Raw genomic sequence first — 57,671 nt, 5'->3', positions numbered from 1 at the left:
GCTGAGGCATCCTGCGTGGCTCCGAGCTGGACGCCATCGACGTCCACCATGACAAACGAGTCGCCCTGCTTAAGGAGAGCCACAGGAACACGCTCGTTGACGTGAACCAGCAACTCCGACGGCGGCCGCGCTTCCATCGTGGCGGAACGAACTTGAACCAGTGGTCTGAGGAGCTCGTTGATTTCCTGCTCGCTGACCTGTGGCAACGGTTTGCCCTCGAGGTCGGCCAGGGCCTTCTGAACGTCCTGGGGTTTCAACAAAGAAGTGCCATCGACCGTAATGGTATGAACCGCAAGGACCGGAGAGTATATGGCGCCAGCCACGACGGCGATGATGAATGCCACCACGATCGATGCAGTCCACAGCACCAGCCGACGCTTTCTGCGGCCCCTCGGTTCCGGAAAGACAATGACGTTGTTCCGGGCGTTGGTTTTCCCGGCCGGGACAGCTTTTTCTGCGGACACGGCCTTTGCGGCCACGCGCTGCTCTGGTTCAACGGAACGCTCCGCGCTGATGATCCCTTCGGCGGTGCCTCGCGACACGCCTTGGCCAGGGCGGCCCGCCCCCGGTTTGAACGTCGGCTTGCGGGTGCTAGCCACCCAATGCCCCAACAATCAAAGGACCATAAGAGGTAACATCACCGGCACCGACCGTCAGCACGATGTCGCCCTCCCCCGCAACGGCCACCACGGCATCAACAGCGTCCGCGCCCCCGGCCACCAGGCTTCCGTGCGACAGCCTGTCGGCAATCAACGAACTCGTAATCCCGGGAATGGGGTCCTCACGGGCCGGGTAGATATCAAGGACCAGGGCGGTGTCAGCAAGGTCCAACGCGGCCGCGAACTCGGCGGCAAACTCACGGGTCCTCGAAAACAGGTGCGGCTGGAACAGGACGTGCACCTTGTTTCCGGCCGCGACGGAACGGGCGGCCGTCAGTGCAGCCCGGACCTCTGTGGGGTGGTGCGCATAGTCGTCGTACACCCGCACCCCGCGACCCTGGCCCTTGAACTCGAAGCGCCGCGACGCCCCAGTGAAGTGACCCAGTGCCGCCGCGGCAGCGTCCGGCGCCACTCCCAGTTCAACCGCGACGGCGAACGCGGCCGCCGCGTTCAGCGCGTTGTGGCGTCCGGGGACCTGAAGTTCAAGCTTGTGGCGCACACCGTCGATGGCAACCGAAACGTCACCAGGTCCGCCGTCATGAAGCCGGATGTCGGCGTCGTCAGCTGTTCCATAGGTCAGCACGCGGGTGCTTCCGGTGGCAGCTGTTCGTTCAGCCAAAGCACGCGCGCCTGCGTCGTCCGCGCAAGCAAGCAGGACGCCGCCAGCGGGCAGCAATGCCGTGAAATTGTCGAAGGAAGCATAAACGGCTTCGGCCGTGCCGTAGTGATCCAAATGATCGGCTTCGACATTCGTCACCACAGCGATCAGCGGCCGGTAGTTGAGGAACGAGCCGTCGGACTCGTCCGCTTCGGCCACAAAAATGTCGGAGGACCCGTGGGCTGCGTTCACACCCAGCGCCGGAACGTTGGCCCCAATAGCGAAGGAGGGGTCGAGCCCCGCTTCCTTGAGCAACACCGCCACCATGGACGTAGTGGTCGATTTGCCGTGCGTCCCGGCAATGGTCACGACGCGGTGTCCCGCCATGGTTGCAGCCAGTGCTTCGGAGCGGTGCAGCACGGGCAACCCGGCACCCCGTGCGGCAGCGAGCTCCGGGTTGTCTTCACGGATGGCCGAACCCGCCACAATCGTCTGGGCGTCACCCAGGTTGTCCGCGTCGTATCCTACGGCTATGCGGGCACCGGCGGTTTCGAGGTCACGCATGACGGGCAGATCCTTGGCATCGGACCCGCTGACGGGCACGCCGCGGGCAACCATGATGCGGGCAACGGCAGACATGCCTACCCCGCCGATGCCAATGAAATGGACCCGGCCAAGGCGCTCGAGGTGGGCAGTGCTGTGCGTCATGCGGATACCGCTTCCAGGACAAGATCAGCCATGCGCTGATCGGCGTTTCTAATGCCAAGGCGTTCGGATGTGCGGGCCATCTGCTCAAGCCTGCTGTGGTCCGACAGCAACGGGACGAGCTCGGACCTGAGCCACTCCGGCGTAAGTGCTTTATCCTCGACCAGGAGCGCACCACCGGCCTCCACCAGGGCGGCAGCGTTCAAGGCCTGCTCACCGTTGCCTATGGGCAAGGGAACAAAAACCGCAGGAACTCCCACCGCCGCGACTTCGCTCACGGTTGCAGCTCCGGCCCGGGCGAGCAGGACATCGGCAGCTGCGTAGACGTTCTCCATCCCATCCACATACTCCACTTGGCGGTAGCCCTCGGCGGCGAGCAGTTCGCCGTCGTCATTCTGGACCGCCTTGCCGGCGCCAGTGATGTGCAGAGTCTGAATTCCGGCAGCAGCCAACGCAGGCAGCGAACCGGTCACGGCCCGGTTGATACTGAGAGCCCCAGAAGAGCCGCCCGTCACGATCAGGGCCGGGCGTTGCGGGTCCAGCCCCAGGGCGGCCTTGGCCGCCGACGCCGCTGCGGGCCGGTCCAAGCCCGAGATAGCCTGACGCATGGGCATACCGACGTGCTTGGCACCACGCAACCGTGTACCGGCAAAAGCGACTGCAACATGCTCACTGAAAAGGGCACCCACGCGGTTGGCCAGGCCGGCGCGCATGTTCGCCTCGTGGATCACGATCGGGATCCTCCGCTTGCGGGCAGCGAGGTACATAGGCGTGCAAACGTAGCCGCCGACGCCGACCAGCACATCTGCGCGGGCGTCGTCGAGAATGCGGCCGGCCTGCTTCACCGCGCCGGCGAGGCGGCCGGGTAGCTTGAGGAGGTCCAGCGAGGGCCTCCGGGGAAACGGGACGCGGTCGATGGTGGCCAGCTCGTAGCCTGCTGCAGGGACCAAACGTGTCTCCATGCCTGACGGTGTGCCCACAGCAAGGATCGCTGCCCCCGGGCTTTTGGCCTTGATGGCGTCGGCGATGGCCAGCAACGGGCTGATATGCCCCGCCGTTCCGCCACCGGCGAGGACGACAGACAAAGGTTTGGAGGCGATGGAATCGGAAGTCATGAAGGGCTATTTACGCTTTCGTGCGGTCTTGGAGAAACGACGCGGCAACAGTCTGGGGCGGTGCTGCGCAGGCAACTGGCCACGGGCCAAAGACAACACTACGCCCACACCGCACAGCGACATCACCAGTGCTGAACCACCATAGGAAATGAAAGGCAACGGGACACCGATCACAGGCAGCAACTGCGTCACAACCGCCATGTTCATGCTGGCTTGGCCGAGCAACCACACCATGATGCCACCGGCCAGCGTGCGCTGGAACGGGTCTGTTTGCCTGATGACCACCCGGAAGATGGCGATGCCCAGGATCGCGAAGAGCACCAACACCACAATGGTGCCCACGAGTCCAAGTTCCTCACCGATGATGGCGAAGATGAAGTCGTTGTGGGCTTCGGGAAGCCAGTTGTATTTCTGCCGGCTCTGCCCGAGCCCCAAGCCTGTCCAGCTCCCCTGCGCCAATCCATACATTCCATTGGTCGATTGAAATGTGAAGTCGAACTGTTCGGTGCAGGCAGTGGACGCGTTCCCCAACCATGACGTGATGCGACAGATGCGGTTGGAGCTGCTGGCGGTGGCCACGGTCGCTCCCACAGCGGCAACGGCGCCAGCTATCAACAGCATTCGTGTAGGAACTCCGGCGAAGAAGAGGCCTGCCGCCACGATGACGGCGATGACGATCACGGTGCCGAGGTCGTTGCCCAGCATGACCAGCACAATGACCAGCCCTGCTCCGGGAATGACAGGGATGATCACATGCCACCAACGGTGCAGCAACTTCTCCTTGCGTGCCAGGACGGCGGCGATCCAGATACAGAGCGCCAGCTTGGCAATCTCGGACGGCTGGAGTGTGACGCCTCCGAGGTCGATCCAGTTCTTGTTGCCGTTCACGCTGCGTCCGAAAACCTGGACCAGCACCAGCAGGACAATGACACTGCCAAGCCCCCACCAGGACAGCTTTTTCATCCAGTTCACGTTGGTCCTTGAGATGGCATACATCCCAATGAGTCCCATGGCGCCGAACATGGCCTGCTTCATGGCGTCCCCATAAGGCGACTTGCCTTCGGAAATCGCTTCGACGCTGGACGCCGAGAGCACCATCATGATGCCGATGGCCGTGAGGGCCAAGGCACATCCGAGGATCAGGTAATACGTGGAGCTGTTTGGCGCTTTGCCCTTGCCCTCCACACCGTCCCAGAAATTCCGCAGGTGCCCGCGGAGTCCGGTGGGCTGTTTGCCTTTGGCCTGTCCGGCTTTGGCTTTCCCGTCCCGGGGCTCTTTGCCGCGGGTGCGGGTGGGCGTGCTGACCATTGTTACTCCTCGGTGGTCTGTGCCTGCCCTTCCACGAGCTCGCGAACTGCCTGGATGAAAGCGTCGCCACGGTGAGCGTAGGAAGAGAACTGATCCATGGATGCAGCCGCCGGGGCCATGAGAACGGTGTCACCTGACACTGCTACGCTGGCTGCCGACGCCACGGCCTGGGCCATGATGGTCTCACCAAAAATCGGCGAAGCGGCGGTACCTGCTGCGGTCTGCACCCTTTCAGTGTCGCCCTTGGGCTGGGCGATCACCGGGACATCCGGTGCGTGTCGCTGGAGGGAGGCCTCAAGGGCGTCCGTATCAGTGCCAATCAGGACGACAGCTTTAAGCCTGGGGGCGTGCTCCTTGACGAGGTCGTCATAGTTAACGCCCTTGGAGAGTCCGCCGGCAATCCAGACGACGTTCCGGAACGCCGAGAGTGCCGCAGATGCAGCGTGCGGATTGGTGGCTTTGGAGTCGTTGACCCACAAGATGTCGTTGTGCTTGGCCACGGACTGGATGCGGTGCGCACCGGGAAGGTAGTTCGCCAATCCCTGCTTCACGGCAGAAGCCTCCACGCCGTAGGCACGAACCAATGCCGCGGCGGCCAACGCATTCGCCACCATGTGGCGGGGGGCCACGGGCCCAAGGTCAGTCATCGCAGCCAGTTCGGCAGCCGAATCCTTGCGTTCTGCGATGAACGCACGGTCAACCAGGAGCCCGTCCACCACCCCGAGCATGCTGATGGCCGGCGTCAAAGTGGTGAACCCGATGGCCCGGCAGCCTTCCACGACATCCGCGTTCTCCACCATGCGTTCGGTTTCGATCTGTTCGGCGTTGTAGATGGCCGCTTTTTGGGTGTTGGCGTAGACCTTGGCCTTGTCGGCCAAGTACGACGTGTAGGAGCCGTGCCAATCCACATGGTCCTCGGCGACGTTGAGGCACACGCTGGCCACGGGAGACAACGAGTGGCTCCAATGGAGTTGGAAGCTGGACAGTTCCACAGCGAAAGCGTCGTAGTCCACCGGGTCCCTCAGTGCGTCCAGGATGGGGGTTCCAACGTTTCCCACTGCGATCGCCTTGAGGCCGGCGGCCTGCAACATCGACTCGGTCATCCCCACCGTGGTGGTCTTACCGTTCGTACCGGTGATGGTCAGCCAGTCGGCCGTCTTCCGGCCTTCCCGGGTCCTCAGCCGCCATGCCAGTTCGACGTCGCCCCACACCGGAATGTGCTTGCGCTTGGCAGCTGCCAACAGGGCTTGGTCCGGGCGCCACCCGGGCGAGGTCACCACCAGTTCGGGCTTTTCGCCATCGATCAATGGAAGGACATTGACGGATTCCTCGCCGAGCAGCACATCCACTGCACCAACGATTTTCAACGTGTCCGCCTGCGCCTTGGCCTTCGCCGTAGTGGCAGCATCCACCACCACCACTTTGGCGCCCAGTTCGATGAGGGTATCCGCGGCAGCAAATCCGGACACGCCAATGCCGGTCACCACCACGCGCAGTCCGTTCCAGTCGGCATCCCAACTGGTCAGGTCCTTCAGCCGATCGTTGCCTGACGGCGTCGTCTCCGGGTTTCCGTTCACAGCAGCACCACCCATTCAGCGTAGAAGATTCCCAAGCCGGCGGCCACGAAAAGTCCGGCGAGGATCCAGAACCGGACCACCACAGTGACCTCCGCCCAGCCCTTGAGTTCGAAGTGGTGCTGGAGCGGAGCCATCTTGAAGACGCGCTTTCCACCGGTGAGTTTGAAGAACCCGACCTGGATGATGACTGAAAGCGTAATCAGGACGAAGAGCCCACCAATGAATGCCAGCAGGAGTTCGGTGCGGGAAAGAATCGCAAAGGCGGCTACAGCGCCGCCAATGGCGAGGGATCCGGTGTCCCCCATGAAGATCTTGGCCGGCGACGTATTCCACCACAGGAAGCCCACAAGGGCCGCGCTGAGGATCGCGGCAAGAAGTGCCAAGTCCATCGGGTCCCGCACTTGGTAGCAGCCGCTACCGGCTTCCCGTGGTGATCCACACGCCTGGTTGTTCTGCCAGATGCCCATGATCGTGTAGGCCCCAAACACCATGATGGAGGCGCCGGCCGCGAGGCCGTCAAGGCCATCGGTCAGGTTCACGCCGTTGGTGGCAGCCGTGATGATCAGGTTGGACCATACAACGAAGAGTATGGCGCCCAGGACCGTGCCGCCGAAGGCAAGATCCAGCCACGGAATATCACGCACCAGTGAGATCTGAGTGGAGGCCGGACGCAGACCATCCTCGTTCGGGAACTGCAGCACGAGGACAGCAAAGATGATGCCAACGGCGGCCTGCAGGATGAGTTTTGCCCGGGCGTTCAGGCCCAGGCTGCGCTTGTTGGAAATCTTGATGTAGTCATCCAGGAATCCCACGAAGCCCATGCCCACCATCAGGAAAAGTAACAGCAAGCCCGATGCGGATGGTCCCGGAGATCGTGGATTCATCATCCACATGATGAGGTGTGTGACGAAGTAACTGATCAGCACAGCCGCCACCACCACCGTGCCACCCATGGTTGGGGTGCCGCGCTTGGTGTGGTGCGAGGTAGGTCCGTCGTCGCGGATGAACTGGCCATAACTCTTGGCCACCAGGAACCTGATGAAAAGCGGTGTCCCTATGAGGGCCACCAGGAGAGCGACGCCGGCGCCGATCAAAAGTGCAATCACTGCAGCTCGTTCCCTTCGATTGCGGCGGATTCAGCCGCGTTTTCCCCGGTGGACTCGGCCCGTGGGGGTAATGCTATCCGATCACCCAAGTGCCGCAGCCCAACGCCGTTCGACGACTTGAACAGGACAAGATCCCCGGGCTGCAGCTCCCTTTGCAGGAGTTCGTAGGCTTCCTCTGCGTTCTCCGTGAACACGCATTCGTCACCCCATGACCCCTCCTGGATGGCTGAGATGTACATGGCCCGGGCTTCCCTGCCCACAACTACAAGCCGGGAGATGTTCAGGCGTACCACTTGGGTGCCAACGGCGGTGTGCTCCCGGATGGAGTCTTCACCGAGTTCAAGCATCGCGCCCAAGACCGCCCAGGTGCGCCGCCCCTGTCCAAGATCTGCGAGGGTCCGCAGTGCGGCCCGCATCGACTCGGGGTTGGCATTGTAAGCGTCATTGATGATGGTGACGCCGTCGGGACGTTCAGTTCGTTCCATGCGCCAACGGCTGGCGGCGGACTGGGAGCTGAGCGAGGCGGCAATCGCGGGTGCGGAGATACCGGCGGCAAACGCTGCGGCGGCTGCGGCCAGCAAGTTGGTCACGTGGTGACCTCCGATCAGGCGGCTTCGCACCTCAACGGAGGGACCGCCGTCGGGCAGTACAAGGTCAAAGTCAGGGTGGCCCTGGGCGTTCACCACAACGTTCCGCGCTTCCACTTCCTCGGTGGTGGCGCCGGAGGCAGTGAAGCCAAGAATCCGGGCCGTGGTGCGCGACTTCATCGCTGCCACACGGGAGTCGTCAAGGTTAAGGATCGCTGTGCCGCGCTCACCCAGCGCCTCGACCAGTTCACCCTTGGTCTTGGCGATGTTCTCCACTCCACCGAATTCACCGGCGTGCGCGGTGCCAACACCGAGGACAACCCCGATATCCGGCTTCACCATGTCCGCGAGGTACTTGATGTGGCCAAGCCCCGTGGCGCCCATCTCGATAACAAGGAACCGCGTGGAGGCATCGGCGGAGAAAACCGTCAGCGGAACGCCCACTTCGCCGTTGTACGAACCCTGCGGAGCAACCGTGGGCCCGGCAGTGGCGAGCACGCCTGCCAGGAGGTCCTTGGTGGTGGTCTTTCCCGCCGAACCGGTGATCCCGATAACGGTGAATTCCGCATTCCGCTCCGCACGCAAAGCCCGGATCCGACGAACCGCCTCGGCGGCAAGGGCGCCCATGGCAAGGACTGCATCCTCAACAACGACGGCGGGATACGGGCGGCCGTTGGCATCGGCGACTTCCCGCTCGGCCAGGACCAGGACAGCGCCGCGCTCGAAGGCGGCGTCGACGAAGTCGTGGCCATCGGCGTGCTCACCGGGCTTTGCCACGTACAGGGAGCCAGCTGTCGATTCCCGGGAATCAGTGACAACGGAGCTGGGCACGATGTCCCCGTCTCCGGTCAGTCGGCCATGGGTGATGTTGGCGATTTCCGCCGCAGTTAGTGCAATCATCTCGGTTTAGGACTCTATCCGCTGGTCCGATGAAACGCTGAATCCCTTGGATGTCAAGGCGGCACGGAGCTCAACCCGGTCATCCAGGGCAAGGTTCACCCCTTTGACCTCCTGCCAGACCTCGTGCCCGCGTCCGGCGATGAGGATGGTGTCCTTGGCTGTGGCCATGTCCACAGCCAGCCGAATCGCCGCGTCCCTCGGGAATGACTCGATGATCTCGCTGGCAAGGTCTTCGGCCTCCCGGGCCGCGTGGGCGCCGGCGAGGACCTCGGCGCGAATGGCTGCCGCGTCTTCGTCATGGGGGTCGTCGTCGCTCACGATCACAACGTCGGCAAGCCGCGCCGCGATCGCACCCATGGTGGGACGTTTGCCTTGGTCACGCTGGCCGGTAGCACCAAATACCACGATGACTTTGGAGCCTTCTTCAGCGGAGCGGACGGCCTCAAGGGCGCGGGCCAGCGCGTCCGGGTTGTGCGCGAAATCAACGATTGCCGCAGGCGCGGTGGAGACCAACTGCATGCGTCCCGGAACGGAAACCGTGAAGGGGTCGTGCGCGTCAAGGGCGGCTTGGAGCTCATCGAGGTCAACACCTGAGGTCAACACCATCAGGGCGGCCAGGGCAGCATTCGCAACATTGAAATCGCCTGGAAGTCCGGTGTGGATGTGGAGGACACGGCCGTCACGGTGACGCAACTGGAAGTCGGTCCCCAAGCCACGTGCCGCCGCCGACTCAACCCGCCAATCGGCGCCAGCGTCGGCGAGGGTCGCGTTCGCCGAGAGCGTGACAACCGGCACGTCTGCCTGCTGCGCCAATCGACGTCCCCACACGTCGTCAATGGTCACGACGGCTTGGCGCGCCCTTCCCGACGTAAACAGTTCCGCCTTGGTGCGGAAGTACTCCTCCATGCTTCCGTGCAGGTCCAGGTGGTCCTGGGTGAGATTCGTGAAGCCGGCCACGTTGAACATCACCCCGTCCACCCGGTGGTAGGACACTGCGTGGGACGAAACCTCCATGGATGCTGCATCCAGGCCGCGCTCCCGCATCAGGGCAAGCAATGCGTGGACATCCGTTGACTCCGGCGTCGTCAGGAGACTGGGAATGGGCTCCGCCCCGGCCAGGATCTCGATGGTGCCAATGAGGCCGGGGGTCTTGCCCACGGCCCGCAGGAGCGAGTTGATGAAGTAGGTGGTGGTGGTCTTTCCGTTGGTGCCTGTGACACCGAACAGCGTGGGGAACCCGCCGTCGTCAGGCTGGCTGCGGTAGATGAGCGCGGCCAGACGTCCGACGGCGGTACGCGGCTCGTCGACGATCAGTACCGGAACGGGCTGCTCGCCTGCCAGCGCAAGCTGGCGTGCCCCGGCGTCGTCCGTCACCACGGCGACGGCCCCGGCGGCCACGGCCTGCGGAACGAAGTCGGCACCATGGCGTGTGGCGCCGGGCAAAGCCATATAGACATCCCCGGCCTCGATGGCTCGGGAATTCAGCGAGATGCCTGTCACGCCCCTGTCCTTGCCATCCTCCGGAACGGCCACTCCCAGGGCTTCCGCGATGGTTGCCAGGGGCACCGACGCCACGGACTCCGGCCTGAAGCCGGATCTGCCGGACTCCGGCGGTGTGGCGGTGGAAGCGGCCTCATAGTGGTCTGACACGTGGTTCTCCATTGGTGCTCGTGGAACTACCGGCATGGAAGCCAGCGGCGTCCATGCCTGGGTAAGTGGATCGAATTTTTGGCCGAACAGACGCCCAAGAAGCTTACTTGACGAACTGCGGAAGGCGCGCGGGGGTCCCAGTGGACGGGGGGACGTTGTAGGTCCGCAGTACCTGTCCCATAACAGACCGGAACACTGGTCCGTTGGTGATGCCGTAGATGCTTCCCTTGGGCCGCTGGAGGACAACTTCAACAATGAATCGTGGGTCATCCATGGGTGCCATGCCCACCATGGAGGCCGTGAAACCGTCGAAGCCGGGCAAGCCATCTTCACGAGGAGCCTGTGATGTTCCGGTCTTGGCCCCCACCCGGTAGCCGTCGATCGCTGCGTCCTTGATCTGCCCCTCCGTGACGGCGCTTTCCAGAATGTCCTGCACCTGCTGCGCCGTTTCATTGGACACCACCTGACGCGGCTCTTTGGCCGGAACCTTCTGTTCCTCGCCCTCCGGAGTGATGTAGCTGTCAATGAGCCGCGGCTGCAGCATCACGCCGTCGTTGGCGATGCTCTGGTACGCACGCACTGTTTGCAGCGTTGACTGGGAAACACCCTGGCCGAACAGCACCGTGTATTGCTGGCGGTCATCCCACTGATCCGGCGTAGCCAGGATGCCCTTGGCCTCTGCCGGTAGCCCGATGTCCGGCGCCTCGCCGATCCCAAACTTGCGGAGCCAGTCATACCGCTGCTCCTTGCTCAGGCGGCTGCCTGCCATGACCGTGCCCGTGTTCATGGACCAGCCAAGGATCCCCGCTAGAGTGCGTTCTTCGGTGCCGTGTTCAAAGGCGTCCGTAAACTCCTGACCGTCGATCACATAGGAAGGCGGGATCGTGAAGTGATCAAGGGGGTTGGACTTTCCCTCCTCAATCACCGCTGCGGCGGTAATCATCTTCTCCACGGATCCGGGCTCGTAGGCTGCTGTCACTGAACGCACGCCGCGGTCCTTGGCATCCACCTTGCCCGGATCGTTGGGGTCCGGGGCGTTGGTATCTGCCAAGGCGATGAGGTTGCCTGTCTTGACGTCCATGACGATGATGACGCCCCACTCAGCGCTCAATTTGTTCACTTGGCTTTGAATGGCCTGCTGGGCGAAGTACTGGATGTCGGTATTGATGGTCAATCGCACATCGGTTCCGTCCACGGCGGGCGTCAGCTCGTCCGTGGCGACGGGGATGCGAAGTCCGTCGGCGCCGATTTCGAAGACGCGCTTTCCGTTGGTGCCGCGCAACAGTTCGTCCTGCGTTTGCTCTATCCCGGCCTGTCCGGTGGTGCCGTCCTGAAGGAAGCCAACCACTCCACCGGCCACGCTGCCATTGGGGTAGACGCGCTTGCTGACTCCCTCGGCAGCAATGCCGGGGATGCTTAGCTTGGCGATACGGTCTTCAAGCTCGGGTTTGACGTCCCGGGCCACCACAAAGTACTTCTTGTCACCCGTCAGGGAGGACCGGATCTTCTCGACGTCAGCGCCCAGCAAAGTAGCGAGCTCGGTGATCCCCTGGTCCCTCGGAATATCGTCCACTTCTTCGGTTTTCTCGTTGAACCGTTTGAAGCTGGCCGTGTTGGTGTTCTGGACCTGATCCACCACGATGTTGTAGCGGATCACACTACTGGCCAACACCGTGCCGTTGGCGTCGAGGATCTGCCCCCGCTCGGCCGGCAGATCCTGAGGGGTAAGCCTGCTGGCCAGCGCGGCCTCCGCCATGCCGCCCACGTCAAGGCCCTGCACCATGAAGAGCTTGCCGCCGACCACCAGCAGCAGTGTCAGCATGATGCCGAGGCCAACACGGAGCCGTTTCCTGGCCGCCGGCGCTTTCGTTGTTTTCGATTTGCCGGGGTTTTGTACCACGTTGATTCCTTGCTGCTGGCCTTGCTTCGTGGACTAAGGGCTATTGCCCGGGTGTCTTCTGCTGGGGGGCCGGGACCGATCCCCCATGAAGTTCAACCGGCGGGACGGCCGGAGCCGCAGAGTTCGCCGCGGGTGTTTGAGGCGTTACCGTGTTTGCCGAAGGTGTTACCGGCGTGGCCGGTTTCAGGTTTTCCAACGGTTCCTTGGTGGTCTCCGAAGGTACGACATCAAGCTGGCCCGCAACAGCCGGAGGAGCAATCAGGGCCACAGGGTTATCCCCCTTGACCGCAGGAGTTGCCTTTCCGGTGACCGTCAGGGTGTCCAGGTTGATCTGGCCTTTGACGGTGGAAGTTACCATTCCCAATTCTGCAGCCTTCGCGGCAAGATTCTGCGGAGCTTCGAAGTTCTGCTTCTTCTGTGTCAGATCCTGGTTTTCCTTGTTCAGGGTGGCCGCCTCGGACTTCAGCTGCACCAATTCATACTGCGCCGTCGAGACAGAAATGTTCAGGACAAGGACGGTCAGAAGCGCAGCGGCAAGTGCGACGAAGCACAAGACAACAAACGGGGTCCGGCGCTTGCCAGGGGTGCTGCGCACAAGAGCGAGCGGCGTACGCGACTTGCGTCCGGCGTCGGGCTTTCCGCTGGGAGCCGGAAGAGCCCTGGCCGTGTTGCCGACAACGGAGGGCAGGGTCTTCGCTGCGGCGTTGCTCATGCTTCTCTCCTCGGTTTGATGCGCTCCACAGCCCTTAGCCGGGCGGACGCCGCACGGGGGTTCTCTGCGATTTCTGCGGCCGTGGGCACCTCAGTGCCCTTGGTCAGTGTTTTCAATTCAGGTTTGTGTTCTTCGAGTTCGACGGGAAATCCGAGTGGCGCGGAGGACTTCGAGCCTGCCTGGAAGAACGACTTCACGATCTTGTCTTCCAAAGAGTGGTAGGACATCACCACCACCCTGCCGCCCATGGCCGTGGCAGCCACCGCTGCGGGAACGGCTCGTTCCAGAACGTCGAGCTCCTCGTTGACCTCGATCCGCAGTGCTTGGAAAGTCCGTTTGGCCGGATGCCCGCCGCTCTTCGCAGCCGCGGCCGGAACCACGCTACGTATCTGCTCCACCAGCTCACCGGTGGTTGCAAACGGCTTTTCCGCACGTGCATTCACGATCCGGTTGGCAATCCTGCCCGCAAACTTCTCTTCGCCCCACTTGCGGATGATACGAACCAGTTCGTCTTCGCTGTAGTTGTTGACGACGTCCGCTGCAGTCTGTCCACGGCTGGTATCCATCCGCATGTCCAACGGCGCATCGTACGAATAGGCGAAGCCACGCTCCCGTTCATCCAGTTGCAGCGAGGAAACGCCCAAGTCCATCAGGATGCCGTGGACTTCCGGGATGCCAAGATCTGCAAGGACGTCCTCGATCTCGTCGTATACGGCATGGACCAGGTCCGTGCGATCCGAGAACTTCTCCAGGCGCGCGCCGGCCAGGGCAAGTGCCTCCTCGTCGCGGTCGATGCCCACGAGGTGAAGATCGGGGAAGCGTTGCAGCATCGCCTCGGAATGCCCACCCATGCCCAGTGTCGCGTCGATGGCCACGGGTGTCTCTCCGCGGCTGCGCGCAGCCTCAAAGCCGGGGGCGAGCAGGTTGATGCAGCGGTCTTTCAGGACGGGCACGTGTCGCTCCGATGTGGGCTTTGCCGCGTCCTGCTCTTCCACGCTGCCTCCTCTTTCCTGAATCGCTTGCCTTCTGTTTCTTGGGCCGGATCCCCATCCGCGCCTATCGTCCCGCCGGCCTGGCTCAGGGGAAGTTGAGCCAGGAAAGCCGTTCGATGGGCGGCTGGAGATCCCGTCCAAGAACCGGGGCTGCTGCCCCATCCGTCCAGTTAGAGAAACCCGGGCAGATTGTCATCGTCTGTTTCAGAGAAGGAAGCTTCTTTCTCTGCGAGGTACTCGTTCCAAGCCTCGGCATCCCAGATCTCTGCACGGGTACCGGCACCGATGACCGCCAATTCCCGACCGAGTCCCGCGTAAGCCCGGAGCGCCGGCGGAATCGTCACGCGCCCCTGCTTGTCAGGTATCTCGTCAGAGGCTCCAGACAAGAAGACCCGGATGTAGTCACGAGCCTGCTTGGAGGACAGTGGCGCCTCCCGCATGGACTCGTGAATGCGTTCGAATTCCTTCTGGCTGAAGACGTAGATGCAGCGTTCCTGGCCCCTGGTGAGGACCAGCCCCTCGGCAAGCTCCTCGCGGAACTTCGCTGGAAGGATGATCCGGCCCTTTTCATCGAGACGAGGCGAATGGGTGCCAAGAAACACCGGCCCACCGCCCCTCAGTCAAGGTGCCCGAAAATCCCAAACGTCGCCACTACCCTCTTACGCGCTCCACTTTACTCCACAACGCACCACAGTCAACGCGCCACGGGGTGTTTCTCCACCACTTTGAGTTTCCAGAACGCAGCAATGACGCGGAATGCTGGCTGAGGCGGGAAGTGGAGGATGGCGTGGGGATTCCAGGGTGTGGCGGGGATCATGCGGCTGGACCACGCCGCCACGACCCTGTTTGACCGCAAAGCAGCCCCAAATCGCCGGAAAACCACCCGTTTCGGCGGCAAAGAGGGTCAGGAAGCAGCGCTGCCGGGCCGCACGGGGTGGGAAGTGGAGCACAGGGTGCGAAATGGAGGACGGTGTGCGGATTCCAGGGTGTGGCGGGGATCATGCGGCTGGACCGCGCCGCCACGACCCTGTTTGACCACAAAACAGCCCCAAATCGCCGGAAAACCACCCGTTTCGGCGGCAAAGAGGGTCAGGAAGCAGCGCTGCCGGGCCGCACGGTGTGCGAAATGGAGCACGGGGTGGGAAGTGGAGCGCGGGGTGGGAAGTGGGGGTGGGAAGTGGGCAGCATCCCAGGCACACGAAGTCGTCCGCTCTTAACGCGAAAAGACCCGCCAAGCGGGTCTTTTTGTGTCCCCTGATGGCTCAGGGGCAATCTCACTACGGTCGAGCAGAGGTCTTGAGGGCGCTCAGCGGCACGCTAGGGTCTGGTGACGTCAAGGCACAACCCCGTGCCATCAATTGTCGTCGCGGCGCCGCTCATCCCACCGTTCTTCAAGATTGCTCATGAATGAACTCTTGGACTTTGTCTTGCCAGGCTTGCCCGCGCGGGACTTGCCGAAGGCTGCTCCGCGAAGTGTGGCGAAGTACACCCCCGCACCCATGATGACAAAGCCCAATACACCCACGGGAATCATCTGAAGTGACACACCAACGAGCAATAGGAGGATGCCGACAATGGCGCCGAGGACACCAATAATCACGTGTCGTGTGGACCAGCTGCGGATGGGATCCGAACCCATGGTGTTGGCAAACTTCGGATCGTCCTCATGAAGCTGCTTCTCGAGTTGCTCAAGCAGCTTCTGTTCGTGCTCCGAGAGGGGCATCGCGACCTCCTTTAGTCAGCCAGCGTCTGGACGAATCGCGGCCTGTGCGTCTTTTTCAAGAACGATCGGGCCGTGAAAAGCGTTCCCGGAAAACTTCCCTGTGTTCAGGGGGCACTCCGGAATCCACTGTTCAGCGAACAGTTTGTCCAGACGATCTAAATCTCTGTAGTAACTAGGATAGTTTGTCGGACGCGGTTCTGAAAGACGCGCACCCCGGCCCTGCAGCCGCCTCTTCGGGTCATTCGCCATCAAGGGGCTTTCCCGGCTCGAGGAGCCGGGCGGGAATGAGCGTTTTGGACCCAAATCGCTCCGCCACGCGGTCCAGGGCCTGCTCAGCCGCCCGCCAATTGTCGTCACGGCGATCGAAGCTGAGTTGCACTGAGGTCTGCCCCGTGGGCTCCAATTGCTCCGCCCTCACCCCCACAAGCCTGACGCTCAAGGATCGGCCACCCAGGGACTCCAGCAATTGCACGGCCACCTGATAAATCAACTGCGCACTATCCACCGGGGTGTGGAGCGTCTTGCTGCGCGTGACCGTGGAGAAATCGGAATACCGCAACTTCAGCGCGATGGTGCGAGTCAGCATCCCCGAACTACGAAGGCGCGCGGCAGTCCGATGCGAGAGACGCAACAGTTCCCTGTGCAGCAACGAGTCGTCTCCGGTGTCCACCGCGAACGTCTCTTCCGCACCGATGCTCTTCTCGAGCCGCGTAGGCGTAACGGGCCGCGGATCGATTCCCATGGACAAACGATGCACATGCTCACCACCAGCGCCAAGAACCTTTTTCAGCGACGCCACAGGCGTAGCTGCCACATCCGCAACCGTGCGAATGCCTAGTCGCGCCAGCACTTCTGCCGTTTTCCCTCCCACACCCCAGAGAGCGTTGACGGGAAGGCTGTGCAAATACGGAACTGACTGGCCTGCTTCAATCATGAGAATGCCATCCGGCTTGCAGCGGGTTGATGCGATCTTCGCCACAAATTTGGTGGAGGCGATGCCCACGGACGCTGTGATACCGAGTTCGGCCTGAACCCGACGCCGAATCAGCTGTCCGATCTCGAACGGTGTTCCGAGCCGGCGGATAGCGCCCCCAACGTCCAGGAATGCTTCGTCCACGCTGAGGGGTTCCACTAGTTCGGTGATGGATGCGAAGATCTCCATTAGTTGCGCGGAAACCTCGTAATAGAGCTTGTGCCGTGGATTGATAATCACCGCGGCTGGACACATGCGCATGGCAACGGCCATGGGCATCGCCGATTTCACCCCACTAGCCCTGGCCTCATAGGAGGCCGACAAGACCACGGAGCGCTCCGCTGGGAAGCCAACAATGACCGGCTTGCCTCGAAGATCCGGACGACTGCGAAGTTCAACGGAAACGAAAAACGCGTCCATGTCGACGTGCAGGATGCTGGTTCGCCGGAGTTCCCGCAGCACATCCCCGGCGCTGCGGGCCGGCTCGTGTCCACCGCCCTGGGCGCCGGCTGATGCATCCGATCTCACAACGGCAATACTATGCCCGGGCACTGACTAAACTGGAGGAACAGTCCGGCGTCAGCCCAAGGAAGGATACCCCTGTGAAGCTCTTCGGAACTCCTCAATCGAGAGGGTTTGCCCTGCTCGCAGCGAGTGTCGCCGTAGCAGTCTCCGCCTGCACACCCACGCCCAGTGGATCGTCTACGCCATCCGCTGGCGACACCAGTGCGGCCTCGAGTTCCACAGCATCCGGCACTGCCTCAGCCCAGCCATCCAACGGCGCCTCGTCCGCGACGTCACCTGTCCCGGGAGCAACCGCCACGGTGGGCGCCCTTGTGCAGGGCTTCCCTGAGCAACTTATCCCGGTGATGCCCAAGACCTCAGTGCGTTCAAGCAGCTTCGACAAGAACGTCTCACCGGCTACCGTTGCCTTGGTTGGCACCATCAAGGCGCCGCCGGAGGGTGTGGTCGACTATTACAAGGCCTCCCTTGAAGCACAAGGGTTCAAAGTCGTGCCCGGGCCGGAAGCCGTGGGCAATATCACGTCCATCGACTTCATCCGAGGTGACGGTGAAACCGTCAATCTTTCTGTACGCCAGAAAGAAGGTGTGTCCACGTTCACTATCGGCGCCAATGTGGCTGCCGGGTCCGTCAAGTGACGGCCGACGCGCAACTCCACGCGGAGCAAACAGAATTCATTGCCGGAGTTGCTGGAAAGCTGAACGATTTCCTGTCCGAACAGCAGGAAATCATGGCGACCATTTCTCCCGATGTCGCTCCGCTCATGGGATCGATATCGAACCTGGTAACCGGAGGTAAGCGGCTGCGGGCACTCATGTGCTACTGGGGCTGGCGCGGAGCGGGTGGTGATTCCGGCGATGCCGAGATCGTCACCGCCGGCTGTGCCCTCGAATTGTTCCAAGCCGCAGCTCTCATCCACGACGACATCATTGACCGCTCGGACACACGCCGGGGCGGTCCCAGCGTGCACCGTCGCTTCAGCCAGTTGCACGAAATGAACGGTTGGGCCCTGGACAACGAGCGGTTCGGACACGCAGCTGCCATCCTGACCGGAGATCTGTGCCTCTCCTTCAGCGAGGAATCCTTTACGCAGATCGGACCCCGCGCAGCCGCCGGAAGCCAGTCGCGGCGAATTTTCAATCTCATGCGCGCCGAAGTGATGGCAGGCCAGTACCTGGACATCCTTGAAGAGGTAGCGGGCCCTGTTCGCGACCGTTCAGGTGCCGTTGACCGCGCCAAATCGATCATCCGCTACAAATCAGCCAAATACTCCACTGAACACCCGCTGGCTTTGGGTGGAGCGCTTGCCGGCGCATCGCCTGAACTGCTCGACGGATATTCCGCGTTTTCGTTGCCGCTCGGCGAGGCTTTCCAATTGCGGGACGATGTTTTGGGAGTCTTCGGTGATCCCGAGACCACTGGCAAGCCGGCAGGCGACGACCTCCGTGAAGGCAAGCGCACTGTGTTGGTTGGATTTGCCATCAACCAGGCACCGGCCGCAGAGTCTGCCTATATTGACCGCATGCTGGGCAACCAGGCCCTCGGCGAAGTAGAAGTTTCAGAGATTCGTCAAATTATTGTGGAGTGCGGCGCCCTCGATGCCACCGAGTCCCTGATCGCGGAACTCAGCGACAAGGCTTTTTCAGCTTTGGAGCGACTCCCCTTGGCCGAATTGCCGCTGACCGCCCTCCGCCAGTTGGCCGAGGCCGCAGTCAGCCGGGCCGCCTGAGGGCATCGCAGAACCAACCAGCCACACAACAAAAGAACGCACGACGACGGCCTGGTGCCGTCGTCGTGCGTTTTCAGTCGCGTCGTTGTACCGCTATTTATCCGCGGAACTGATATTTACCAGGCCAAAGACTGTGCACGCCGACGGATCTCGGTCTTTCGCCCCTCGCGGAGGGCGTCGACTGGGCGCCCGCGCAAGGATTCATCAGGCGTAAAGAGCCATACGATGAGCTCTTCGTCCGTATAACCGGCGTCGCTGAGAACGGCGATGGTGCCCTTCAGGCTGTCGACGACGTGCCCGTCTTGGATAAACAGTGCGGGAATCGACCGGATATTCCGTTCTCCCCGCCTGATGGCCACGATGGCGCGTTCATCCAACAGTCCGTGGACTTTGGTGATGGAAACTCCCAGCAGCTCGGCAACATCCGGCAGTGGCAGCCAATCAGAAACAAGGCTTTCTACATTACTCACGGATCAAGGTTGCCACGCCGCCATGCCCGGCGCCTAGCCGGAGGCGAGGTCGATTCATCACAAGGGCTGTAATACCCGCTTTTGTTTCGCATCATTCAGCCCAGTCATTAGCCAACAACCCGAATTGTTGTGCCGATTCAATAAATGTGAGAGATTCACACTGATCACACTTGCACCATTGATAACATCAGCAACATTGGCAACACTGTTAACAGTGGTAACACTTTCGTGCCGCTGTCGAGATGAGGAAACATTCCATGACCACGCCCCGCTCGCCGAAACGAACCATGAGCATGCCCGTTATCGCGGCAACCACGGCTGCGCTTCCCGCTGTGGTCTTGTCCTCGCTCGCCTTGGCTCAACCGGCCATGGCAACGCCTGCGCCGCAGCCCAGGAAAATCCCGGCAACGCTGGCGGCCGCAATGAAGGCCCAGACCGTCAACGTTGGAACGGTGATTCCGGCAGCAGCAGTCGCGGCAACGCTTCCCGCCGCACTGCGCCCAATGGCCCCTGCAGCCCCCACCACCTACACGATCGTCCGTGGGGACACGGTTAGCGCCATCGCGCGACGTTTCAATCTGGACACCGCAGAGGTTCTCAAGCTGAACAACTTGACGCCCACTACGCTGATCTACCCGGGCCAGACACTCAAGCTTTCCGGTGCGGCCGCTCCTGCCGCGCCTGCACCGCAGTCGACGCCTGCACCGGCATCCTCGGACGCGCTGGTTTATACGGTGAAGTCCGGCGACACCTTGGGTGCCATCGCCGCCCGTCATGGCGTACCGCTTTCCAGCGTTTTCAGCTGGAATGGGCTCAGCGGAAGCTCCATCATCTACCCGGGCCAGAAGATCAAGGTCAGTGGCGGCTCCACCCCGTCAGCGCCGGCAGCGCCCGCCCCGGCTGCACCGGCCACGCCGGCAGCAACCCCGCTGGCCGGCAGCGGTACCTACACCATCAAGGCCGGCGATACGCTAAGCTCGATCGCTTCCCGTCACGGCGTTTCCCTGTCCACGCTGATGTCCACCAACAAGGTCAACGCCACCACGGTGATCTACCCCGGCCAGAAGCTCACGATTCCCGGAACGTCGATTGAGCCCGCATCCAGCACGACGCCCTTGGTTCCCAGTTCCTTCCTGGGCTTCACCTACCCGGCGGCCGTCGTCAGTTCCGCCAACGAGAACAAGGCCCTGCTCAACGCTTCGCCCGTTCCGAGCCGTGCTGAAATGAAGACCATCGTGGCCGATACCGCTCGCCGTATGGGCGTCAGCCCGTCGCTGGCACTCGCCTTCGCCGAGCAGGAATCCGGCTTCGATCAGCGGGCTGTCTCCCCCGCGAACGCCATCGGAACCATGCAGGTGATCCCGTCCTCGGGCGAATGGGCTTCCGATCTGGTAGGCCGCAAACTCAACCTGCTGGACCCCTATGACAATGCAACGGCCGGCGTGGCGATCATCCGCGCACTCATTGCCACGAGCAAGGACCTCGACACCGCCATCGCCGGCTACTACCAAGGCCAGTACTCCGTCAGCAAGTACGGGATGTACGACGACACGAAGCGCTACGTCGAGTCCATCAAGGCCCGCCAGCGTACGTTCGGCTAAAGCCCCAAGCAGCACCTCTGAAGAGGCCCGGATCGCATGCGGATTCGGGCCTCTTCCCTGCCTCGTTTAGGATCGTATGGTGCAAGAACCAACGCAGGACCACCTCATCGGGACCACCGTGGACGGCCGTTACGACGTCCGCTCCCGTCTCGCGAGGGGCGGAATGTCCACTGTTTACTTGGCCACAGACCAACGCCTGGAGCGCGATGTGGCCCTCAAAGTCCTGCACCCGCACCTGGCCAACGACCAAACCTTCCTGGAACGCCTGAGCCGCGAAGCCAAGGCCGCCGCGAGCCTCTCGCATCCCCACATAGTGGGCGTGCTGGACCAAGGCGAAGACGGCCACATCGCCTACCTGGTGATGGAGTATGTCAAGGGACACACCCTCCGCGACGTCCTTAATGAACAGGGCGCCCTGCCGCCGCGGCTCGCACTTGCGTTGATTGATCCGGTCATTGAGGGCCTGGCAGCCGCCCACGGTTCCGGCCTGATCCACCGGGACATCAAACCCGAGAATGTGCTTATAGCCGACGACGGCCGCATCAAAGTGGGCGACTTTGGCTTGGCGAGGGCCGTGACAGCCACCACAAGCACCGGCGCTTTGATCGGCACCGTGGCTTATTTGGCGCCCGAGCTCGTCCTGGGCAAGGCCGCAGATGCCCGGAGTGACATCTATTCGGCAGGCATCATGCTCTATGAAATGCTGACGGGCCAGCAGCCTTACGCCGGCGAGACACCCATCCAAGTGGCGTACCAGCACGTCAACGCCGCCGTGGGACGCCCCTCCGAGGCCGCACCCGGACTGGCCGAAGACCTGGACGAACTCGTCCAGTGGTGCACGGCGAACGATGCCGAACAACGACCCGTGGACGGTTCGGCGTTGTTGTCCGAGCTGCGCCACATCCGGACCACCCTGAACGACGAAGAGCTGGACCACCGGCAGCCTTCTTCCCAACCGGCAACCACGGCCGTCGCAGCCGCAGCCGCCACAGCAGCGACTACGCCTGTTGGCCCCCAGGACAACCCCACGGAGGCGCTGGCAACTACTGCGTCCCCTACGGAGTTTATTTCCCACCAAAGCAATCCCACTACAGTCATGGCCACCTCGGGCGCATCGGCCCTTCGTTTGCCCGATGACACCGCTGACGAGGCAGGCTTCGGCCCGGATCAACACCAGCCGGGCAAACGCGAACTGAAAAAGCAGGAACGGCAGGAAGCAAAGGACCGTGCCCGGGCTGCCGCAACACCTGTGCGGCCATTGCGCGAAGGCAACCCCCGACGTCGGGGAATCATCTGGACGATCGTGATTGTCATCATCGCCCTGTTGGCAACCAGCGCGGGCTGGTTTTTCGGCATGGGCCCGGGCTCCCCCGGGACAGTGCCCGACATCAAGAACAAGACTGTAGCGGAGGCACAGCAGTTACTCCGTACCGCGGGTTTCCAATCCGAGCCGCGGGACGTCTTCGACGACGACATCAACGCGGGTCTTGCCGTCGGGACGGATCCGGCCGCCGGCAAAGAGGTGCGGAAGTTTCAACAGATCACGCTGTTCGTTTCCAAGGGTGCGCAACTCTTCCCGCTTCCCGGTTTGACCGGTATCAGCCTGAACGAAGCGAAGACCGCGCTCAATGCAGCCGAGATGACACTTGGCAACGTCACTGAGGCCTATGACGAGAAGGTCCCTGCGGGCGTCATCATCGCTCAGGACCCGGCCAAGGGCACGGAGGTCCGTCACGGGACTGCCGTAGCGCTGGCGGTCTCCAAGGGACCTCAACCGATTCCCGTCCCCGATGTTCGTGGCTTGGCCCAGGACGCCGCAGTTAAGGCCATCCAGGATGCAGGGTTGAAGGCTTTGGTTTCTCCGGAAACCGTCAATGACAAGTCGGTCCCCAAGGGCGCTGTCGTGTCCCAGTCCCCGGCCAACGGCACCCTCATCAAGGGTGAGTCCGTGACCCTGACCGTTTCCAAGGGACCCAAGATGGTCAAGGTGCCCAGCTATGTGGGCAAGCAAGCGGATGAGGCTGAGAAGGAACTGACGAAGCTTGGCTTTGTAGTGCGGAGGGAGAATCTGTTTGGGGCACTTTTCGGCATAGTGCGCGAGCAGTTACCGAATGACAACGAACTTCCCGAGGGGGGCCAGTTGCTTTTGAAGGTGGTCTAGCAACGATTCTCTCTACGAACGCCAGAGGGGCGGTCCGGAATTCCGGACCGCCCCTCTGCTGTTGTGGCAGCTAGTGCTTAGCGAGGGCCCCTGCGACCAGGAAGGCCATCTCCAGGGACTGCATGTGGTTTAGCCGGGGATCGCACACAGACTCGTAGCGGTCCAGGAACGCGTCCTGGTCGATCGGGTCGGCGCCGCCGAGGCATTCGGCGACGTCGTCACCGGTCATCTCGACGTGCAAGCCGCCAGGGACCGTACCCAGGGCATGGTGGACCTCGAAGAAGCCGCGTACCTCGTCAATGACGTCATCAAAGTTTCGGGTCTTGTAGCCGTTGGGCGAAGTAACCGTGTTGCCGTGCATCGGGTCAGTCACCCAGAGCACCTGGGCACCTGAGGCGGTAACGCGCTCGACGACGGCGGGCAGCTTCTCGCGGATGTTCTTGGCGCCCATGCGGGTGATGAAGGTCAAACGGCCTGGTTCGCGGTTGGGGTCCAGCTTGTCGATGAGACGCAGTGCGTCGTCACCACTGGTGGTCGGGCCAAGCTTCACGCCGATCGGGTTCCGCACGCGCGACAGGAAGTCGACGTGGGCGTGGTCCAGTTCGCGGGTACGCTCGCCGATCCACAGGAAGTGGGCCGAGGTGTCGTACGGGAGGCCGGTCCGGGAGTCGATGCGTGTCAGTGCACGCTCGTAGTCCAGCAGGAGGGCTTCGTGGCTTGCGAAAAACTCGACCCGCTTGAGTGCTTCGAAATCGGCACCGCAGGAGTCCATGAATTTGATGGCGCGGTCAATGTCCCGGGCCAAGGACTCGTAGCGTGCGTGCGCGGGGTTCTCGGTGAAGCCCTTGTTCCACTGGTGGACCAAGCGCAGATCCGCGAAACCACCCTGGGTGAACGCACGGATGAGGTTCAGCGTTGATGCAGAAGTGTGGTACGCCTGGAGCATCCGTCCGGCGTCATGGGCGCGGGATTCCGGGGTGAAGTCATAGCCGTTGACGATGTCGCCACGGTAAGCGGGCAACGTCACGCCGTCGCGGGTTTCATCGTTCGAGGAACGCGGCTTGGCGAACTGGCCCGCCATGCGCCCCATCTTGATCACGGGCATAGCGGCGCCGTACGTCAGGACGACGGCCATCTGGAGGATGGTCTTTACCCTGGCACTGATCTTGTCGGCAGTGGCCGCCTCGAAAGTCTCGGCGCAGTCTCCTCCTTGCAGGAGGAAGGCCTTACCCTGGGCGGCGGCAGCGAGACGCTCACGGAGGACGTCTACTTCACCGGCGAAGACCAAGGGCGGAACAACAGAAAGCTCCTTGACGGATGCCTGGAAGACGTCCTTGTCTGACCAGGTGGGCTGTTGTGAGATCGGCAGATCCCGCCAGGCGTCCAGGCCCGGGTAGTTCGCGGCTCCACTCTGGGCGGTGCTGGCGAGGTGGCCTGTTACGGATGGTGCAGTGTTCGCGGTTAGCTCAGTCACCATATAAGAGTAGTAGTCCCGGGCACCGTTGGGGCACTGCGCCCGTAACCGTTCATGACTGATACGTCACAGTCACCTCTGCGGTGAGTTGTCGTCGTCGTCGGGCTCCTCCGGCGACCCTCCGAGGTCCGTAGCTTCGTCCCCAACCGGCCCAACAGGTTCGGGCCCCTTGCCTGCCAATTGCGCCTTCACTACGGCAGCATATTCATCAACGTATTCCTGACCGGAAAGCCGCATGAGCTCGTACATGATCTCGTCCGTCACGGCCCGCTGGATCAGGCGGTCATCCTCCATGCCGTAGTAGCGGCTAAAGTCCAACGGCTGTCCGAAGATGACCCCGATGCGTCGGATGCTGGGGAGCCGCTTGCCGATCGGCTGGACTTTTTCGGTGCCGATCATGGCCACCGGAACCACGGGCACCCGCGTCTGCAATGCAAGCCTGGCGACGCCCACTTTGCCGCGATAGAGGCGGGCATCCGGGCTTCGCGTGCCTTCCGGGTAGATTCCCAACAGGCCGCCCGAACCCAGCACGTCCTTGCCGGCTTGGAGCGACAGCTCAGAAGCGGCCCCTCCTGAGCGGTCCATCGGCAACTGATTGCTGAGCCTGAAGAAGAGCGCCGTCAGCCTGCCCTTGAATCCCGTCCCTGTGAAGTACTCGGACTTGGCAAGGAAGATCACCGGACGGTGCACCATGAGCGGCAGGAAAATGGAGTCCGAAAAGGACAAGTGGTTGGACGCCAGAATCGCGGGGCCCTCTTCCGGGACATTGTTCAGGCCCTTGACCCACGGCCTGAACAACAGCTTGAGGATGGGACCAAGAAAGATCCTCTTCATGACCCAATAGAACACGTTCGTCCTCTCCCGGCCGGTGGCTGGCAGGCTTCCGGGCGACCCGGCCGGCACTCAAAAGCAACCCTACTCCAGTGAGAATTATCAGGAAGAGTGACACGATGGACGCATGATGGACAGTAACCTTCCAGCCGCTCCGCTCGGCTTCCACCACCCCGGTCATGGGCCGAATGCGAGCACTGGAATCGCCATCTGCCACGGTTTTACCGGCAGCCCCCTCAGTGTGCTCCCGTGGGCCGAACACCTGGCCGCACAGGGGTTCGCCGTATCGGTTCCTTTGCTCCCCGGGCACGGCACGAGCTGGCGCGACCTCGCCACCACGCGCTGGCAGGACTGGTACAGGACATTCGAGCGGAGTTACCTTGACCTCGCCGAACAGACCGACTCATGTTTCGTGGCAGGACTTTCCATGGGCGGCGCAGTGGCGTTGCGTGTCGCCTCCCGGCATGATGTGCCGGGACTTGTTCTGGTCAACCCGGGCCTGAGTTTCTACGACCGCCGCGTCAGGTACGTCGGCGCCCTTAAGTACGTCATGCGGACCACGGTCCCCATCGTAGAGGACCAGCCCACGGCGGCCGCCACCGAGGACGGCGACTACTCCCGGACGCCGCTGAAATCAGTCCACGAACTCAAGAAACTCTTTCGGTCTGCCATTCGCGGGCTGCCGCGTGTTGAGGCCCCGGCTTTGGTCTTCAAATCGGCCGTGGACGGCGTCATCCCGCCGTCGTCCGTAGCTACGATTGAGCGGCATATCGCGTCATCCCGCCTCCGCGTGGTCACGCTTCCCGGTAGCGGCCACGTCGCCACCCTTGACGTGGATGCACCCATCATCTTCGAAGAATCCGCGGAGTTTTTCCGTCAGCACGCCGCCGACAGAGTAGCCTCGAAGTCATCATGAACAATCTTCCCGATTTCTCGCCGTATCTTAGCGACTTCACCGGTGTTGGCCCCCGGATCGGCGTCGTCATGTCCCATGGATTTACGGGAAGCCCCCACAGCGTACGTCCTTGGGCCGAATACCTTGCCTCCGCGGGTTTTGCTGTACGGCTGCCGCTGCTCCCGGGCCATGGAACCACGTGGCAGGACATGGCCACACGGTCCTGGCGGGAATGGCACCGCGCCGTTGACGACGCCTACCTGGAACTTGCGTCAGATTGCGACTACGTGTTCGCAACCGGGCTGTCCATGGGTGGCACGCTTGCCCTGCGCATTGCGGCGACCCGGCCAGTGGCGGGCACTGTTGTGGTGAACCCAGGACTGGTACTCGATGACCCCCGCGCCGTGATCGTCGGAGCCCTCAAGTACATCGTCAAAACCACTCCGGCGATTGCCAACGATATCCTCAAACCCGATCAGGACGAGGGAGCCTACAGCCGCACTCCAGTGGCTGCTGCCCACGAGCTTAAGAAGATGTACCGGGACACCGCCGCTCTCTTGCCCCGCATCAGCACTCCTGTTCGTGTTTTCCGTTCTACCGTGGATAACGTCGTATCCAATGCCAGCCTCGAATTGCTGCGCGCCAGGGTGCAGGCACCAGTGGATGTCAGCTACCTCAGCAACAGCCATCACGTGGCAACCCTCGACAACGACGCCCCGGAAATTTTCGAGGGTACCGTCGAATTCATCCAGAAGACTATGGCTGCGTTGACCGGCCACGTGACTTCTCTTGCAAAGGACGACGCCGATGAACAGGCCTGATCCCAATTCGGCTGACCAGAGTGCCAACAAGGATGATGACGCCATCTGGCTGGACCTTGTAGCGCGGTTGGAGGCAACGCCGTCGCCTTCAACCGATGAGGCGACGGCCGCGGAAGCTGCGCACGATGATCCGGAGACCGCTGCCGCCGATGCGCCGGATGAAACTGCGGGTCCCCGCAGGTCGGCCTTCAGGGACTTTGATCCCTTGGGATTGTCCACGCCCGAGGTGGCCGGGATGACGGCCTCCGCTGATGCGGCTGGTCAGTCCGCGGGACCCCGGGACTACGGGGTCGACGACGACGATGACGCGTTCGTGCCGGAAGAACCACCCAGCCTTGCCGGCACCGAGCCTTTGACCATGCTTGCGTGGCTCGGTGCGGTAGGCGGACCCATAGCACTGCTGTTCACTGCCATGTTCTGGAGGTCGGCCCCATTGGCCGCCATCCTGGGCATTGTGGCAGCCTTCGTAGCATCGGTAATCTACCTCATCATGCGGCTTCCGCAGGACAAGAACGAGGACGACGACGGCGCCCGCATCTAGGCTCCAACCTCACCCTGCTGTGGCGGGCCTCAGCCGTGGGTCCGGCCGCTGACCCGCGACAGGTCCGCAGCGCCGATCATGCCGGCCCGCGGGCCCAGGGCTGCCAATTCGATCTTTGCCATGGGCCGGAATCCGCGTCCCGTCAGGTTCTTGGCGAAGGTATCGCGTGCGGGTCCGGCCAGCAGCTCTCCTGCGTCACATAGTCCCCCGCCGATCACGAACATACCGGGATCGAGCGCCGCGGCCAGGTTCGCCAGGCCCAAGCCCAGCCACTCCCCTTGGTCGGCCAGCAGTTCTTTGGACGTTGAGTCGCCAGCCAGGGCCAGTGCAGTGACAACAGCACCTGTGATGGTGTCCGCCGAACCGCCTGCACGTTCAAGGAGGCCGCGGCCCTCAGGCGAATTCGTCCGCACCAGTTGACGAGCCTCGCGTCCCAAGGCATTCCCTGAGGCGTACTGCTCCCAGCAGCCACGGTTTCCGCATTCGCACCGGTGCCCGCCGGGAAAGATGATCTGGTGGCCGAATTCGCCGGCAACGCCGAAGCGGCCACGTTCCACGCGGCCGTCCATCACCATGGCGCCGCCAATACCGGTTCCCAGGGTGATGCAAACCAGCCGGCTCTCCCCTTGGCCGGCCCCGAAGCGCCACTCGGCCCATGCGGCTGCGTCGGCGTCGTTGGTCAGCAGGACGGGACGCCTCAGCAGCTTCTGCAGGCTTTCGCGGAGCGGTTCATTGCGCCAGGCGAGGTGCGGGCTGAAGAGTACGGTGCCGCCGTCGAGGTCCATCCACCCCGCTGCGCCGATTCCAACTGATGCAATCCGATGGCCGGCGCTTAGCTCGTGGACCAGTTCCACAATGGTTTGTTCGACAGCCCGGGGATCCGCGCCGGGCGTGGATCTGCGGGCTTCGTCCAGCACTCGGCCGTCGGCGTCAACAACGCCCGCCGCTACCTTGGTGCCGCCGATATCGATGCCGATCGCCAGGCCCCTGCGACCCAGATGACTGCGCCGCGCAGCCCATGGCACGTCCTTCCAGACTGCCGCAGGGGGCCGGGGTCGGAATCGGGAGCTTGACCGTATTGAGGGCATCCCATCATCCTATTCCGCCGTGCGGATGACCCCCGCATCGATGCCACTGCATGGCGCCAAGTTGCCCGAAACGACGGGAGATCCGTAAAGTTACTCGCCAGTAGGTGAAATAGGACACACCTCCACGAGTGGGCATACTAGAGTGGAAGCAGCCCCCTCGTGGCCCGTGGATATCAAAGGAGCTACCGTGCGTGAAATCAGTGTTCCTCCCCTCGTCAATGTCGCCCCGGAAACCAACATCACGGACCTCGTGATCCGCGAAGCAGCCAAGGCATCAAACCCTGCACTGTTTTCCAAGCTGGACAGCAACAAGCAGTGGCAGGACATCCGTGCCACTGACTTCCTGGCCGACGTCAAGGCCTTGGCCAAGGGCCTGATGGCAAGTGGAGTGGGAGCCGGCGACCGCGTCGGCATTATGTCCCGGACCCGGTACGAATGGTCCCTCGTGGACTTTGCCATCTGGTTCGCTGGAGCCGTCTCCGTCCCGATCTATGAGACCTCCTCGCCTTCCCAGGTGGCGTGGAACCTGGGCGATTCAGGCGCTGTCGCAGCTTTCGGTGAAGCCGCCCACCATGAAGACATCATCCGCCAGGCCGTCGCCGCCGAGGACATCACCTCCGTGGCCAACGTTTGGCAGCTCGAAGGAGCCGGGTTGGATGCCCTGCGGGCAGCTGGCTCGGAAATCAGCGACGCCGATCTTGAGGCTCGCCGGTCGTCGGCCGGCCTGAGGGACCTCGCAACCATCATCTACACGTCCGGGACCACGGGCAGGCCCAAAGGCTGCGAACTCACCCACGGGAACTTCGTGGAGCTCTCGGAGAACGCCCGGGCAGCACTCGGGGAGATCATCAACGAGTCGGCCAAAACCATCATGTTCCTGCCGCTGGCCCACGTGTTTGCCCGATTTATCTCGGTGCTCGCAGTAGCGGGCGGTGTCCAGGTGGCGCATACGCCTGACATCAAGAACCTGTTGGGCGATCTTCAAAGCTTCCAGCCCACCTTCATCCTTGCCGTGCCGCGCGTTTTCGAGAAGGTCTACAACTCGGCGCTGACCAAGGCAGAAGACGGTGGCAAGGGTGCGATCTTCCACCGCGCAGTGGACACTGCAATCCAGTATTCGAAGGCACGGCAGGCAGGTTCCCTGGGCCTGGGGCTGAAAATCAAACACGCGGTGTTCGACAAACTCGTCTACGGAAAACTCCGTGCCGCGATGGGTGGCCATGTGGCCCACGCAGTGTCCGGTGGCGGGCCGCTGGGCGAACGCCTTGGCCACTTCTTCCAGGGCATCGGCCTGCAGATCCTGGAGGGCTATGGCCTCACAGAGACCACGGCTCCGATTTCCGTCAACACTCCGTCCATGATCCGGATCGGCACTGTGGGCGCGCCGCTTCCCGGCAACGCCGTCAAGATCGCTGACGACGGCGAGATCCTCGCCAAGGGTGCCTGCGTCATGCGCGGCTACTACAAGCGTGACGACCTCACGGACGAAACGTTTGCCGACGGCTGGTTCCGCACGGGCGACATCGGTGAATTGGACAGCAACGGCTTCCTCAAGATCACCGGGCGCAAGAAGGAAATCATCGTCACGGCCGGCGGCAAGAACGTTGTTCCAGCGCTGCTGGAGGACCAGATCCGCGCTGACGCACTCGTTTCGCAGGTGCTGGTGGTGGGAGATAACCGCCCCTTCATCGGCGCACTGGTGACTCTGGACGAGGAGGCTCTGCCGGGTTGGCTCGAACGCCACGGCCTGCCCGGTAGTACGACCCTGGCGGAAGCTACGGACAACGCAGTGGTGAAGGCAGCAGTGCAGGACCTCATCAGCAAGGCCAACCAGTCCGTGTCCCAGGCTGAAGCCATCAAGTCGTTCAGGATCGTCCCCGCGGACTTCACTGAAGCCTCCGGCCACCTGACCCCGTCACTGAAGGTCAAGCGCGCACAGGTCATGAAGGACTTCGATACTGTGATCGAGGAAATGTACTCGGCGCCCCGAGCGCACTAGCGTCCACGGCGGAACCAGCCCCGGCGGGACCGCAGCGCATTCTACGAAAAAGAACCCCACCCGGATGATCCGGGTGGGGTTCTTTGGCTGCTGGCAGTTTCGCCTGCCGGTTGTGGCTCTTAGCCGATAACCAGCAGCAAATCTCCGCCTTGGACCTGCTCGACCGCCGAGACGGCAAGGCGTGAAACAGTGCCAGCCACCGGCGTCGTAATGGATGCTTCCATCTTCATGGCCTCGATAGTGGCCACCGTGTCACCGGCGTTGACCACGTCGCCTGCCTTGACCGTGACGGTGACCGCGCCCGCGAACGGTGCAGCAACCTGGCCCGGCTGTGCGGGGTCGGCTTTCTCTGCTGCCTTGACGTTGCTGACAACGGAGCGGTCGCGGACAACCACCGGACGGGACTGGCCATTGAGCGTACACATCACGGTACGCATGCCCTTCTCGTCGGGCTCGGAAACGGCCTCGAGCTGCGCAATCAGTCGAACGCCCTTTTCCAGCTCGATCACGTGCTCGGCGCCGCGCTGAAGGCCGTACAGATAGTCACGGGTATCCAGCACCGAGATGTTGCCGTACGTATCAACACTCTTGTTGTAGTCCTTGGTGGGACCGGCGAAGAGCAAGCGGTTCAGCGTCTGCTGGCGCGTGGCAGAGTCACCCTTGAGTGCGGCGCTGTCTTCGGCACTGATCTCGACATCGCGCACCTTGATGCTGCGGCCTTGCAGGGCCTTGGTGCGGAACGGCTCGGGCCAGCCTCCGGGAGGATCACCGAGTTCGCCCGAAAGGAAGCCGATGACGGAATCGGGGATGTCGTAATTCTGCGGATTCTCGTTGAAGTCTGCAGGATCAGCATTGAGCCCGACCAGGTGCAGGGCAAGATCGCCCACCACCTTGGAGGACGGCGTTACCTTGACCAAGCGGCCCAGGATGCGGTCCGCGGCCGTGTACATGTCCTCGATGGCTTCGAACTGCTCCCCGAGGCCCAAGGCGATGGCCTGCTGGCGAAGGTTGGACAGCTGACCACCCGGGATCTCGTGCTGGTAGACACGACCTGTGGGGCCTGGAAGTCCGGACTCGAAGGGCGCGTAGACGCGACGAACGGCCTCCCAGTATGGCTCCAACGCACCGACGTTGGCCAAGCTCAGCCCGGTATCGCGGGGCGTGTTGGCCAAGGCAGCCACGAGGGCGGACGCGGCAGGCTGGCTGGTGGTGCCTGCCAGGGACGCGGAGGCAACGTCAACAGCATCCACACCGGCGTCGACGGCGGCCAGCAGCGTTGCGAGCTGCCCACCGGCGGTGTCGTGCGTGTGCAGGTGCACAGGCAGGTCGAAGCGCTCACGGAGTGCCGAGACCAACTTGGCCGCAGCAGCCGGGCGGAGCAGACCCGCCATGTCCTTGATGGCGAGAATGTGCGCACCGGCGTCGACGATCTTCTGCGCCAGGTCCAGGTAGTAGTCGAGGGTGTAGAGATCCTCATTCGGGTCCAGGAGGTTGCCTGTGTAGCAGAGTGCGACCTCCGCGACGGCAGTCCCTGTTGCACGCACAGCCCGGATTGCCGGGGCCATCTGGTTGACGTCGTTAAGGGCGTCAAAGATGCGGAAGATGTCAATGCCGGTAGCCGCGGCCTCGCTGACGAACGCCTCGGTCACCTCTTCCGGGTACGGCGTGTAGCCAACGGTGTTGCGCCCGCGGAGCAGCATCTGGATACAGGTGTTCGGCAGTGCCTGGCGCAAAGCAGCCAAGCGGTCCCAGGGGTCCTCGCCAAGGAAGCGGAGCGCGACGTCGTACGTCGCACCGCCCCAGGCCTCCACCGAAAGCAACTCCGGCAGCAGGGCGGTGACTGCCGGGCCGGCCGCCACGAGGTCGCGCGTACGAACACGGGTGGCCAGGAGCGACTGGTGGGCGTCACGGAAGGTGGTGTCCGTGACGGCAACGGCCTGCTGCTCGCGCAGTGCCTTGGCGAAGCCTTCGGGACCAAGTTCCTGCAGCTTCTGGCGCGAACCCGAGGTGGGCACGGGGCCGTCGACTGAAGGCAGCTTGCTGGCGGGATCGGAGTGGACCTTGAGCTCGCCATTGGGCTTGTTCACGGTGACATCGGCAAGCCAGGTGAGGAGCTTGGTGCCACGGTCGGCCGAGATGTGCGACTTGAGGAGTTCCGGTCGCTTGTCGATGAAGTCCGTCGCCACGTTCCCGGCAATGAAGTCGGGATCCGCAAGAACGGCCTGCAGGAACGGGATGTTGGTGGACACGCCACGAATGCGGAACTCAGCCAGGCCACGACGTGCTCGGGCAACGGCTGCAGGGTAGTCACGGCCGCGGCATGTGAGCTTGACGAGCATCGAGTCGAAGTGCGGGCTGATCTCGGCACCGGAGTAGACCGTACCGCCGTCGAGACGCACGCCGGCACCACCTGCGGAACGGTAGCCCGTGATCTTCCCGACGTCGGGACGGAAGCCGTTGGCCGGGTCTTCCGTGGTGATGCGGCACTGAAGTGCAGCGCCCTTGATGGAGACGGAGTCCTGGCTCAGTCCGAGGTCTGCGAGCGTTTCGCCGGACGCGATGCGCATCTGTGCCTGGACGAGGTCTACGTCGGTGATTTCCTCGGTGACGGTGTGCTCCACCTGGATGCGGGGGTTCATCTCGATGAACACGTGCTGCCCGGCGCGTTCGCCCTCAGTGTCCACCAGGAACTCGACGGTTCCTGCGTTGACATAGTTCAGTGCCTTGGCGAAGGCCACGGCATCGCGGTACAGCGCTTGGCGGATGTTCTCATCCAGGTTCGGCGCCGGAGCGATTTCCACCACCTTCTGGTGGCGGCGCTGCAGCGAACAATCGCGCTCGAAGAGGTGCATGACGTTGCCTTCGGCATCGGCCAGGATCTGCACTTCGATGTGACGCGGGCGCAGGACGGCCTGCTCGAGGAACATTGTGGGGTCTCCGAAGGCTGCATCAGCTTCGCGCATGGCGGACTGCAAGGCCTCGGGGAGGGCTTCGCGCGTCTCGACGCGTCGCATGCCTCGTCCGCCTCCGCCGGCTACGGCCTTGGCGAAGATGGGGAAGCCGATCTCGTCTGCGGCCGCAATGAGCTCGTCAAGGTCCTTGGAGGGCTTGCTCGACTTCAGGACGGGTACCCCTGCCTTGCGGGCGGCTTCCAGGGCGGCAACCTTGTTTCCTGCAAGCTCAAGCACCTCAGCGGGCGGACCCACAAAGGTGATGCCCGCGGCCTTCGCAGCGCGCGCCAGGTCCGGGTTCTCGGACAAGAATCCGTAACCCGGGTAAATGGCGTCAGCGCCGGCTTCCTTGGCGACGCGAACAACCTCCTCTACGTCCAAATAGGCGCGGACAGGATGGCCCACCTCGCCGATCAGGTAAGCTTCGTCGGCCTTCTGACGGTGGATCGAGTTACGGTCCTCGTGCGGAAAGACGGCTACGGTCTTGGCGCCCAGTTCATAACCAGCGCGAAACGCCCTGATCGCGATTTCGCCGCGATTGGCCACCAGAATTTTCGAAAACATACTTCTCCTGCATCATTGCGGGTGGATCGGTCGGTGGTCACAGTGTGTAGTGCCGCCAGCATCAAACACAAATCTTTGTGGCAACCATCACAAAGGAATCGTCATGTGCGCTGTATATGCGTGCGCGCGACCCGGCACCATGCTAATGACCACAGAATGATTGACTGCCACAGGCGGCAGGCGCGTAGAAAGCGGGAATTGACCGCCGCGCAACATATGATGTTGAAGGGGCTGCGGCAAGCCCCGGTTCCGGCGCTCCCGGAGCTGAAAACAGCGCGATACGGCAACCGGCGTTAGGTTTTGGGTTTTCAAGTGCAAGTAGTCAGCATCAGCAGCCTCAAAGGCGGAGTGGGCAAGACGTCCGTGACCACTGGTCTGGCGTCCGCGGCCCTGGCAGCCGGCATCCCCACCTTGGTAGTGGACCTGGACCCCCATGCCGATGCCACCACGGCACTCGGAGTGCAGGCAGGCGAGCACCTCGATATCGGCAGGATGCTTAAGAACCCGCGCAAAGCCCGACTCCCGGAAAACGTGGCCGGAAGCAGTTGGGTCTCCAACGGCTCCAGCAACGGAAAGCTGGACGTAGCCGTTGGTTCGGCGTTCACGGGCATCTATGACCGCCCAGATCTCGGCAAACGCGATCTCCGCAGGCTCTCCGCTGTCCTTGCCGGAACCTCCAGCTACGAATTGGTCCTGGTGGACTGCCCGCCGTCCCTCAACGGACTCACCCGGATGGCGTGGAGCGCCAGCGACCGCGTGGTGCTGGTGGCGGAGCCGGGACTCTTCTCCGTTGCAGGCACAGAGCGGACCATGCGCGCCATTCAATTGTTCCGCCAGGAATTCGCTCCCAACCTGGCGCCGGCGGGAATCGTGGCCAACCGCGTCCGGACCGGATCAGCAGAGCACACCTTCCGGCTGGCGGAGATGGAGTCCATGTTCGGCGAACTCCTGCTGACGCCCCACATTCCCGAGCAAGCCAACTGGCAGCAGATCCAAGGCGCAGCACATTCCGTGCATCACTGGCCCGGCGATTCCGCCAAGAATTCGGCGAAGCTTTTTGACGCCCTGCTTGAAAGCCTGATGAATGGCCAGCCCGCACTGCGGGACAGGCGCCAGCGGTAAACATCTTGGACACAAGAAAGCCGCCTCCCATCCAGGAGGCGGCTTCCCTTTGTCTTGGAGCGGCTCTCTAGCCGATACGGCGTGCTACCCGCCGTTTGCTCAATTCGTCGTCGGGAAAGGACTGCTCCGCTGCGTGTTCGCTCGGCAATGCGGCCAGACTTCCCTCGACCTCCCGCCATACACGGCCTACCGCGATGCCAAAGACTCCCTGCCCGCCTTGAACGAGGTCGATGACTTCGTCGGCCGACGTACATTCGTAGACACTGGCGCCATCGCTCATGAGGGTGATCTGCGCAAGGTCCTCGACACCTCGCTCACGAAGGTGCTCAACGGCGGTTCGGATCTGCTGCAGCGACACACCGGTGTCCAGCAAGCGCTTGACCACCTTGAGGACCAGGATGTCACGGAAGCCATAGAGTCGCTGCGAGCCTGAACCTGCGGCGCCGCGGACAGCGGGCTCCACCAGGCCTGTGCGCGCCCAGTAGTCCAGTTGGCGGTACGTGATGCCTGCGGCCTTGCATGCGGTGGGACCGCGGTAGCCCGCGTCCTCGTCCAGCACAGGAAGGTCCTCCGTGAAGAGCAAACCTTGGGCGCCGGATGCGGGCGCAGCAATGCCGGTCGAGGCCTGCTTCAGCTCGCCTGCTTCGCCTTTCGGACTCACGTGACCTCCTTGTTCCCAGTTCCCTTGGGGATGGTGCGGACACCCATACAACGCCGAAATCCAGCGGTGTAATTCCCGCAAGGCCGCACTTTCCAGTGTGACTTGCGCGGGCAGTGTATGCAACGGGAACTTGATACCTTCGACGTTAGGCCTGCGACGGCCCAAGGTCAAAGATCTCGGGGTCTAAATGCTGTCGTGTCGAAAGTTTCACCCTCAACTTTAGGCTTAGGGTCCGTTTAGCCTTCGAAATCCTCGGGTTCAACGTCGTCCAGGAACTCCCTGAAGCGTCGCAACTCCCGCTCCTCGTCCACGGTTGGACCGGGCTCGGAGTCTTCACCTTCGTCGTGCTCAGTGATCCGGACGCCGGCTTCCTCCATCACAGCGTCTGCACACCAGATCCGGCATTTTGCCCGCAAGGCCAGGGCCAACGCGTCCGAAGCCCGGGAACTGACCACCGTGCCGTCGTCGAACTGCAGTTGGCCGTAGAAGATATTGTCCTCCACCGCCACGATGTTGACGCTGATGATCGAATGGCCCAATGATTCGACGACGTCCACCAGAAGATCGTGCGTCATGGGCCGCGGCGGAACAACGCCCTGCTGCGCCAACGCGATGGCGCTGGCTTCCGGGGTGCCAATCCAGATCGGCACGTGCCTCTCACCATTGATCTCCCGAAGGAGGACCAAGGGCTGATTGGAGGGCAGCTCGATCCGGACGCCGACGATTTCAACCTCGATCATCAGGTGTCCATCCGCGCGATACGGTCGTGGACGAGCGCCCGGTGAAGGCTGAGGCAAAGTTCACTGATCTCACGGGCAGCCTCCGCGGCACGCGCCTGGGATGCCGCGTCCCGCCGCGACGTGAGCGGCGCGACCGCCCTCTCCACCAGGCCGAATTCACGTTCAGCAGCCGCCTGGAACGGCCGAAGGTGACGAGGCTCAAGGCCGTGACCCTCCAACTGGACACACGCCCGGGCCACTTGGAGGGCATGCTCATCGAACTTGCCGCCCACGTGGCTGATGAGCCCAAAGCTCAACAGCGACTCCAGCAGGGGCACGCTGGCGCCGGATTCGGTGCGCAGCTGCTCCTCGGTCAACGCGCGGGCACGCCCTTGGATTTCGGCGGCCATTTCCGCGGAGACAATCCTGGGCGAAACCGTGACACCGGGTGGAAGGTTCTCGGGGCGTTCACCGCGATCGATCGCATCCAGGTAGTCCTTGATGACCTTCAGCGGAAGGTACTGGTCCCGCTGAAGAGCCAGGACGAAACGCAGCCGCTCAACGTCGCTGTCGGCGTACTGCCTGTATCCGGCAGGGGTCCGCTTGGGATTGATGAGTCCCTTTTCCTCAAGGAATCGGATCTTGGACGCAGTCATGCCGGGAAAGTCGTCGCTCAACTGAGCCAGGACTTCCCCGATGTTGAGGACCTGCGGTCCGCGACGTTCCGGCTGGGCCATTGCCACAGGCAGGTACCCCGGGATCAGACTTGGCCCGCTGGGCGCGTCGGGCTCAGGTAGTAAGTGAGCCGGAACTTGCCGATCTGGACTTCGTTGCCGTTCTTCAGTTGCACACTGTCCACGCGGTCGTGGTTGACGTAGGTGCCGTTGAGGCTGCCCATGTCCACGATCTCGAAACCGGACCGGGTCCGGTGGAACTCGACGTGCTTGCGTGACACGGTGACATCATCAAGGAAGATGTCGGCGTCAGGGTGCCGGCCGGCCGTGGTGGTGTCCGCGTCCAGCAGGAAGCGCGCACCCGCGTTGGGACCGGAGTGTGCAATGAGCAATGCGGAGTCCGGCGGCAGGGCCTCCACGGAGGCTCGCTCCTCGGGGGCAAGCTTCGGCGCAACGCTGGGCTCATCCCACGTGGGCGTGATGCTGATCGAGGTGGTCTCCGACGTCGGCTGTTCTTCCGGGCCGTTCCCGACATTGGCTTGGTTCTGTTCGCCGCCAACCATGGAATATCCTCCTCATCCGCCGGCAGTTCCAAACCATGCCGGCAACTCCGCCTCCCGGTACCGCCGGGCAAATCGGTTGCTGGCCCGCCTATTCGCCTCCCCGCGTACGGGAAAACAGCCGGGCGGGCCAGATAACTTTAGCCTACCTGTTGTTCGTACTCCGATGCACTGAGCAGGGAATCCACTGCGTCAGCTTCTGCAAGCTTTACTTCAATGAGCCAGCCTTCACCATAAGGATCCGAGTTGATCAGGGCCGGATCCGTGTCCAAGGCTTCATTCCGCGTTACGACTTCGCCCGTCACTGGGGCATAAATGTCGCTCACGCTCTTGGTGGACTCCACTTCGCCTACGACGTCGTTGCCGGTGACCTTTGTCCCGGGCTCGGGCATCTGGGCATAAACAACATCGCCCAATGCGTCCTGCGCGAAATCGGTGATACCGATGCGCACTACGCCATCGGCGTCAGGGGCAGAAACCCATTCGTGTTCTGCAGTGTAGGAAAGATCGGCTGGGATATTACTCATGGGTCGCCTTTCATCGGGACATTTACGGACCTCGACGGCGGCCCGGGCTTCCGGCCACCGCTGAAAGTATAGGCACACTTACCGGGCGCCTGAGGAGGTCTCTGCCATGATTGACCCATGACTGAACAAGCACAAGTACCGGCACGGAAAAAAGGCAATTGGGGCGTCAAAATAATCCTGGTCCTGGTGGCATTGCTTGTCGCGGTGGCGGCCTACTTCATTCTCGGGGCCATCCTCCCCCGGTGGTGGTCGGACGTCATCGCCGGCCAAATACGACGCGATCTCGGCGCCAGTGTCTTGGTTGGCATGTTCTATGGATTCGTCTTCACGTTCATTCCCTTGGTGGTTGCCTGGCAGGCCACACACAAAGCCGTCAGTTGGCCGTGGAAGATCGTCATCCTCCTGATAGCGGTCGCGATTGCCACACCAAACCTGCTGACTGCGGGCATCGTGTTCGGTTCGACGGAATCCGCTCATGCAGGTCAGCGCACGCTCAGCGTCGACGCCGGGTTCTTCACCACTTGGACGGCAATTTCAGCAGTTGCCGCTGCCATCATCTTCGTCGCAGTGACGATTCTCTGGGCCGTATGGCGCCGCAGGGGCAAGAAGATGAAAGTACTGACCCAGGCTGAAAAGGCGCGAATGACCGCAGCAAAGAACGCCGAGAAGGAGGCGCGGGACGCCGAACGCGCTGCCAGTGGCCGCCCGACGTCGGGACCTGCCGCCCCGGTGGACGACGCGAAGGCGCGCATCAAGGACGTCTTTGATGGAAAACCGGACTTTGACGGAAAGCCCGACGACCACGCCAAATAGGCCATAGGAAAGCCCGCCACTGATCAGTGGCGGGCTTTTCTGTCGATGAAATGCTAGGCGACCGTGGCCGCCTGGGGTTCGCGTTCGACGTCGGACGTTGGGTCAGGCGCCCCGACTCCCCTGCGCTTGGCCGCTGCAGCCGCGGCCAGCATAACGAGCAACGCGGCCACTGTAATCGCTGCCCCTGCCCAGATGGGCGAGGTGTACCCGAGACCCAGGGTGATGGTGACGCCGCCGAGCCATGCGCCCAAAGCGTTTCCAAGGTTGAATGCTCCGATGTTGGCTCCGGAGGCAAGCGTCGGCGCAGTCGAGGCGAAATGCATCACGCGCATCTGAAGGCCCGGCACGGTGGCAAATCCAAATCCACCCATCAGGGCGAGCGAGGCCAGCGTTGCGATGCCATTGGATGCCGTGAGGGCAAAGAAGACCAGAACCAGTACCAGCCCGGCGAGGATCACCACCAGTGTTTTGTCCAGTGACTTATCCGCCGCCTTGCCGCCAAGGAAGTTGCCGACGAACAACCCGGCACCAAAGAGCACCAGGAGCCACGGCACCGCACCGGACTCAAAGCCGGATACTTCGGTCAGCGTGAACGCAATGTAGGTGAAGGCGCCGAACATGCCGCCGAAGCCAAGAATCGTGACGATGATCGAAAGCCATACCTGGCCGGACTTGAACGCGCCGAGTTCGCTCCGCAGGCCCTTGGCGGGTTCCGTGGTGCTTTTCGGGACCATCAAGGCGATGCCGAGCAGGGCAACGACGCCGATTGCGGTAATGGCCCAGAAGGTGGACCGCCATCCGAAGTTCTGCCCGAGCAGAGTTCCGAACGGCACGCCCAGTACGTTCGCGGCCGTGAGGCCTGTGAACATGATGGCGATGGCGCCGGCCTTCTTGTGGGCTGGCACAAGGCTGGCGGCCACTACGGAACCGATACCGAAGAATGCACCGTGGCACAGTGCGGCAACGATGCGGCCGATCATCATGGCCGGGTACGAATCGGCAACCGCGGAAAGAAAGTTTCCTGCGATGAACAGGACCAGCAAGCCCATAAGGACGGCCTTGCGTGGAAGCCTGGTGACGGCCGCCGTCACCAGGAGGGCGCCGACGGTGACGCTGAGGGCATAACCGGAAATGAACCAGCCGGCAGAGGCTTCACTGACATTGAAGTCAGCTGCAACCTCGGGCAACAGTCCCATGATGACGAACTCGGTCAGGCCAATGCCGAATCCGCCGAGGGCCAGGGCAATCAACCCTGCGGGCATGTGGAGCTCCTTAAAGTGGATCGGTTACTCCGGGAGTGGAAGTGCGTCGCCGGGAACCGTAGAATAATAGTTGCAGACGCTCTATATATAGTTGCATGCGCTAGATAATTGCGCAAGCAACTACTTTTGGCTGCTGCGTTTCGACTCGAAAACCAAGGCAGGAGCACAGTAGACATGGGCATCAAGGATGACGCCGTAGAGGTACGGGCACAGGGCTGGCGCACCCTGGCTGCCCTGCATGGGAGCATCGAAGCTGAGCTGGAAAAGGCGCTCCAAGCCTCAAGCGAGCTGTCCGTAGTTGAGTACACCGTGCTTGATGCACTGAGCCGCCAAGATGGCTGGCACATGCGGATGCAGCAACTTGCCCGCGCCACTGCACTTTCCAGCAGCGCCACCACCCGTCTGGTCAACCGCTTGGAGGACAGGGGACTTCTCACGCGCATCCTGTGCGCCGACGACCGCCGCGGCATCTACACCGAGCTGACCATCGCCGGCCAGAAGCTCCTGCTGGACGCCAAGCCTGTCCATGACGAAACGTTGGCCGCGGCCCTCTCGGCCGCCGAACAAGTGCCGGAGCTGGAGCCGCTCGTGCGGGCGCTCGGAGCACTGCAGAAGGTCTAGGCGGGCACAAAACCTACTCTGGTTCGCTGGACCCGCCGTACCACGTTGAGTTCAGCGAACAAGGGCACCTTTGCTTGCCGTCAACCCTTGCCTGCGCACCCGGTTCTTTAACGACCAAAGGCCGGAACCCCGCGTTTCCGCGTGATTCCGGCCTTCATGGTCGGGCTGACAGGATTTGAACCTGCGACCCCTTGACCCCCAGTCAAGTGCGCTACCAAGCTGCGCTACAGCCCGCTGGTTCCACCGTTCTCCGCCTAAGTTTTCCTCCGAAGAGTCTCACCTAAGCAGTCCGGCCGAACCACCTCCAAAAGCTTACACGAAGTTGGAGGGTGCCAACGCCATCAGAGCCAAAGTTGGCTGTGATGCCCGTCTCATTTAGCGCTTCTTGCCACGCTTCTCGCGCACACGCATGTTGACCTCGATGGGAGTGCCCTCGAAGCCGAACGTTTCGCGCAGGCGACGCGTGATAAAACGGCGGTATCCGGGATCCAGGAAGCCCGTGGTGAACAGCACGAACTTCGGCGGCCGGCTGGAAGCCTGGGTGCCGAAGAGGATGCGGGGCTGCTTGCCACCGCGGACGGGGTGCGGGTGGGCAGCCACCAATTCACCCAGGAAGGCGTTGAGGCGGCCTGTGGGGATTCGGCGGTCCCAGCTCTCCAGTGCAGTATCCAGCGCAGGAACGAGCCGGTCCTTGTGCCAACCGGTCTTGGCGGAGATGTTGACGCGGGGAGCCCACTCAACGTGCGCCAGGTCCTGCTCGATTTCGCGTTCCAGGTAACGGCGGCGTTCGTCGTCCAGGAGGTCCCACTTGTTGAATGCGAGCACCAGTGCGCGGCCGGATTCAATCGCCAACTGCAGGATGCGGACATCCTGCTCGCTGAGGACCTCGTCGACGGCAAGAAGCACGACGGCGACCTCCGCCTTCTCGAGCGCGGCCTGCGTGCGCAGGGACGCGTAGAAGTCGGCACCCTGGGCCATGTGCTGGCGGCGGCGGATACCCGCGGTGTCAACGAAGCGCCACGTGCGGTCGCCAAGCTCGATGAATTCATCCACGGGGTCACGAGTAGTGCCTGCGAGCGGGTCCACAACCACGCGCTCTGAGCCTGCAAGCTTGTTCAGAAGGGAGGACTTGCCAACGTTCGGGCGGCCGATCAGCGCAATACGGCGGGGGCCGCCGGAGCGCTCGACGCCCTCAACCAAGGAGAACTCGGGCAGAGTGTCCATGACATGGTCCAGGAGGTCTGCCACACCGCGGCCGTGCAATGCAGAAACCGGGTACGGCTCGCCGAAGCCAAGGCCCCACAGCGCTGCCGAGTCAGCTTCCTGGGCGAAGTCATCCACCTTGTTGGCCACCATGATGACCGGCTTCTTGCTCTTGCGCAGCATCTTCATGACGCCTTCATCCGTGGCGGTCGCGCCAACGGCGGAGTCCACCACGAAGAGAACGGCGTCAGCGAGCTCAACGGCCATCTCGGCCTGTTCGGCGACACGGGCGTGGATGCCCTTGGCGTCGTGCTCCCATCCACCAGTGTCCACCAGCGTGAAGTTGCGGCCGTTCCAGCGGGCCGAGTACATCACGCGGTCACGGGTTACGCCGGGAGTATCCTCAACAACTGCCTCGCGGCGACCCAGGATGCGGTTGACCAACGTGGACTTACCAACGTTCGGGCGGCCGATGATGGCCAGTACCGGATCAAGCTTGAGGGGACCTTCGTCGCCTTCATCGCCGTACTCTCCGCTGAGCAGCGCGGCGTCCTCTTCGTCGAGATCGTAATCATCCAGACCCGCCCGGAGGGTCGCAGCACGAAGTTCCGCTTCCTCATCGTCCAGGGCAGCCAGGTTTTCAGCCACCTGGTCGGTGCCGGTGGGCGTGTATTCGTCGTCGCCGGCTCCGTGGAGGCCGGATTTTTGAGTCGTATCGCTCATTGCACTTTCCTTAGTGGTGGTCTGCCGGCGTCCCGGCTACTGCTGTTTGGTGGTGCTGCGGTGAATTCGGACCGGGCGCAGGCTCTTGCGGAAGGTCCTGCCCTGTGGTCCGGATGGCGTCCTGAACGTGTTCAGCCAACGCGTCGCGGATTTCCGCAGCCGCCCTGTCCATTGAAGCACGCCCTGGTTCGCCCTTCCGGCGCTGCACCGTAAGGGGTTGGCCGAAGCTGACATACAGCTTGCGGCGGGGTTTGGGGATATGGTCGCGGTGTTCCTCGCCCTGCCGGGTTCCGAGGACCGCTACCGGTATAACGGTGGCTCCGGAGTTGATGGCGAGCCAGGCGACTCCGTTGCTGATGCTTTCGGCAGCGCCACTCCCCCGGGTTCCTTCTGGCAAGATTCCCACGCAACGGCCTGCATCGAGCAAGTACTTGCCAACGTGGAGCGCCCTTCGGTCGCCTGCCCGGTCCACCGGGATCTGTCCTGACCCTTTCAAGACCCGGCCGAGGAATCCCTTGAACATCTCTTTCTTGACCAGGATGTGCATGGGACGCGGCGAAGCCCCGAACATCACGGGCCCGTCGAGGAAGCTGATGTGGTTCGCTGCAAAGATCACCGGGCCGGCAGCGGGCACATGGCGCTTACCTGACACAACGGTCCGATAGATGACATGGTCCAGTACCCAACCGACTGGTCGGCTCCAGTATCTGGTCCACTCCGCGGGGAGCTGCTGCTTAGTCGCCATAAATGACCTTGCTGACGATTGCGAGGGCAGTCTCAACGGTCTGCTCAAAGTCCAGGTCCGAGGAATCAAGAGTCACTACGCCGTCGGCTGCCTGTGTGAAGTTCACAACCGTGGAGTCCTTGGCGTCGCGCTGGAGCACCTGGGCGGCGAGCTGTTCCTTGCTCTGCGTTCCGCCCAACTGAATTCCGCGACGTCGCATCCGGGCTTCTTCGCTGGCGGTGAGCAGCATGCGAACTTCAGCGCCAGGTACGACGACGGTAGTAATGTCGCGCCCTTCCACCACCATGCGGTTGTGGTGCTGCGAGATCAGCTGCCGCTGGCGGCGAATCAGTTCCGTGCGCGCACCAAGGGTGGTGGCGACAGCGCTCACAGACGAGGAGATCATGGGGTCCCGAATCTCCTCTGTGATGTCCGTACCGTCCACCGCCACGTATTCAGCAGCTGTGCTCGTGCTGATCTCCAACGGCATGGCTTTGGAAGCCTGCTCCACTGCCGCACCGTCCTGAAGGTCGACGCCGGTCTTGAGGCAGTACCAGGTCAGCGCCCGGTACATGGCACCGGTGTCCAAATACGCCAACTTCAAGCGGCGGGCAACTTCCTTGCTCACGCTGGACTTGCCCGACCCCGAAGGACCATCGATCGCGATCACGAGCGGTTTGCCGGGGCGGGCTACCGTCTCCGGGCCAAAGAATTCACGCGTCATTACTGGAGTACCCGCCATCCACGGTCAGTCAAGGCTTCAACAAGGAGGTCATGCTTGTTGGGCAGCACGGAAAGCTCCACCATGCCCACGTTTTGTCCCGACGAATGGTCGAGCCGAAGGTCTTCCACGTTCACGCCAATCTCACCGATTTCCGTCAAGAGGTGTGCGATCTGGCCAGGCTTGTCGTCCACCAGGATGGTGAGCCACGAATACGCCTGCGGGGGTCCGCCGTGCTTGCCCGGGATCCGGGCCTGCCCGGCGTTGCCTTCGCTGATCAACTGGGCAAGATCCAAGCGGGCACCCGGGGCCGTGGGAGACTCCAAGGTGCCGATCAAACGGTTCAGGTCCTCGCGAACACCGTGCAGGATCGAAACCAACTTCTCCGCATTGCCGCCAAGGATCTGCACCCACAGGGTGGGATCACTAGCCGCGATCCGGGTGGTGTCCCGGAGTCCATTGCCGGCCAAGGACAAGGCATGCAACGGCGTGCCCTGCAGCCGGCTGGCCAGCAACGAGGACATGATCTGGGGCAAGTGGGACACCAAAGCAACGGCTTCGTCGTGCTCGTCGGCAGTGAACTGCGAGACCGTGGCACCGAGATCCGACGCCAAAGCCCGCGCCAACTGGAGCGAGCCGGAATCCGTTTCCTCCGACGGGCAAACCACCCAAGGCATGGACGTGAAGAGCTCTCCGCGGGCAGCCACGGGTCCGGATTTCTCCCGCCCTGCCATGGGGTGGGTCCCCACGTAGCGGGCGAGATCCACTCCGCGCTCACGCAACTGCTCCTGGATTTCAGCTTTGACGCTGGCAATGTCCACCACCACAGCGGAAGGGTAATCTGCCAGTGCCTGCGCCACGACACCCGCAGTGACGTCCGGCGGAGCAGCCACAACTACAAGTTGCGGCTGTTCGGCCAACTCAGCCAACGGACGGCCGGCGCCGATATCGACGGCGACGGCCTGGTTGGTGGGCGAAGGATCCGACAAGTAGACCGGAACCCCGCGGCCACGCAAACCGAGGCCGATGCTGGCGCCCAGGAGGCCAGTACCGAGGACCACGACCGGGCCATCAAGGTGGCCCCGGCCGTGCGTGCGGAATGCGGACATACCCTAGAGCCCCACAGATGCCAGGACGTGGCCGACTTCCTGCCTGCCGAGGTTACGGATGCTGCCCTGGCGCTGGTCGCCCAGGCCGATGGGACCAACCTTGACGCGAACCAGCCGCTCCACGGGGAACCCAACGGCGTCGAACATACGGCGCACAATACGGTTCTTGCCCGAGTGCAGCACTACCTCGATCAGGACGTGACCCGGAGTCGAATCCACCAAACGGAAGGAGTCCACGGCAGCTACACCGTCTTCGAGCTCGACGCCGGACTTCAGCTTCGCGCCGACGCCCTGCGGGAACGGACCGCGCACCTGGACCAGGTACGTCTTGGGTACCTCATAGGAAGGGTGCGTCAAGCGGTTGGCGAGTTCGCCGTCGTTCGTCAGCAACAGAAGGCCCTCGGTGGCGACATCGAGACGGCCGACGTGGAACAGGCGTTCGCCCTTGTTCTTGTTGTTCTTGAGGAAGTCGCTGATGCACGGACGGCCCTCGGGGTCTTCCATGGTGGACACGACGCCCTTGGGCTTGTTGAAGACCATGTAGACAAGGGTTTCGTCGAGCTGGATGCGGATGCCGTCAACGTGGATCACGGCTGCCGTGGGGTCTACCCGCATGCCGAGCTCAGTAGTGACCACGCCATCGACCTCGACACGGCCCTCAAGGATCATTTCCTCGCAGACGCGACGGGAAGCCACGCCGGCCTGGGCCATGACCTTTTGCAGGCGCACGCCGTCGGCGTCGTGGAGGTCCGACTGAGGAACTTCCTGACGAGGACCGCGGTTGCGGGCAGGCTTCCGGATGGGGCCCAGGTTCTGGCCGAAGCGTTCGCTGCCAAAGGCCTTGGAACCGTACTGCTTTGCGGGCTTCGGCTTGGGCTTCAGCGCACCGGGGGTGCCGGGGGCCTTGCCGTAGCCGGGCTTGTTGGAACCGGGCTTGCGGAAGGGCTTTGCCGGCCTGGCCGCCTGGCCGCGGTCGTAGTCGCCCGCCGTCGTGGGGTTGTCGGGGTCGAAAGGGGCCGCTTCCCGAGGCTTGGAAGCCTTGAACGGACGGCCCTCGCCCTGGCTGAAGTTGCGCTTTCCAGCGCCGGCACTGCCGCCGCGGCCGGAAAAGCCTCCGGCGTTGGAGCGGCCGGTGCCGCCCCTTGCCTCATTGCGTCCAGAACTGTTGCGTCCCGAACCGTTACGTGGTGAACCCTGGCGTCCCGCCTGTGTCATGACCCGTCCTTGTGTAGTAATGGCCGGCATTCAGTGCTGCAATCAACACTAGCCAGCCGGGCAGACATCGTCTGCCCCTTGTTGCCTTGGCACCTGGTGGTCGGTGCCCGTGAATCAGTATGTAGTTGTCCTGCGGTGCCGGTGCATGCCCGCTTCGGTACTTCAAAGCAGTGGTTACATCCGTGTGGCGTCGTAGTACTCGTCGATCCCTTCCAAGCCAGGAAGATGGGGCGAAAGCTGAGGCAGTTCCGCCACAGAGCCAATTCCCATCCGTTCCAGGAAATACGAGGTTGTCCTGTAGAGCACAGCCCCGGACTCGGGATCATTGCCGGCGTCCTCGATCAAACCCCTTTGGGTAAGAGTCCGGACCACCGAATCAACGTTGACGCCGCGAATGGCAGACACCCGGGCCCTGGAGACCGGTTGCCGGTAAGCAATGACCGCCAAGGTTTCAAGCGCTGCCTGAGTTAGCCTGGTGGTCTGCCCTTCGAGGACGAACCGGCCCACGACGTCGGCAAAATCCGACCGTGAATAGATTCGCCACCCACCGGCGACGTTCCGCAATTCAAAACCCCGGGGTGCAGTGCTGGCATCGGCAAAGCCGACAGCATCCACGTCCGGGGCTTTAACAGTATAGCCGCTATACTCCCGCTGCAGGTCCTGCAGCAAATCCTCGACGACGTCGACGGTTACGTTCAGTCCCGCGGCCAGCTCCTCGGACGTGGCGGGCACGTCAATAACCATGAGGACTGCCTCCAGCGCTGCCCGTGCCCCGCCCGGCAAGGCATCAAGTGCAGCAAGGCCGTCACCGCCAGGTTCTTGTTCAGTCACTGCTGCTTCCCTCGTTCTCGTATTCTTCGCTCAGGTTGGAACTGTCCCAATCGGCATCATGCCCGGTCCAGCGGACCGTCAATTCTGCCAGCGGTCCGGGTTGCTCGAAGGCAACAACCCTGTCCCGGAACATTTCCAACAGCGCCAGAAAGCGTGCCACCACCACCAGCGTGGTTTCGGCGTCTGCGATCAATACCCGGAATGACAGCGGCGCTCCCATCCTCAAGCGATAACCGATGAGCTCAGCCTGTTCCTTGACGCTGACCGGCGGGGCATGCAGGTGGTCCAACCCGACTTCCGATGGGGTCGCGTCCTTGGGTTTGAGGGCTTTGACCGCAAGTTCCGCGAATTGCTCCGGCGTGTGCCGCCACACGAGTTCGGGAAGCAACGCGGCGAAGTGGCCTTCCAGCGCCACCTGCCGCGGGTACTGGCGAGCCTCCTGCTCCAACGTTTCGCCAATGATCCCGGCGATCTGCTTGAAGGCCTTGTACTGCAAAAGGCGCGCGAAAAGGAGATCCCTTGCCTCAAGCAGGGCAATATCCTCGGCATCTTCAACTTCGCCGGCCGGCAAGAGTCGGGCAGCCTTGAGGTCCAGGAGGGTTGCCGCGATCACCAGGAATTCGCTGGCTTCGTCCAGGGCCCAGTCCTCCCCCAGTTCCTGGAGGCGTCGGATGTATTTGATGAACTCATCCGTGACAGTTGCCAAGGCCACTTCAGTGATGTCCAGTTTGTGCTTGGAAATCAGCCCCAGCAGGAGGTCGAACGGGCCGGTGAAGTTGGCCAACCGTACCTCAAAGCCGGGCTTACGGGCTTCGGCGGTCCCGGCGTCGACCGTTGTTTCGACTGTATCCGCCTCGGCGAGCGGGGCGAGCGACCCTCCCACGCCGTCCGCTAGGGCGCGCCGCCGCGCGAGATCAATTCCTTGGCGAGGCGGCGGTATGCGTCGGCGCCGATGTGATTGCCGGCGTAGCTCGTAATGGGTTCTGCAGCCACAGTGGCGTCAGCGAACTTGATGGAGCGTTTGATGACGGTCTCGAAGACCTTGTCACCGAAAGCCTCAACAAGGCGCGAGATGACTTCCCGGCTGTGCAGGGTGCGGGCGTCGTACATGGTGGCCAGGACACCATCCACTTGCAGGCGCGGGTTGAGGCGGTCCTGCACCTTTTCGATGGTCTCCACGAGGAGAGCCACGGCCCGGAGGGCGAAGAACTCACAAATCAGCGGGATGATGACGCCGTGTGCGGCGGTCAGCGCGTTGACTGTCAGCAGGCCAAGCGACGGCTGGCAATCAATGAGGACGACGTCGTAATCGTCTTCGACACTCTTAAGTGCACGGTCCAGGACCTGCTCACGCGCGACTTCATTGACGAGCTGAACTTCGGCAGCTGAGAGGTCAATGTTGGCGGGCAGGAGATCAACGCCCTCAACACCCGTCTGCTGGATGGCATCGCGAATGTCCACTTTGCGGTCCATCAGGACGTTGTAAACCGTGAGATCGAGTTCGTGCGGGTTCGCACCGAGACCGGCAGAAAGCGCTCCCTGCGGATCGAAGTCCACCAACAGCACGCGACGGCCATATTCAGCGAGCGCAGCCGCAAGGTTGATGGTGGATGTGGTTTTGCCCACGCCGCCCTTTTGATTGACCATGGCGATGACTCTCGCCGGACCGTGGGAGGCAAGCGGAGCAGGTTCCGGGAAGTCGCGGTGAGGGCGGCCGGTGGGCCCCATGATGGCGTCTTCCAGATCGAGCTCGGTGCCTTCCAGCGTAGCTGTTCCCCGTTCGATGCTCACGTATCTAACCACTCTTTCGACGACGATCTTCCCTGCTGCTGTTCCGCCAGGTTCAGCGCTACTACCCACCTAGGCTACAGCGCCCGACACGGTATTTGAGGGAACTTGACTTTGCCCGGACTTTGAGCCTTGACCCTCTAGTTGAGGTAGAAGGTTGCACATTCCCTGCCTGCGTTCAGCCGGGAACACAGCAGGGGCGGCACCCCGTGAGGTGCCGCCCCTGCTGTCAGAGCGTTGAAGATCAGCTCAAGGATCTAGACGGTGACCTTTTCGCGCGTTTCTGCCTCAGGGGCAGACTCGGCCTCGCCGCCGTGGGCGATCATGGTCTGCTCGTCGAACGGCTCACTGCCGGACAGGACGCGGCTGACCTGGCCGTTGTCGATTTCCTTGACCCAGGTGCCAATGAGGACCGTGGCGACGGCATTGCCCGTGAAGTTGGTCAGCGCGCGGGCTTCGGACATGAAGCGGTCGATGCCCACAATCATTCCGACGCCGCCCAGGAGTTCCGGCTTGTGCGCCTGGAGCCCGGCGGCGAGCGTTGCCAGCCCGGCACCGGTGACGCCTGCAGCACCCTTGGACGCGATGATCATGAAGACCAGCAGGGAGATCTGCGCGCCCAGATCCAACGGCGTCCCCATGGCGTTGGCCACGAACAGCGACGCCATGGTCAGGTAGATGGCCGTGCCGTCCAGGTTGAAGGAGTAGCCGGTGGGAACCGTGACACCGACAACCGGCTTGGAGACACCGAGGTGCTCCATCTTGGCGATGAGTCGCGGCAGTGCTGCTTCAGAGGATGACGTGGAGAAGATCAGGAGGTATTCGCGGGCCAGGTACTTCATGAGCTTGAAGATGTTGACTCCGGCCACCACGCGGAGCAGCGTTCCCAGGATGACCACAATGAACAGTGCGCAGGTGATGTAGAAGGCGAGCATCAAGGTGAACATGCTGAAGATTGCCTGGGCGCCCGTGGCACCAACGACGGCGGCGATCGCACCGAACGCGCCTACCGGGGCGAGCCACATGATCATGATGAGGATGCGGAAGACGAGCCTCTGAGCGTGGCCGATGGCGCCGAGGATGGGAGCGCCTTGCTTGCCCATTTTCTGCAAGGCGAATCCGACCAGGATCGCGGCCAGCAGCGTCGGCAGGACTGGAATGTCACCGGGGATGATTCCCAGGAGGAAGTCCACCGTACTGTCAGTGGCCGCCTTCTTGGTGGGATCGTACGGGGTCAGCTTGAGGCCCTCACCCGGGTGGATAAGGTTGCCCACCACCAGGCCGATGCCAAGTGCAAAGGTGGACATCGCGACGAAGTAGCCCAACGCGAGCCCACCAACCTTGCCAACGGTGGCCGCTTTGGCGATGGAGCCAATGCCCAGGACGATGGTGCAGAAGATGACCGGAGCGATCATCATTTTGATCAGCTTGATGAAGCCGTCACCGAGTGGCTTCAGTGACTTGCCAACTTCGGGGAACACCAAACCGACCACGGCGCCGAGCACAACGGCAAGGATCACGGCGATGTACAGATAATGTGACTTGTCGAGCCCCTTGCGTCCACTTGTGGCGGCCAATGCCGACTCTCCTCGTTGAGAGGTCATGGGAATCTCCTTCTGGATACTGTGTAAGGCGCTGCGGTCCTGCACTTGTGTCCATTCCGCTGCCCTGTGTGATATCCATCATTGAGCCGCGGGTGACTTACATCACCGTTGCGGTCATATTGGTCATGGGAGGCCTACGTGTTTCACAACTGGAGCATCGCCCGCCGCTTGTTTGTGGCGAACCTGCTGTTCGTCCTGGTGCTGACGGCGGGCTTCGGTGCGGCTTCCGTCGTCGAAGCCAGGGACCGGGCATATGACGACGCCGGCAGCCGTATGCTGGCCGTTGCGGCGGCGATGGCCAACAATCCCCTGGTGTTGGACGCTGCCTCAGCCCCCGACCCGTCGGCCATTCTGCAGCCGTATGCGTTGAAGGTCATGGACGATGCTGACACGGATTTCATCACGATCATGGCCCCTGACCGGACACGATGGACGCATCCCCGGCCCGAAGAACTCGGAAAGCCCTACATCGGCACCATCGAGCCTGCCTTGCGCGGCGAAACCTTTACAGAGGTCACCGCCGGAACCCTGGGCCCTTCAGTCCGCACCATCGTTCCTGTGAAGGATGCCGGCGGGACCGTCAAGGCCTTGGTCGCGGCCGGCGTCACTGTAAGGACAGTTGATACCGACGTTACGGAACGCCTCGGCGTGATTGGCGGCATCGCCCTGATAGTGCTGGCCTTCGGGTCCTTCGCGTCGTGGCTGCTCGGGCGTTACCTGCGCTCCGTGACACGTGGCTGGGGACCTGAACAATTGGCCCAACTATTCGCCTACTACGAATCCGTCCTGCACTCCGTCCGCGAGGGTGTAATCCTCGTCGACACCCACGGCAAGGCCGTCATGTACAACGATCAAGCTGCGGAGTTGCTGGGCCTTGCCCCCTCCGACGTGGACCGCTCACCTGACACAGCGCCCAAGCTCTCCGAGCTCCCGTTCGACGGCAGCCTGCGGGCGCTTTTCGAATCCGGCCGTCCCGCCCATGACGAAATCCACCTGACTGGCTCCCGCATCCTTGTGGTGAACCAAGCACCAGCAGTTGGTCCCGTACCCGCCCTGAGCCGCCAGAAACCTGCAGTGTACGGAACCGTGGCTACCCTCCGGGACCGCACGGAAATCGAGTCGCTGGGCACCGAGCTGCAGACCATGAAGACGCTCTCGGACGCTTTGCGGGCCCAGACCCATGAACATGCCAACCGCCTCCACATGATCGTGTCCCTCCTTGAACTGGGGCGAACTCCGCAGGCGCTGGAATTCGCCACCAAGGACCTGGAGCTGAGCCAGCAACTCACGGACGACATGCTGGCATCCGTAGACGAACCTGTCATGAGCGCTTTGGTGATGGGTAAGGCCGCGGAAGCGCACGAGCGCGGCGTGGAGTTGATGGTCCGGACGTCGGGCAGCTCTGGGGTCAGCGGGGTGGAGATCCAGGATTTGGTGACCATTCTGGGTAACCTCCTGGACAATGCCATCGATGCGGCCGCCGCTGCGGATTTTCCGCGGAAAGTTGAGTTAGACGTGGACGCCGGACCGGATGCCCTCCAGTTCACGGTCCGGGATTCCGGACCGGGCATTGACCCCGACTCCATCGAGGACGTGTTGCAGTATGGATTCAGTACAAAGTCGGCGGGAGTCGATCCGCGCGGCGCCCATGGGCGCGGCGTCGGCCTTGCCCTGGTCCGCCAAGCCGTTGAGCGTCTCAACGGTACGATGACCATCAGCAATCCCGGCGGCGCGCAATTCCATGTGGTGCTGCCCGCGCCGGAAACCGAGGAAGATACCGCATGACTGATATCCGCGTCCTGGTAGTCGAGGACGAGCCCATCGCCTCGGACGCCCACTCTGTCTACGTTGGCAGGATCGATGGCTTCACCTTGGTGGGCACAGCACCTGACGGGCAATCCGCTCTCCGGCTTTTGGGCGAATTCGCTGCATCCGGCAATCCCGTGGACCTGGTCCTGCTGGATATGAACCTCCCGGATCTGCATGGGCTCGACGTGGCCCGGCGGATGCGCTCTGCCGGGCTCTTCGCCGACATCATCGCCATCACGGCCGTCCGCGAACTGAACATCGTGCGCAGTGCCGTCGCTACCGGCGTCGTGCAGTACCTCATCAAACCGTTCACCTACGCGACCTTTGCGGACAAGCTGACCAGCTACCGCACGTTCCGGGAGCAGTTGGCCGGATCCATGTCCGGCATTTCGAAGGCAGGAGCCTCGCAAAGCGATGTGGACCAAGCCTTCGCGAGTCTCCGCGCGCCCACTGAGCTACCGCTACCCAAGGGCCTGTCCGGGTCCACGCTGGACTCCGTGAAGGACCTGGTGCGGTCACAGCAGCAGCCGGTGTCAGCCAACGAGGTCATGGAAGCTCTGGGAATGTCACGCGTCACTGCCCGGCGGTATCTGGAATACCTTGCCGACGCCGGGACAGTCACCAGGGCGCCGCGGTACGGAACACCCGGACGCCCCGAGAACGAGTATGGCTGGAACCGAAGCTAGCCTTCTCCCCTACGGACCAGGCCCGCAGTAAGCTGGAGCCGAAACCGTGGAGAGTCCATGTCCCAAGAGTTGCAGCAACTTTCCGAGGCCCGCGACGCCTACGCCCGTGGGGAATGGGGCGTGGCGCGCCGAGGCTTGGAGCTGGCCGGCCAGGATGCGCCCTTAAGTTCCGGGGACCTTGAGATTCTGTCCCGATCAGCGTGGTGGCTGGGGGACGTCCAAAGCTCCATGTCATTGTCAGAGCAGATTTTCCATCGGCTGGCCGACGAGCACCAACACCAAGCTGCCGCACGTACTGCGCTGACGTTGTCCCTGCAATGGGGTGTGCGCGGGAACCTTGCTGTGTCCTCTGCGTGGTTGAACAGGGCACGCCGACTGTTGGAGGACCTGCCCGAGGTACCCGAACATGGCTACCTGCTCTACGTCGAAGGCAACGACGCGTTGAACCTCGAAGGTGATCCCGGGCCGGCGTTGGCCTCCTCCGTCAGGCTCAAAGAAATGTCCCAGCGCCACGATGCTCCGGAACTGGAGGGCTTTGCACACCTTTTGGCGGGACTTGCGGCCGTGCGGACCGGTCAGGCTTCACGGGGATTTCAAGAACTCGACGAAGCCATGCTGCCGGTGATGGCCGGTCAGGTGCCGGCGGAGTGGGGCGGTGACATCTACTGCTCCGTCATCCACCTCTGTTACGAGATGGCGGACTTCGCCCGGATGCGGGCCTGGACTGATGCACTTTCCACCTGGTGCGCCGGTCTCTCCGAGTCCTTCATGTACACGGGCATAGCGCACGTCCATGAGCTTCAACTGCTCAGCGCGGAAGGCAACTGGGCCAGGGTTGAGGCAGAGATGCCCCGCGAAGCCGAGCGCCTTCGGAACGCGCAAAGCTGGATTGCGGCGGACGGCTATTGCGAACTCGGCGAGATCCGTCGACGCCGGGGCAACGCGACCGGCGCTGAAGCGGCGTTTGCTTTGGCCTGCGGGCTCGGTGTGGACGCCCAGCCGGGCCGGGCCTTGCTGCAAGCGGATTCCGGCATGACGGAGGCCGCCGTTGAAGCGCTCCGTGGAGCGTTGGCGGACCGCGGGACCTTGGGACGGGCCAGGCTCCTGTTGCCATTGGTTGAGCTGCTGGCACCGCGCGAACCGGGCGCAGCCGCCGCGCATTGCACTGAACTCGAACGGACTGCCGCTTTCTATGGGACCCCCGGCTTCCAGGCGTGGGCACACCAGGCCCGCGGCGCCTTGATGATGGCCGAACGGCGCTGGCCCGAAGCCCTTGTAGAACTTGAGGCGGCAGCGCGGTCCTACCGATCCTTGCGGATGCGTTACGAACTGTCCCGGGTCCACGAACGGCTGGCCTCGGTCAGGGCAGCCTTGGGCGAGCCCGGGGTGGCTGAGGCTGAACGAGCCACAGCCGCTGCCATCCGGAACCAACTGGGCGCTGTAAATGTCTCGTGGGAGACAGCCACCAAAGCGCCCGGTGGGTTGACGTTAAGGGAAGTCGAAGTGCTCCGCTGCGTCCTCGCTGGTGCAAGCAACCGCCAAATCGCCAACGCCCTGACCATCTCGGAAAAAACAGCAGGGCGCCACCTCGCCAACATTTTCACCAAAATCGGCGTATCTTCCAGAACAGCCGCCGCCGCGTGGGCCCATCAACACGGCCTGGCCGAACGGCCGGAAGCCTAGCCGGATCTTTCGTAAGCCCGTGCATGGTTCGCCCCATGCACAGCGAAAAGATGCACAAGATGCCCGAAGCGCCGGCGATGTCCCGGAAATTAGCTTGGGGATACGGGCCACAGGCCGGACAAAGCGGCCCCCGGAATCAACCAAGGACAAGCCATGAACAGCACCCAAATCGGCCAGTACCAAACGACGGCTGTTTCCGACGTGGCGACTGACGAAGCCATTGAAGAGGCGACGGGCAGACTCATTGGAATCCTGAATGACTCGTCCCTGGCGCTCCTCATTGGAGTAGGCCACCAAACGGGACTCTTCGGGAACATGGCGGAGCTGCCTGCTGCCCGCAGTGACCTCATAGCCGATGCCGCCGGATTGAACGAGCGCTACGTTCGTGAATGGTTGGGCGGGATGGCGACGGCGGGGTTCGTCGATTTCGATGCCGGCCATGCCACCTACCGCCTCCGCCGCGAGTACGTGCCGGTTCTCGCCGGAGCCGGCACCGAAAATCTGGCCCGGACATTGCAATACATACCGCTTTTGGGTGAGGTGGCCCCCAAGATTGTCCGCGCCTTCCGGGAGGGAGGCGGAACCAGCTACAGCGACTATCCGCGGTTCCATCACGTCATGGCGTCTGAAAGCGCTGCCGTGAATGATGCCTCTCTGCTGGAAACGATCCTCCCCCTGACAGGCCGGGTAGACGCCCTGCGGGACGGAATCGATGTTGCCGACATTGGCTGCGGCGAGGGCCATGCGATGAACCTCCTCGCAGCAACCTTTCCAGCCAGCACGTTTGTGGGCTACGACTTCACGCCGGAAGCCGTGGAAGTCGCCACCCGGGAAGCTTCGGCCTTGAAACTTTCAAACGTCGACTTCGTCCTCAGGGATGTCACACGCCTTGACGACGAGGAATCGTACGACCTTGTGACGGCCTTCGATGCCATCCACGACCAAGCGCATCCAGCCCAGGTGTTGGGAAATATCCACACGGCACTCAAACCCGGCGGCACGTTCCTCATGGTGGACATCAACGCCTCAAGCAGGCTCGAAGAGAACATGGATCTGCCTTGGGCTTCCTTCCTGTACACCATTTCAACCTTCCATTGCATGCCCGTTTCGCTTGGCCAAGGCGGAGACGGGCTGGGAACGGTCTGGGGTAAAGAACGTGCCACAGCCATGCTCCGTGACGCAGAGTTCAGCGCAGTGGACGTCAAGGAGCTGGACGAGGATCCTTTCAACGCGTACTACGTGGCCACAAAATAGATATGTATACATCCGTGCCCAATATTCACGAACTTGCAGACGAAATAGCCTGCTTCTGTATACACTGTGGTTATGCGTGCGAGTGATCGGGCTTATGCGGTTTTGCGTGAGGATATTGTTCAGTGGCGTCTTCGGCCGGGTGCGGTGTTGGCCGAGGTGGAGCTGTCGGAGCGGTTGGGGGTGTCGCGGACTCCGGTGCGGGAGGCGTTGGGCCGGTTGACTGCGGAGGGTTTGACGAGGGCGGCCGGCGGGCGTGGGGTGGTTGTGACCGATATTTCGTTGGAGAGCATCGATGAGTTGTTCGAGCTCCGCGAGACCTTGGAGGTTAGGGCTGCGGGCTTGGCTGCGCAGCGGGGCGAGCCGGGGGTTTTCGCCGGGCTCCACGCCCTTTTGCTGGGGGCCCCTGCCTTGCTCGGTGATGGGGATCCTGCCCGGGGCGGGTATTACGCGTTGGTGGGCCGTTTGGATGAGGCGATCGACGCGGCGATCTGCAACGCGTATCTGGCCCAGGCCATGCGGGGGCTTCGGGTGCATCTGGTCCGGGTCCGGCGCCTGGCCGCGGATGATACCGCCCGGCTGCAGGCTGCCGCTGCCGAGCACGCCGCGATCGCCGAGGCCATCGCGGCGGGGAACCCGCGGGTCGCGGAGGCCGCCACCACCCTTCATTTGCACCGCAGCCTGAGCCATCTCAAGGCCACCCACACACCTGCCTAGAAACCCCTTACACCTGCTGGAAACCCCCCACACACCTGTTGGGAAACCACTACACCTGTTTGAGAAGGAGCATCATGGTCAAGAACCACCACGTCCGTGTTTACACGTCCGAGGAGAACCTGCCCCGTGAGGAGCAGTTGGCGCATAAGATCGCCGTGGTCGCCGCGGACCCGGTTCCCGTGACTGCCGAGGTCACGGAGATGGTGATCAACCGGATCATCGATAACGCCTCGGTGGCCATCGCCTCGTTGAACCGGGCCCCGATCGTCGCGGCCCGCGCCCAGGCCCTGACGCACGGCCCGTCAGCCAACGGCAAGGGCGCCAAGGTGTTCGGCATCACCGAGCGGGTGTCCCCGGAGTGGGCTGCCTGGGCCAACGGGGTGGCCGTGCGGGAACTGGACTACCATGACACGTTCCTGGCCGCGGATTACTCCCACCCGGGCGACAACATCCCGCCGATCCTGGCCGTGGCCCAGCATGTGGGTTCCACCGGGGC

The 57,671-nt window shown here is 62.7% G+C and carries 51 protein-coding genes and 1 tRNA gene (1 of these 52 running past the window's edge); 17 read left to right on the top strand and 35 right to left on the bottom strand.

What is annotated here, in order from left to right:
• From ACIQC5_RS18310 to dinB, 14 genes are all read right to left on the bottom strand, one after another.
• On the bottom strand, positions 1 to 599 hold the 5' portion of the coding sequence (locus ACIQC5_RS18310) for a cell division protein FtsQ/DivIB (RefSeq protein ID WP_400285565.1). The gene continues 304 nt to the left of window position 1, outside the view; only the first 599 of its 903 coding nucleotides appear in the window; its start codon is at positions 597 to 599; its stop codon lies beyond the left edge, outside the window.
• Positions 592 to 1,965, bottom strand: coding sequence for a UDP-N-acetylmuramate--L-alanine ligase (gene murC, locus ACIQC5_RS18305; protein ID WP_400285562.1), 1,374 nt, complete (start codon positions 1,963 to 1,965; stop codon positions 592 to 594). Before murC ends, ACIQC5_RS18310 begins: the two co-directional genes overlap by 8 nt.
• A complete protein-coding gene (gene murG / locus ACIQC5_RS18300) occupies positions 1,962 to 3,077 on the bottom strand; it encodes an undecaprenyldiphospho-muramoylpentapeptide beta-N-acetylglucosaminyltransferase (protein WP_400285559.1) in 1,116 nt (371 codons plus the stop codon). Before murG ends, murC begins: the two co-directional genes overlap by 4 nt.
• 6 nt (positions 3,078 to 3,083) lie before the next feature.
• Positions 3,084 to 4,385 (bottom strand): putative lipid II flippase FtsW, encoded by a 1,302-nt coding sequence (gene ftsW, locus ACIQC5_RS18295; RefSeq protein ID WP_400285556.1) that lies wholly within the window; start codon positions 4,383 to 4,385, stop codon positions 3,084 to 3,086.
• A gap of 2 nt (positions 4,386 to 4,387) precedes the next feature.
• Positions 4,388 to 5,977, bottom strand: coding sequence for a UDP-N-acetylmuramoyl-L-alanine--D-glutamate ligase (gene murD, locus ACIQC5_RS18290; protein WP_400285553.1), 1,590 nt, complete (start codon positions 5,975 to 5,977; stop codon positions 4,388 to 4,390).
• Positions 5,959 to 7,068 carry a phospho-N-acetylmuramoyl-pentapeptide-transferase gene (gene mraY, locus ACIQC5_RS18285; protein WP_400285550.1) on the bottom strand — a complete coding sequence of 370 codons (1,110 nt, stop codon included), beginning with the start codon at positions 7,066 to 7,068 and terminating at the stop codon, positions 5,959 to 5,961. Before mraY ends, murD begins: the two co-directional genes overlap by 19 nt.
• Positions 7,065 to 8,555, bottom strand: a complete 1,491-nt coding sequence (gene murF / locus ACIQC5_RS18280; RefSeq protein ID WP_400285548.1) for a UDP-N-acetylmuramoyl-tripeptide--D-alanyl-D-alanine ligase — start codon at positions 8,553 to 8,555, stop codon at positions 7,065 to 7,067. The genes mraY and murF overlap by 4 nt, the downstream gene beginning before the upstream one ends.
• 6 nt (positions 8,556 to 8,561) lie before the next feature.
• Positions 8,562 to 10,205 (bottom strand): UDP-N-acetylmuramoyl-L-alanyl-D-glutamate--2,6-diaminopimelate ligase, encoded by a 1,644-nt coding sequence (locus tag ACIQC5_RS18275; RefSeq protein ID WP_400285546.1) that lies wholly within the window; start codon positions 10,203 to 10,205, stop codon positions 8,562 to 8,564.
• Positions 10,206 to 10,308: 103 nt separating this feature from the next.
• Positions 10,309 to 12,105, bottom strand: a complete 1,797-nt coding sequence (locus ACIQC5_RS18270; protein ID WP_400285543.1) for a peptidoglycan D,D-transpeptidase FtsI family protein — start codon at positions 12,103 to 12,105, stop codon at positions 10,309 to 10,311.
• A gap of 40 nt (positions 12,106 to 12,145) precedes the next feature.
• Positions 12,146 to 12,817 (bottom strand): hypothetical protein, encoded by a 672-nt coding sequence (locus tag ACIQC5_RS18265; protein WP_400285540.1) that lies wholly within the window; start codon positions 12,815 to 12,817, stop codon positions 12,146 to 12,148.
• Positions 12,814 to 13,812, bottom strand: coding sequence for a 16S rRNA (cytosine(1402)-N(4))-methyltransferase RsmH (gene rsmH / locus ACIQC5_RS18260; RefSeq protein WP_400285538.1), 999 nt, complete (start codon positions 13,810 to 13,812; stop codon positions 12,814 to 12,816). The genes ACIQC5_RS18265 and rsmH overlap by 4 nt, the downstream gene beginning before the upstream one ends.
• 167 nt (positions 13,813 to 13,979) lie before the next feature.
• Complete coding sequence (gene mraZ / locus ACIQC5_RS18255) at positions 13,980 to 14,411, bottom strand: division/cell wall cluster transcriptional repressor MraZ (protein ID WP_400285536.1); 432 nt, start codon at positions 14,409 to 14,411, stop codon at positions 13,980 to 13,982.
• Positions 14,412 to 15,163: 752 nt separating this feature from the next.
• Positions 15,164 to 15,532: a DUF3040 domain-containing protein gene (locus ACIQC5_RS18250; protein WP_400285533.1), complete on the bottom strand. Its 369-nt coding sequence runs from the start codon at positions 15,530 to 15,532 to the stop codon at positions 15,164 to 15,166.
• A gap of 238 nt (positions 15,533 to 15,770) precedes the next feature.
• Positions 15,771 to 16,967 (bottom strand): DNA polymerase IV, encoded by a 1,197-nt coding sequence (dinB, locus tag ACIQC5_RS18245; RefSeq protein ID WP_400285838.1) that lies wholly within the window; start codon positions 16,965 to 16,967, stop codon positions 15,771 to 15,773.
• 140 nt (positions 16,968 to 17,107) lie between these two features.
• On the opposite strand from dinB, the gene ACIQC5_RS18240 reads away from it, so the two are divergent.
• Both ACIQC5_RS18240 and ACIQC5_RS18235 read left to right on the top strand, forming a co-directional pair.
• On the top strand, positions 17,108 to 17,665 hold the full coding sequence (locus ACIQC5_RS18240; protein ID WP_400285530.1) for a hypothetical protein: 558 nt from the start codon (positions 17,108 to 17,110) through the stop codon (positions 17,663 to 17,665).
• The gene (locus ACIQC5_RS18235) at positions 17,662 to 18,756 is read left to right on the top strand and encodes a polyprenyl synthetase family protein (protein ID WP_400285528.1); all 1,095 of its coding nucleotides are present in this window, start codon (positions 17,662 to 17,664) and stop codon (positions 18,754 to 18,756) included. The genes ACIQC5_RS18240 and ACIQC5_RS18235 overlap by 4 nt, the downstream gene beginning before the upstream one ends.
• A gap of 116 nt (positions 18,757 to 18,872) precedes the next feature.
• On the opposite strand, the gene ACIQC5_RS18230 is transcribed toward ACIQC5_RS18235, so the two are convergent.
• Positions 18,873 to 19,226: an Rv2175c family DNA-binding protein gene (locus ACIQC5_RS18230; RefSeq protein ID WP_400285525.1), complete on the bottom strand. Its 354-nt coding sequence runs from the start codon at positions 19,224 to 19,226 to the stop codon at positions 18,873 to 18,875.
• A gap of 257 nt (positions 19,227 to 19,483) precedes the next feature.
• On the opposite strand from ACIQC5_RS18230, the gene ACIQC5_RS18225 reads away from it, so the two are divergent.
• Both ACIQC5_RS18225 and pknB read left to right on the top strand, forming a co-directional pair.
• On the top strand, positions 19,484 to 20,827 hold the full coding sequence (locus ACIQC5_RS18225) for a LysM peptidoglycan-binding domain-containing protein (protein WP_400285522.1): 1,344 nt from the start codon (positions 19,484 to 19,486) through the stop codon (positions 20,825 to 20,827).
• Between the two features lie 76 nt (positions 20,828 to 20,903).
• On the top strand, positions 20,904 to 22,988 hold the full coding sequence (pknB, locus tag ACIQC5_RS18220) for a Stk1 family PASTA domain-containing Ser/Thr kinase (RefSeq protein ID WP_400285519.1): 2,085 nt from the start codon (positions 20,904 to 20,906) through the stop codon (positions 22,986 to 22,988).
• A 70-nt stretch (positions 22,989 to 23,058) separates the two neighbouring features.
• Here the strand turns inward: pknB and ACIQC5_RS18215 are convergent, their stop codons facing one another.
• Together ACIQC5_RS18215 and ACIQC5_RS18210 are read right to left on the bottom strand one after the other, a co-directional pair.
• Positions 23,059 to 24,465, bottom strand: a complete 1,407-nt coding sequence (locus tag ACIQC5_RS18215; protein WP_400285516.1) for a class II 3-deoxy-7-phosphoheptulonate synthase — start codon at positions 24,463 to 24,465, stop codon at positions 23,059 to 23,061.
• A 69-nt stretch (positions 24,466 to 24,534) separates the two neighbouring features.
• Positions 24,535 to 25,311 carry a lysophospholipid acyltransferase family protein gene (locus ACIQC5_RS18210; protein ID WP_400285513.1) on the bottom strand — a complete coding sequence of 259 codons (777 nt, stop codon included), beginning with the start codon at positions 25,309 to 25,311 and terminating at the stop codon, positions 24,535 to 24,537.
• Positions 25,312 to 25,420: 109 nt separating this feature from the next.
• On the opposite strand from ACIQC5_RS18210, the gene ACIQC5_RS18205 reads away from it, so the two are divergent.
• From ACIQC5_RS18205 to ACIQC5_RS18195, 3 genes are read left to right on the top strand one after another with little or no spacing between them, the layout of a single operon-like run.
• Positions 25,421 to 26,209, top strand: a complete 789-nt coding sequence (locus ACIQC5_RS18205) for an alpha/beta hydrolase (protein ID WP_400285511.1) — start codon at positions 25,421 to 25,423, stop codon at positions 26,207 to 26,209.
• Positions 26,206 to 27,009, top strand: a complete 804-nt coding sequence (locus tag ACIQC5_RS18200; RefSeq protein ID WP_400285509.1) for an alpha/beta hydrolase — start codon at positions 26,206 to 26,208, stop codon at positions 27,007 to 27,009. Before ACIQC5_RS18205 ends, ACIQC5_RS18200 begins: the two co-directional genes overlap by 4 nt.
• Entirely contained in the window at positions 26,996 to 27,550 is a 555-nt protein-coding gene (locus tag ACIQC5_RS18195) for a hypothetical protein (RefSeq protein WP_400285506.1), read from the top strand. Before ACIQC5_RS18200 ends, ACIQC5_RS18195 begins: the two co-directional genes overlap by 14 nt.
• 29 nt (positions 27,551 to 27,579) lie before the next feature.
• On the opposite strand, the gene ACIQC5_RS18190 is transcribed toward ACIQC5_RS18195, so the two are convergent.
• A complete protein-coding gene (locus ACIQC5_RS18190) occupies positions 27,580 to 28,638 on the bottom strand; it encodes an ROK family protein (RefSeq protein WP_400285503.1) in 1,059 nt (352 codons plus the stop codon).
• Between the two features lie 187 nt (positions 28,639 to 28,825).
• Here ACIQC5_RS18190 and ACIQC5_RS18185 point away from each other — a divergent pair, with 187 nt between their 5' ends.
• Positions 28,826 to 30,637, top strand: a complete 1,812-nt coding sequence (locus ACIQC5_RS18185; protein WP_400285500.1) for an AMP-dependent synthetase/ligase — start codon at positions 28,826 to 28,828, stop codon at positions 30,635 to 30,637.
• 119 nt (positions 30,638 to 30,756) lie between these two features.
• Here the strand turns inward: ACIQC5_RS18185 and ACIQC5_RS18180 are convergent, their stop codons facing one another.
• Positions 30,757 to 34,152: a pyruvate carboxylase gene (locus tag ACIQC5_RS18180; RefSeq protein WP_400285497.1), complete on the bottom strand. Its 3,396-nt coding sequence runs from the start codon at positions 34,150 to 34,152 to the stop codon at positions 30,757 to 30,759.
• 312 nt (positions 34,153 to 34,464) lie between these two features.
• On the opposite strand from ACIQC5_RS18180, the gene ACIQC5_RS18175 reads away from it, so the two are divergent.
• Entirely contained in the window at positions 34,465 to 35,274 is an 810-nt protein-coding gene (locus ACIQC5_RS18175; protein WP_400285494.1) for a ParA family protein, read from the top strand.
• A gap of 67 nt (positions 35,275 to 35,341) precedes the next feature.
• Here ACIQC5_RS18175 and ACIQC5_RS18170 read toward each other — a convergent pair whose 3' ends face one another.
• The 5 genes from ACIQC5_RS18170 to gcvH all read right to left on the bottom strand — a co-directional run bounded on the left by ACIQC5_RS18170 (position 35,342) and on the right by gcvH (position 38,415).
• The gene (locus ACIQC5_RS18170) at positions 35,342 to 35,935 is read right to left on the bottom strand and encodes a MerR family transcriptional regulator (RefSeq protein ID WP_275965381.1); all 594 of its coding nucleotides are present in this window, start codon (positions 35,933 to 35,935) and stop codon (positions 35,342 to 35,344) included.
• Positions 35,936 to 36,171: 236 nt separating this feature from the next.
• The gene (locus ACIQC5_RS18165) at positions 36,172 to 36,675 is read right to left on the bottom strand and encodes a bifunctional nuclease family protein (protein WP_400285491.1); all 504 of its coding nucleotides are present in this window, start codon (positions 36,673 to 36,675) and stop codon (positions 36,172 to 36,174) included.
• Complete coding sequence (locus ACIQC5_RS18160) at positions 36,675 to 37,391, bottom strand: MerR family transcriptional regulator (protein ID WP_400285488.1); 717 nt, start codon at positions 37,389 to 37,391, stop codon at positions 36,675 to 36,677. The genes ACIQC5_RS18165 and ACIQC5_RS18160 overlap by 1 nt, the downstream gene beginning before the upstream one ends.
• A 23-nt stretch (positions 37,392 to 37,414) precedes the next feature.
• Entirely contained in the window at positions 37,415 to 37,891 is a 477-nt protein-coding gene (locus ACIQC5_RS18155) for an FHA domain-containing protein (RefSeq protein WP_400285485.1), read from the bottom strand.
• A 137-nt stretch (positions 37,892 to 38,028) separates the two neighbouring features.
• Positions 38,029 to 38,415 (bottom strand): glycine cleavage system protein GcvH, encoded by a 387-nt coding sequence (gene gcvH / locus ACIQC5_RS18150; protein ID WP_400285482.1) that lies wholly within the window; start codon positions 38,413 to 38,415, stop codon positions 38,029 to 38,031.
• Positions 38,416 to 38,532: 117 nt separating this feature from the next.
• Between gcvH and ACIQC5_RS18145 the strand changes: the two genes are divergently transcribed.
• Complete coding sequence (locus ACIQC5_RS18145) at positions 38,533 to 39,228, top strand: hypothetical protein (RefSeq protein WP_400285480.1); 696 nt, start codon at positions 38,533 to 38,535, stop codon at positions 39,226 to 39,228.
• 53 nt (positions 39,229 to 39,281) lie between these two features.
• Here the strand turns inward: ACIQC5_RS18145 and ACIQC5_RS18140 are convergent, their stop codons facing one another.
• On the bottom strand, positions 39,282 to 40,490 hold the full coding sequence (locus ACIQC5_RS18140; protein WP_400285477.1) for an MFS transporter: 1,209 nt from the start codon (positions 40,488 to 40,490) through the stop codon (positions 39,282 to 39,284).
• A gap of 174 nt (positions 40,491 to 40,664) precedes the next feature.
• On the opposite strand from ACIQC5_RS18140, the gene ACIQC5_RS18135 reads away from it, so the two are divergent.
• Entirely contained in the window at positions 40,665 to 41,111 is a 447-nt protein-coding gene (locus ACIQC5_RS18135; RefSeq protein ID WP_400285474.1) for a MarR family winged helix-turn-helix transcriptional regulator, read from the top strand.
• 157 nt (positions 41,112 to 41,268) lie between these two features.
• On the opposite strand, the gene ACIQC5_RS18130 is transcribed toward ACIQC5_RS18135, so the two are convergent.
• The 10 genes from ACIQC5_RS18130 to ACIQC5_RS18085 all read right to left on the bottom strand — a co-directional run bounded on the left by ACIQC5_RS18130 (position 41,269) and on the right by ACIQC5_RS18085 (position 51,029).
• Positions 41,269 to 41,345, bottom strand: a tRNA-Pro gene (locus tag ACIQC5_RS18130).
• A 141-nt stretch (positions 41,346 to 41,486) separates the two neighbouring features.
• Complete coding sequence (der, locus tag ACIQC5_RS18125) at positions 41,487 to 43,037, bottom strand: ribosome biogenesis GTPase Der (RefSeq protein ID WP_400285471.1); 1,551 nt, start codon at positions 43,035 to 43,037, stop codon at positions 41,487 to 41,489.
• A 10-nt stretch (positions 43,038 to 43,047) separates the two neighbouring features.
• Entirely contained in the window at positions 43,048 to 43,782 is a 735-nt protein-coding gene (locus ACIQC5_RS18120; protein WP_400285468.1) for a lysophospholipid acyltransferase family protein, read from the bottom strand.
• On the bottom strand, positions 43,772 to 44,485 hold the full coding sequence (gene cmk / locus ACIQC5_RS18115; protein ID WP_400285465.1) for a (d)CMP kinase: 714 nt from the start codon (positions 44,483 to 44,485) through the stop codon (positions 43,772 to 43,774). The genes ACIQC5_RS18120 and cmk overlap by 11 nt, the downstream gene beginning before the upstream one ends.
• Positions 44,485 to 45,591 carry a prephenate dehydrogenase gene (locus tag ACIQC5_RS18110; RefSeq protein ID WP_400285462.1) on the bottom strand — a complete coding sequence of 369 codons (1,107 nt, stop codon included), beginning with the start codon at positions 45,589 to 45,591 and terminating at the stop codon, positions 44,485 to 44,487. Before ACIQC5_RS18110 ends, cmk begins: the two co-directional genes overlap by 1 nt.
• Positions 45,592 to 45,594: 3 nt before the next feature.
• Positions 45,595 to 46,806, bottom strand: a complete 1,212-nt coding sequence (locus ACIQC5_RS18105) for a pseudouridine synthase (RefSeq protein WP_400285459.1) — start codon at positions 46,804 to 46,806, stop codon at positions 45,595 to 45,597.
• A gap of 174 nt (positions 46,807 to 46,980) precedes the next feature.
• Positions 46,981 to 47,637 carry an SMC-Scp complex subunit ScpB gene (locus ACIQC5_RS18100; RefSeq protein WP_400285457.1) on the bottom strand — a complete coding sequence of 219 codons (657 nt, stop codon included), beginning with the start codon at positions 47,635 to 47,637 and terminating at the stop codon, positions 46,981 to 46,983.
• Positions 47,630 to 48,520, bottom strand: a complete 891-nt coding sequence (locus ACIQC5_RS18095) for a segregation and condensation protein A (protein ID WP_400285454.1) — start codon at positions 48,518 to 48,520, stop codon at positions 47,630 to 47,632. Before ACIQC5_RS18095 ends, ACIQC5_RS18100 begins: the two co-directional genes overlap by 8 nt.
• An 8-nt stretch (positions 48,521 to 48,528) precedes the next feature.
• Entirely contained in the window at positions 48,529 to 49,428 is a 900-nt protein-coding gene (locus ACIQC5_RS18090) for a ParA family protein (RefSeq protein ID WP_400285452.1), read from the bottom strand.
• Between the two features lie 254 nt (positions 49,429 to 49,682).
• Positions 49,683 to 51,029 carry a cation:dicarboxylate symporter family transporter gene (locus ACIQC5_RS18085; protein ID WP_400285450.1) on the bottom strand — a complete coding sequence of 449 codons (1,347 nt, stop codon included), beginning with the start codon at positions 51,027 to 51,029 and terminating at the stop codon, positions 49,683 to 49,685.
• Positions 51,030 to 51,167: 138 nt separating this feature from the next.
• On the opposite strand from ACIQC5_RS18085, the gene ACIQC5_RS18080 reads away from it, so the two are divergent.
• The 6 genes from ACIQC5_RS18080 to ACIQC5_RS18055 form a co-directional block, all read left to right on the top strand.
• On the top strand, positions 51,168 to 52,814 hold the full coding sequence (locus ACIQC5_RS18080) for an ATP-binding protein (RefSeq protein WP_400285447.1): 1,647 nt from the start codon (positions 51,168 to 51,170) through the stop codon (positions 52,812 to 52,814).
• Entirely contained in the window at positions 52,811 to 53,524 is a 714-nt protein-coding gene (locus tag ACIQC5_RS18075; RefSeq protein ID WP_400285444.1) for a response regulator, read from the top strand. Before ACIQC5_RS18080 ends, ACIQC5_RS18075 begins: the two co-directional genes overlap by 4 nt.
• Positions 53,525 to 53,581: 57 nt before the next feature.
• Positions 53,582 to 55,207, top strand: coding sequence for a LuxR C-terminal-related transcriptional regulator (locus tag ACIQC5_RS18070; RefSeq protein ID WP_400285441.1), 1,626 nt, complete (start codon positions 53,582 to 53,584; stop codon positions 55,205 to 55,207).
• Positions 55,208 to 55,360: 153 nt separating this feature from the next.
• The gene (locus ACIQC5_RS18065) at positions 55,361 to 56,461 is read left to right on the top strand and encodes a class I SAM-dependent methyltransferase (RefSeq protein WP_400285438.1); all 1,101 of its coding nucleotides are present in this window, start codon (positions 55,361 to 55,363) and stop codon (positions 56,459 to 56,461) included.
• 72 nt (positions 56,462 to 56,533) lie between these two features.
• Entirely contained in the window at positions 56,534 to 57,175 is a 642-nt protein-coding gene (locus ACIQC5_RS18060; RefSeq protein WP_400285436.1) for a GntR family transcriptional regulator, read from the top strand.
• A 74-nt stretch (positions 57,176 to 57,249) separates the two neighbouring features.
• The coding region (locus ACIQC5_RS18055) for an MmgE/PrpD family protein (RefSeq protein ID WP_400285433.1) at positions 57,250 to 57,671 on the top strand (422 nt) is incomplete at its 3' end.

This window comes from Paenarthrobacter sp. NPDC092416 (assembly GCF_044755025.1).
Classification (GTDB): Bacteria; Actinomycetota; Actinomycetes; order Actinomycetales; family Micrococcaceae; genus Arthrobacter.
The sequence above is the reverse complement of the archived record's forward strand: the minus strand, read 5'-3'. Positions and strand labels throughout refer to the sequence as shown.

Excerpts from the sequence above, each read along its gene's own strand:
- ACIQC5_RS18195 (WP_400285506.1), top strand. The coding sequence starts at position 26,996 with ATGAACAGGCCTGATCCCAATTCGGCTGACCAGAGTGCCAACAAGGAT.
- ACIQC5_RS18200 (WP_400285509.1), top strand. The coding sequence starts at position 26,206 with ATGAACAATCTTCCCGATTTCTCGCCGTATCTTAGCGACTTCACCGGT.
- murF (WP_400285548.1), bottom strand. The coding sequence starts at position 8,555 with ATGATTGCACTAACTGCGGCGGAAATCGCCAACATCACCCATGGCCGA.
- ACIQC5_RS18065 (WP_400285438.1), top strand. The coding sequence starts at position 55,361 with ATGAACAGCACCCAAATCGGCCAGTACCAAACGACGGCTGTTTCCGAC.
- ACIQC5_RS18105 (WP_400285459.1), bottom strand. The coding sequence starts at position 46,806 with ATGACACAGGCGGGACGCCAGGGTTCACCACGTAACGGTTCGGGACGC.
- ACIQC5_RS18205 (WP_400285511.1), top strand. The coding sequence starts at position 25,421 with ATGATGGACAGTAACCTTCCAGCCGCTCCGCTCGGCTTCCACCACCCC.
- ACIQC5_RS18190 (WP_400285503.1), bottom strand. The coding sequence starts at position 28,638 with ATGCCCTCAATACGGTCAAGCTCCCGATTCCGACCCCGGCCCCCTGCG.
- ACIQC5_RS18135 (WP_400285474.1), top strand. The coding sequence starts at position 40,665 with ATGGGCATCAAGGATGACGCCGTAGAGGTACGGGCACAGGGCTGGCGC.
- ACIQC5_RS18225 (WP_400285522.1), top strand. The coding sequence starts at position 19,484 with ATGACCACGCCCCGCTCGCCGAAACGAACCATGAGCATGCCCGTTATC.
- ACIQC5_RS18145 (WP_400285480.1), top strand. The coding sequence starts at position 38,533 with ATGACTGAACAAGCACAAGTACCGGCACGGAAAAAAGGCAATTGGGGC.
- ACIQC5_RS18085 (WP_400285450.1), bottom strand. The coding sequence starts at position 51,029 with ATGACCTCTCAACGAGGAGAGTCGGCATTGGCCGCCACAAGTGGACGC.
- ACIQC5_RS18075 (WP_400285444.1), top strand. The coding sequence starts at position 52,811 with ATGACTGATATCCGCGTCCTGGTAGTCGAGGACGAGCCCATCGCCTCG.
- ACIQC5_RS18180 (WP_400285497.1), bottom strand. The coding sequence starts at position 34,152 with ATGTTTTCGAAAATTCTGGTGGCCAATCGCGGCGAAATCGCGATCAGG.
- ACIQC5_RS18215 (WP_400285516.1), bottom strand. The coding sequence starts at position 24,465 with ATGGTGACTGAGCTAACCGCGAACACTGCACCATCCGTAACAGGCCAC.
- murC (WP_400285562.1), bottom strand. The coding sequence starts at position 1,965 with ATGACGCACAGCACTGCCCACCTCGAGCGCCTTGGCCGGGTCCATTTC.
- ACIQC5_RS18160 (WP_400285488.1), bottom strand. The coding sequence starts at position 37,391 with ATGGCCCAGCCGGAACGTCGCGGACCGCAGGTCCTCAACATCGGGGAA.
- murG (WP_400285559.1), bottom strand. The coding sequence starts at position 3,077 with ATGACTTCCGATTCCATCGCCTCCAAACCTTTGTCTGTCGTCCTCGCC.
- ACIQC5_RS18120 (WP_400285468.1), bottom strand. The coding sequence starts at position 43,782 with ATGGCGACTAAGCAGCAGCTCCCCGCGGAGTGGACCAGATACTGGAGC.
- der (WP_400285471.1), bottom strand. The coding sequence starts at position 43,037 with ATGAGCGATACGACTCAAAAATCCGGCCTCCACGGAGCCGGCGACGAC.
- ACIQC5_RS18060 (WP_400285436.1), top strand. The coding sequence starts at position 56,534 with ATGCGTGCGAGTGATCGGGCTTATGCGGTTTTGCGTGAGGATATTGTT.
- gcvH (WP_400285482.1), bottom strand. The coding sequence starts at position 38,415 with ATGAGTAATATCCCAGCCGATCTTTCCTACACTGCAGAACACGAATGG.
- ACIQC5_RS18070 (WP_400285441.1), top strand. The coding sequence starts at position 53,582 with ATGTCCCAAGAGTTGCAGCAACTTTCCGAGGCCCGCGACGCCTACGCC.
- pknB (WP_400285519.1), top strand. The coding sequence starts at position 20,904 with ATGGTGCAAGAACCAACGCAGGACCACCTCATCGGGACCACCGTGGAC.
- ACIQC5_RS18155 (WP_400285485.1), bottom strand. The coding sequence starts at position 37,891 with ATGGTTGGCGGCGAACAGAACCAAGCCAATGTCGGGAACGGCCCGGAA.
- cmk (WP_400285465.1), bottom strand. The coding sequence starts at position 44,485 with ATGACGCGTGAATTCTTTGGCCCGGAGACGGTAGCCCGCCCCGGCAAA.
- ftsW (WP_400285556.1), bottom strand. The coding sequence starts at position 4,385 with ATGGTCAGCACGCCCACCCGCACCCGCGGCAAAGAGCCCCGGGACGGG.
- ACIQC5_RS18140 (WP_400285477.1), bottom strand. The coding sequence starts at position 40,490 with ATGCCCGCAGGGTTGATTGCCCTGGCCCTCGGCGGATTCGGCATTGGC.
- murD (WP_400285553.1), bottom strand. The coding sequence starts at position 5,977 with ATGGGTGGTGCTGCTGTGAACGGAAACCCGGAGACGACGCCGTCAGGC.
- ACIQC5_RS18165 (WP_400285491.1), bottom strand. The coding sequence starts at position 36,675 with ATGATCGAGGTTGAAATCGTCGGCGTCCGGATCGAGCTGCCCTCCAAT.
- ACIQC5_RS18250 (WP_400285533.1), bottom strand. The coding sequence starts at position 15,532 with ATGCCCCTCTCGGAGCACGAACAGAAGCTGCTTGAGCAACTCGAGAAG.
- ACIQC5_RS18110 (WP_400285462.1), bottom strand. The coding sequence starts at position 45,591 with ATGTCCGCATTCCGCACGCACGGCCGGGGCCACCTTGATGGCCCGGTC.
- ACIQC5_RS18265 (WP_400285540.1), bottom strand. The coding sequence starts at position 12,817 with ATGAGCAACGCCGCAGCGAAGACCCTGCCCTCCGTTGTCGGCAACACG.